The organism is Streptomyces sp. NBC_00726 (assembly GCF_045161735.1).
Lineage (GTDB): Bacteria > Actinomycetota > Actinomycetes > Streptomycetales > Streptomycetaceae > Streptomyces.
The window spans coordinates 56543-114213 of the sequence record NZ_CP108984.1 but is presented as its reverse complement, the minus strand read 5'-3'; the positions used below and the strand labels follow the sequence as shown (position 1 = coordinate 114213).

Genomic DNA, 57671 nt, shown 5'->3' with positions numbered 1-57671 from the left:
CCGTTCTTGAGGCTTACGCCGACACGATCATCCCCGGTGAGAAACGCCATCCGGACGACCGGGCGGTGGCCGGGGTGAGCCAGGGCGGCGGGGCGGTGGCGTCGGGCGCGATCGATGTCCTCGAAACGCCCGAGGGCGGGATGGCCCCGGCCCTCGACGACCTGGCCCGCATGCTCGACGAACACGCCGTCCGCTACCGCACCGGGCGCGGACTGCCCCCCGACGACCATGAGCCGTTCGTCGGCCTCGGCTACGACGACCGGCTGGCGCTGGTGGGCGAACTGCTCGCGCCCGACCACCCCGAGCACGCCATGTGGGCCGGCCTGGCGATGTTCAGCTTCATGGCCTTCGACACGGGGGCCCACATGCACACCGCGGACGCCATCGCGGCCGGGCACCCGGGTCTCGCCACCCTCGGCTTCACGCCGCCCGGCGAGGACGGGCTGTGGCGGTTCCCCGCCTACTCCTACGGCCGCCCACTCGCAGACGTACACCCCGACACCGACCCCACTGGGAGCCCCGTGTGAACGCCACCGAAACCACGGACGTCCTGATCGTCGGCAGCGGCTTCGGCGGCTCGATCACCGCCTACCACCTCGCCGCCGGCGGGGCGAAGGTGACGGTACTGGAGCGCGGGCCCTGGCTGAACTCCGAGGAATTCGACCACGACTTCAAGTTCGGCTCCTCGGCCACCCGCGTGTTCGACTTCGTGGTCGGCGACGGGATGAGCGTGCTCGGCGGCAACTGCGTGGGCGGCGGCAGCGTCGTCTACTTCGCCACCATGCCGCGTGCGCCGCGCTTCGTCTTCGAGCGCCACGGGTCCATCGGCCGCAGGATGTGGCCGGCCGCGATCGACCGCGACGCGCTCGAACCCTGGTACGACCGGGTGGCCGAGGCCCTGCCGGTCACCCCCACCTCATGGGACGAGGTCCCCTACATCGGCGGGGTGTTCGCCGCCGCGTGCAAGGCCGCCGGGCACACCGCGAATCCGTCGCCGTCCGCCGTGGACACCAGCCTGTGCACCAACTGCAACTGGATGATGTCCGGCTGCCGGTTCGACGCCAAGCGGTCCCTGCTCCTCAACTACCTGCCCGCCGCCCTCTCGCACGGCGCCGAGATCAGGCCGCTGCACGAGGTGCAGAAGATCACCAAGCTGGACACCGGCGACTACCGGGTGCACTACAACACGATCGACGAGGTGGACTACCGGCAGCAGACCGGCTCCGGCACCATCGACGCCAAGATCGTGATCCTCGCCGCCGGCACCGCGGCCACCCCGGTCATCCTGCAACGTTCGGAGCCCGAGCTCGGCCGCATGCCGCACGCGGTCGGCCGTTACTTCTCCGGCAACGGCGAACGGCTCAACACCGCGGTCCTCGAAGACGACAAGGTCAGGGAACTGCTCGGGCTCTCCCGAGACGAGGCGAACGCGTACGGCGCCTACCAGATCGGCCGCGGACCCGTCGTGGCGTCCTGGGACCGACTCGACGGGGATCTGCCGGAGTACGAGCGGTTCTCGCTGGAGCAGCTGTACTTCCCCCCGGGCTTCGGCACCATCCTGGCCCAGGTGCCGGATGCGAAGGGCCCCAGCTGGTACGGGCCGGAGAAGAAGGAGATGCTGCGCAAGTGGCGCTCCTGGCTTACGGTCTTCACCATGTCGGAGGACGACAACGAGGGCGTGTTCGGCCCGCCGCCGCCCACCGGCAACTCGGAACGGCTCTCTCAGCAGCTGCTCGGCTTCGGCAGCCTGCGCTACCGGCCCACCGAGAACACGCTGCGCGGCTGGGAGATCTCGGACGCGGCGGTCCGGGACATCCTCGAACACAACGGGCTGGCCCGGGTGATGCCGTGGACCAACGACGTGATCGGGGCGTACACGGTGCACCCGCTCGCCTCGTGCCGCATCGGCGACGACCCGGAGACCTCCGCGCTCGACGACCGGCACGAGCTGCGCGGGCACCCGGGCATCTTCGTCACGGACGGATCGGCCGTACCGGGGGCCCTCACGGTGAACCCGGCCTTCACCATCGCGGCACTCGCCGAACGGGCGGTGCCCGGCATCATGCACGCGCTGCGCGAACGCGGCGTCGAGGTGCGTTACGGGGCGCCCGCGCCGGACGGCGGCGGCGCGGCCCGGCGCGGCACCGCGGCCGCCGTACGCACGGTCCTGGGATGACCGGCATGGCCCCGGTCACCGCGCGCGCCATGCGCGGACTCGCGCTCGCCCAGATCCGCTTCGTCACCCCGGTCCGGCCCGGTGCGGCGGACGGGCCCACCGCCCGGGTGTACGGGCAGATGGAGCGGGAGTTCGGCGTGCTGGCCCCGCCGGTGGCGCTGCACTCGCCCGCCCCCGAGGTGATGACCGCCGCCTGGCTGATGCTCCGGGAGACCCTGATCGCCCCGGGCAAGGTCGACCGCGCGGTGCGGGAGGCGGTGGCCGCGGCCGTCTCGGCGGTGAACACCTGCCCGTACTGCGTGTCCGTGCACGGCGCCACGCTGCGCGGCCTGGCCGGTGAACAGGCCGCCCGGACCATCGCCGCCGGCCGGATCGCCGAGGTGGCCGAGACACGGCTGCGCGAGGCCGCGCACTGGGCCACGGCGGCCGCTCTGCGTCCCCGGCCGGGCGACGCCCCGTACGTGCCGTTCAGCGCGGCGGAAGCGCCCGAGTACGTCGGGGTGGCGGTGGTCTTCCACTACCTCAACCGGATGGTGAACACCTTCCTTGAGGACGCGCCGATGCCGGCGAGCGCGCCGCGGGCCGGGCTCGGCATGGTGCAGCGTGTGCTCAGCCATGTGATCCGCGGGGCGAGCCGGCGGACCGGCGAGGCCGGAGCCTCACTCGGGCTGCTGCCGCCGGAGCCGGAGCCGGACGGGCTCCGCTGGGCCGGGGCGAACCCCCACATCGCGCAGGCGTTCGCCCGGGCCGCCGGCGCGGTGGACCGGGCGGCGCGGCAGGTGGTGGCCCCGGGCGTCAGGGACCTGCTCGACCGGGAGCTCAAGGACTGGGACGGTGCGCCGCGCGGACTCGGCCGGGGCTGGGTGGACGCCCCGCTCGCCGCGCTGCCGCCGGCCGACCGCCCGGCGGGCCGGCTCGCGCTGCTCGTCGCCTTCGCCTCGTACCAGATCGACGCCACCGTCATCGAGGAGTACCGGAAGGACCGGCCGGACGACGCCGATCTGGTGGTGCTGGCCTCCTGGGCGGCGCTCTCGGCGGCGCTCCGGATCGGCGGCTGGGCGCCGGCGGACGGCGGGCCCGGACCGGGGTGACCGCCGGGCCCGTCTGAGATGTTCCCGGTCGCAGGAGCGGCGGGCGCGGTCCGACCGCGCCCGCCGCTCCGCCGTTTCCGAGCAGGGTCCGCCGGCGCGGACGCGGGCCCCGGTCGTCCGGCCAGACATGGTTCCCCTTCCGCACGGCGGCTCGATACGGACACAGCTTTGGGCAAGGCTGCGTCCGCGGCAAGGGGTGCGCATCTCGCGGCGTGCCCTACCAAAGGACACCGCCACAACGGCAACTAGCCGAAGTAGCGCGATTCGTTGCCAGAGGTGATCCGGTTCTTCTAGCTTCGCCCGGTCGGAACGGTGGTGTGGAGACCGGAGTCGCGAGGAGAGAGATCGTCATGCACTCCATGCGGTGGATGGCGGTCGACGCGCCCGCTTTGGACCGCCGGACCGACCGACTGGTGTCAGCCACCCGTATGCAGAGGTCGACGGGGGCGTCTGGCAGATCGATTCGCTCGGAAACTGGAGGAATCCGTGAAGGGAATCGCTGCACGAATGAGGGACCAACCGCCTTACTTCACCCAGTCCGTATACGTGAAAGATCTCGTGGTCTCGGATTCTCCGCGACTCAATGGGGTCGACGAAGCTCATGCGCGACGTCTGGCCGATGTGTATCACTCGTTGCCGCCGATTCTGGTGCACACCCCTTCCATGAGGGTGATCGACGGAATGCACCGGGTCAGGGCTGCGGTAATCCTCGGACTGGAAACGATCGACGCCCAGTTCTTCGACGGGTCCGATGACGAGGCGTTCATTCAGTCGGTCGCCCGAAATATCGCCGACGGTCTGCTGCTGTCGCCGGCCGACCGCAGCGCAGCCGTGCGCCGCATCCTCACCGGTTTCCCCGCCATGTCCGACCCGAGCATCGCCGTCTACACCGGTCTCGACACCGGCACCGTGTCCGAGGTACGCCGGCGGGCCGCCGCCCGCTCGTCGGAGCTGGGCCACTCCGGCACCGGGGACAGGCCGGCCGCAGCGGACGCCGCCGTGTGCGGCCAGGCCACCGAGCTTGTGTCCCGCACTTCCGGGGGACCGCTGAATCCCGGTGTACGGGCGGCGGCCGAGCTGTCACCGGACGCCGCCCGGAGCGCGGGGGAGTGCCCGCTCGGGGACGAGGAGGAGCAGGCGCCCCGTGCCCAGCCGCCGCGCACGGTCCCGCCGCGGATGCCCACGGCCCGGGGCACCCAGGCGTGCGGGGGCCGGCCCGTGATGCCGCGCACGGCCCGGGACCGGCTGCGGATCCTGAGCAACAACCCGTCCCTCAGGAACTCGCAGTCCGGGCGGGATTTCCTCCGCTGGATGCACGGTCATTTCATCACCGATGAGGCATGGAAAGAACTCGCCGACTCCATTCCGCCCCACTGCACCGAGACCGTTGCGGAAATCGCGCTGAAGTGCGCGGACGCCTGGCGGCGCTTCGCTGACGAACTCTCGGACAGGGCAAGGATTCAGTCCGTTCCCGCAGGCCGTTCCCGTGCTTGATTCCTTCGAAGGGGTGCCCTATGACCACTGCTTCCATGGAGATGGCAATCCTCCAGGTCATCGACTACATGCATGAACGCCTTGACCAGGATCTGACCACCGATGATCTGGCGAGGACGGCAAGGTTCAGCAAGTTTCATTTCTCCCGGATGTTCCGGGAGGTGACGGGTGTTTCCCCGGGGCGCTTTCTTTCCGCGCTTCGTATCCAGGAGGCGAAGCGCCTTCTGGTCGGCACCGGCCGCAGCGTGGCGGATATCAGCGCCCAGGTCGGGTACAGCAGCGTGGGTACATTCAGTTCACGATTCAAAGAGTGTGTCGGTCTGTCGCCGAGCAGATTCCGGGAACTGGACGGGGACTTCAGCGGCCTGAGCGTGCAGTTGTCACGGACGGGCGCTTCCGGTACGGCTCAGTCCTTCTCCGTGCACGGCCGCATCGTGCTGCCCGGGGACCGGCCCCTGGGGCAGGTGTTCATCGGGCTCTTCCCGAGCCCCATTCCCCAGGGCAGCCCCGTGCAGTGCACCATCATGGACGGGCCCGGACCGTTCGAACTGCGCGACGTCGGGCCGGGGACCTGGTACCTGATGGCGGCCTCCGTCCCGTACGGAAGCCCGTCGGTCCTGGCCGGGCGTGGACGGGGCGGCCCGGAGAACCTGTCCGTCGGACGGTACGGACCCCTGGTGGTCCGGCCCGGGGTCCTGCTGATGCCCGCCGACGTCGTGCTGCGCCCGGTGAGCCCGCTGGACCCGCCGGTGCTGATCGCCGTACCCGGGAGCAGGGCGGAGCCGCTGTCCGTCGCGGTGCGCCGGCGCCACGCATCGGCGGCCGGCCTGTGACCGCGTCGCCCCGCGACGGCGTCCGGTCCGCATTTTATTGTCCGCCATATGCCCTTGGCATGTGATTGGGCGTCTTGCCGTAGTACGTCAGCATTCTGCCCTTGCCTAAGGTTCACCCCCCACTGGAGGCCCTGTGCAAGACGCCGTGCACCGTGCGATCGAGACGATCTGGAGCCATTACACCGAGCCGGTGTCGCTGTCGGACCTGGCCGACGCGGCGATCCTGAGCAGGTTCTACTTCTCCCGTGTGTTCCGGGAGGTGACCGGTACCTCCCCGGGGCGCTTCCTCTCCGCGATCCGGCTGCACCAGGCCAAGGAGATGCTGCGGGACAGCGAACTGGGCGTCACGGACATCTCGTACCGGGTGGGCTACAACAGCCCGGGCAGCTTCACCTCGCGGTTCACCCGCAGCGTCGGACTGGCCCCGACGCGCTACCGCGCCCGCGCGCGGCTGCTCGAATCCGGGCCGTTACCGGAGGCGCCGACGCCCGATCCGCGCTGCGGCACCGTCGTCGGGACCGTGCACAGGTCCGGAGTGGTCCCGCTGCGCAATGTGTACGTCGGTGCCTTCGGCAGCCCCATCGCGGAGGGGAGGCCGGTCTCCTGGGACGTGCTGGGGCCCGGCCGGCCGAGGTTCCGGCTGCACGGCCTTCCCGAGGGGACCTGGTACATCAGGGTGGCCGGTCTGGACGGCTCGGTCCCGGATTACGGTGCGGAGCGCCGCATGCTCATCGGAACCTGCCCTTCGATCACCGTCCGGTCGGGGAGGGTGGTCGAACTCGACGTCACCCTGCGCCACAGCAGCATCTACGACCTGCCGGTGCTGTTCGCGCTGCCGGAGTTCGACTGCCGCGACCTGGCGCTCGTGGCCGGAGTCCGCTGACCGCGCCCCGGAGCGGGGGAGGGCGGAGGGGCGCCGCGCCGATGAGTTCGGACAGCCGGCCGCGTTGCTCACCGACCGCCCGGCGCGGCGGCCGGGACTTCGTCCTCCATGGCGTGGGGGAGCGGTTGCGGCTTCTGCTCGTCCTCACCGGGCTCGCAGAGGTGCTTTGAGTTCACTGCGCCCACTGCGCGTGGAAGCCGTGCGGGATGCGTACCGGAAGCTTCACGACGGCGACCGGCCGCCCGGTGAAGTCCGCCGTGTCGATGACGACGAGGTCGCTGGTGCCGGAGGCGGTGTCGTAGACGGCGCTGAGCAGATAGCCGTCTCCCTCCGGGGCATGGGCGGAGCGGGGTACGAAGACCGCTTCGCCGCCCTCGCGTCCCGGCCCGAAGCGGTGCCGGTCGACGCGGCCCGTCACGAGGTCGTGGCGCAGCAGCGCGGGCCCGGCGAGCGCGGCGGCCCGGTCCGGGTGCAGCTCCACCGTGAAGGCGTAGCGGTACGGGGAGCCCGCGTACCGGTCGTCGATGCGGGGGAACTCCTGGATCTCGCCGGAGAGCCGGTCCTCGGTCACGAGGCCGCCGGCCCGGTCCACGGTCCAGCGCCACAGGGTGGGCGCCGACTCGCTGGGGTGCAGGGGGTCGCGGTCGAAGGCGCGCTCGTGGCGGATGACGTCGATGACGATGTGGCGGCCACGGCTGTACGCGTTGACGGGATGGAAGACGAAGCACGGGGCGATGCTCATCCATCGCACGTCGGCGTCCGTGCCCTCCCGGGGGAGTATGCCGAGGCGGGCCTCATGGCTGTCGTTCCAGGTGTACGGGACGCGTGAGCCGGCGGCCGCCGCCCGGGCGTCGTAGGTGACCGGCAGGTCGTAGATGATCGCCTCGCGGTCCGTCAGCGAGAAGGCGTGCATCATCGGGGTGTCCTTCACCGTGATGTTCTCGCGTCGGCGCACCCGCCCCGACGCGTCCAGCGTCAGGTGGTCGACCCCGGGGCGGCCCGGCTCGTACGCCACCGCGTGCATCTCCTGGGTGAGCGGATCGACGACGGGGTGGGCGCTGAAGCCGCCGGGCAGGGTGCCGTCGAAGTCGACCCGGTCGAGCGTTTCCAGCCGGTCGCCGAGCCGGGTCGGCAGCGCGCCGCCGTCGGCGAGCGCGAGGGTGTGCCCGGCGTGCCGGACGAGCGCGCAGTTGGTGTTGTCCGACAGGCCGTGCCGCGGCCCGGGCGCGGGGAGTTCGCCGAGGGCGCGTGCCACCCGGTCCGTGCGCACCCAGCGGTTGCGGTACCACTCGGCGCGGCCGCCGCGCAGCCGCAGGCCGTGCACCATCGCGTCGCCGGCGAAGGAGTGGTCGACGGCCGGGTCGTGGCCGTCCAGCGCGTTGGGGCCGATCCGCAGGAAGGTGCCGTCGAGCTCGGCGGGCAGCTGTCCGCTCACCGCCGGGAAGGGCAGGGTCACCTCTTCGCGAACCGGCCGGTAGCCGCTGCTCAGCAGATGTGACGTGCTGTGCCGGTGATGAGTGGGCATTGCTGTCCATCCTCACGAATCGCTGTTACGTAACATCGTTATGGCAGCGTTGCACCGGCATGACAGGATGTCAACCGTGAGCCCACGGACAGCGAATCCCGCTCTTGGCGTACAACTCCTCGAAGCCGCGGCACAGCTCCTCGCCGAGGAGGGTCCCGCCGCGTTGTCGACCCGTCGTCTCGCCGCGGCGGTGGGTGCCTCCACGACGGCGGTGTACACGCACTTCGGCGGAAAGAGCGACCTGGTCAGAGCCATGGTCAAGGAGGGCTTCCGGCTGCTCGACCGGCGGCTGCGGGAAGTGCCGGAGTCGTCGGACCCGGTCACCGACATCTGCTCCCTCGGGGTGGCCTACCGGTGCAACGCGCTGGAGCACCGCCACCTCTACGGGGTGATGTTCGGGGGCGCCGTCCTGGGCGGCTTCTCGCTGACCACGGAGGACCGCCAGCACGGCCGCTACACCCTCAACGTCCTGGTGCGGGCGGTGGAACGCGGCATGGAGACGGGCCGGCTGCACCCGGGGGACGCGTATCTGGTGGCCCATCAGCTGTGGGTCGCGCTGCACGGTCTCGTGACGCTCGAACTCGGCGACTACCTGGTCGAGCCGTACGACGCGGACGTCTGCTTCGAGGCCCAGCTCACCGGCCTCCTCGTGAGCGTCGGCGCGGACCGGGACGCGGTGGCCGCCGCGCTGCGGCAGAGCTGCGACGGCACGGACACGCCCTAGTACGACCTCGGGACCGTACGACCTCGGGGACAGCACGTTCGCGTAAATCCGTGACCCGGCGTCACGGCTTCTCCCGCGATGAACCTCCTTCGAGAATGCTCTCTTACGCCGACATCGAGTAGTCCGCCGAGGCCGGACCCGCTTCAAGCAATGTCGGAGAGGCAGTGCGCGCTGCCGTCGCTCATTCTCGGAACGCGAACCCGTGCAGGACAAGCCGTCCAGCTCTTTGTGGTAAGTGAGGGGGAGTGCGATGAATCAACGCGAGCGCTTTCGCAGAATAACGCCAGGTGTAGTGACCGTGCTGGTGGCCGCGTCCCTGTTCTTTGCGGTCCGGAGTTCCGTCGCAGTGGCGGGCGGTGACGAGGCCGCCGCAAAGTACAAGTTCCAGGAAATGCCCATCGCGCTGCCGCCCGGTTACAACTCGCAACCGATGAATACGGTCCGCAAGGTGAATCCGGCGTACGAGAAAATCCGGTCCTGGATCTCATCCGTGGGCGCCGGTATCGCGATCAACGACCTGGTCGGCAACGGCAAGGCCGACGGCATGTGCATCGTCGACACCCGTACGGACCAGGTCGTCGTGACGTACACGCCGAACGCCGTCAAGGAGGACCGGTTCACCCCGTTCGTCCTCGACGGGTCCCCGCTTCCGATGGATGACGCCATGGCGCCCACCGGCTGCGCGCCCGGCGACTTCAACGGCGACGGCAGGATGGACCTGATGGTCTCCTACTGGGGCCGTACTCCGATCGCCTTCATGGCCAAGGAGAGTGCGACCACGCTGTCGCCCGACGCGTACGTGGCCCGCGAGGTGGTGCCGTCGAAGAGCGCCGACGGCGCCTACCATGGCCCCCGCTGGAACACCGACGCCCTGTACGTCGGTGACATGGACGGCAGCGGACACCCGTCCGTCGTGGTGGGGAACTACTTCCGGGACTCGGACGTGCTCGACCCGAACGGTCTCGACAACGTGGGCATGAACGACTCGCTGTCCAACTCGAAGAACGCGGGTGGCGACCACGTCATGCGCTGGACGGACGCGACCACCGGTGACGAACCCGGTGTCTCCTTCGTGGAGGAGAAGGGGGCCATCCCCTACAAGGCGTCCACCGGCTGGACCCTCGCGGTCGCCGGGGCCGACCTGACCGGCGACGACCTGCCCGAGCTGTACATCGCCGACGACTTCGGCCACGACCACCTGCTCTACAACCGGTCGACCCCCGGGCACATCAAGTTCACCGAGGCCACCGGCAAGCGCACGCCGACCACACCCAAGTCCTTCGTGCTCGGCAAGGGCTCGTTCAAGGGCATGGGCGTCGACTTCGCCGACGTCGACCACAACGGCAGCTTCGACATGATGGTCAGCAACATCACCGTCGCGTGGGGCCTGGAGGAGAGCAACTTCCTCTGGAAGAACAACGCCCGCGACGAGGCCGAGATGGCCCGCAAGCTGGCCGACGGCGAGGCACCGTTCAAGCAGGAGGCGCAGGAGCACGGCGTCGCGTGGACCGGCTGGGGCTGGGACACCAAGATGGCCGACTTCCTGAACAACGGTGATCTGTCGATCCTCCAGGCCACCGGCTTCGTGAAGGGCAAGATCGACCGCTGGCCCTGGCTCCAGGAGATGGCCATGGCCAACGACAACCTGCTGTCCAACCCGAGGATGTGGCCGAACGTCCAGCCCGGTGACGACATCGCCGGCGACGACATACTCGGCTTCTACGCGAAGACCGAGAGCGGAAAGTACGCCAACGTCTCCAAGCAGCTCGGCCTGGACGTCGAGATCCCGACCAGGGCACTCGCCACCGGCGACACCACCGGGACCGGAACGCTCGACTTCGCCGTCGCGCGGCAGTGGGGCCCGCCGGCCTTCTACGCCAACGAGGCGCCCGCGAAGGGCCAGTACCTCGGCCTGCGGCTGTACCGGCCCGCCACCGGCTCGGACAAGGACGCCGGTAAGGGCATCGCGAACATCGGCGCGCCGGCCTACGGCGCCACCGTCAAGGTCACCACGTCCGACGGCACCCAGATCTCCCACCTCGACGGCGGCGGCGGGCACAGCGGATTCCGCAGCTTCGACGTGCACTTCGGGCTCGGCACGCACACCGGTCCGGCGACCGTGGAGCTCTCCTGGCGCGACGCGGACGGCGGCAGGCACCGCACGACCCAGAAGCTCACCCCCGGCACCCACACGTTCATGCTGACCGACACCGCGCAGGAGGTTGCCAACCGATGACCGACGTCGCCTCTCCCCCAGCCGGTTCCCCGCCGGCGGCCAAGCGCGACCCGCGCTACCTCGCGCTGCGCAACTTCGCCATCTCGATGACCGTGTTCAACATCCTCGGCTACACCGTGCTCGGTTTCGAGCAGCCGTGGCTGTGGCCCATCATCGCGGTCGTCGCCGGTTATGTGACCGAGATCCTTCTGGAATTGCTGAGTTCCTGGGCACAGCGCCGCTCGCCGCGCTACCAGGGCAAGGGATTCCGCGGACTCTACGAGTTCCTGCTGCCCTCGCATATCACCGCGCTGGCCGTGAACATGCTGCTGTACGCGAACAATCAGATTCTGCCGATTCTCTTCGGTGTGTTCGTGGGTGTCGCGGGCAAGCACGCTCTCCAGGCACCCGTCGCGGGCCGTATGCGGCACTTCATGAATCCGTCCAACTTCGGCATCACTCTCGCGCTCGTCTGTTTCGGATCATGGGTGAGCATCGCACCGCCCTACGAGTTCACCGAGAACGCCGACACATTCTTCCGGATGGCGATTCCGCTGATCATCGCCACCGCCGGAACCATCATCAACACGGCGCTCACGAAGCGGACCGCGCTGATCGTCGGCTGGCTCGGCGCCTTCGTGATCCAGGCCCTGATCCGGCACTGGTTCTGGGACGTGGCCCTGGCCTCCGCGCTCGGACCGATGAGCGGTGTGGCCTTCATCCTCTTCACCAACTACATGATCAGCGACCCGGGCACCACCCCCGCCAAGGGGCGCAACCAGTTCATGTTCGGGTCGTCGGTCGCCATGGTCTACGGCGTGATGATGCTCTTCAACGTCGTCTACACCCTCTTCTTCGCCACCACCGCGGTCTGCGCCCTGCGCGGCATCGGCTGGTGGGTCGCCCACCTCATCCAGCGCCGCAAGGCGTCCGGGATCTCCGGGGGCGGCCAGGCCGGCGGCCCGAACCGGGCGCTCGACGACAAGACCACGATCGAGGCGGTGGCCGCATGACGCCCTCCCCCCCTACGCAGCCCGCCGGGATCGCCGTCGTCGGCATCGCCTGCCGCTACCCCGACGCGGACAGCCACGAGGAGCTGTGGCAGAACGTCCTGGCCGGCCGGCGGGCCTTCCGCAGACTGCCGGACGAGCGCATGCGCGCCGAGGACTACTACTCGCCCGACCCCGCGGCCCCGGACCGCTTCTACTCCAGCAAGGCCGCCGTCATCGACGGCTTCGTATTCGACCGGGTCAAATACCGCGTCGCGGGCAGCACCTTCCGCGCCACCGACATGACGCACTGGCTCGCGCTCGACACCGCCGCCCGGGCCCTGGAGGACGCGGGATTCCCGCTGGGCGAAGGGCTCGGCGACCTCAACACCGGGGTCATCCTCGGCAACACCCTGACCGGCGAATTCAGCAGGGCCAACCTGATGCGGCTGCGCTGGCCCTACGTGCGCCGCACCGTCGGCGCCGCACTGCGCGAGCAGGGCTGGGACGACGACGCCCTGGCGAAGTTCCTGGGCGACCTGGAGGAGCGCTACAAGAGCCCCTTCCCGCCGATCGGCGAGGACTCCCTGGCCGGCGGCCTCGCCAACACCATCGCCGGACGGATCTGCAACCACTTCGACCTCAAGGGCGGCGGGTTCACCGTCGACGGGGCCTGCTCCTCGTCGCTGCTCTCCGTCGCCACCGCGTGCGACGCCCTGGCCGACGGCCGGCTCGACGTCGCCGTGGTCGGCGGGGTGGACCTCAGCATCGACCCCTTCGAGGTCATCGGCTTCGCCAAGACGGGCGCCCTCGCCACCGGCGAGATGCGCGTCTACGACCGCGGGTCCAACGGCTTCTGGCCCGGTGAGGGCTGCGGCATGCTCGTCCTCATGCGCGACCGGGACGCCGTCGCGCAGGGCCGCTTCCGCTACGCCAACGTCGCCGGCTGGGGCTACTCCTCCGACGGCCGGGGCGGGATCACCCGGCCCGAGGCCAGCGGACACCGTCTGGCCCTCCAGCGGGCCTACGCCGCCGCCGGGTTCGGCATCGAGACCGTCGGCTACTTCGAAGGCCACGGCACCGGTACGGCCGTGGGCGACGCCACCGAACTGCGCGCCTTCTCGGAGGCACGCCGCGCCGCCGGCCCCGACACGGAACCCGCCGCCATCAGCACGGTGAAGGGCAACTTCGGGCACACCAAGGCCGCGGCAGGCGTCGCCGGACTCATCAAGGCCATCCTCGCCGTACGCCACCAGGTCATCCCGCCCGCGACCAGCCACGTGGACCCGCACCCCGAACTCACCGGCGACCGGCCGGCCCTGCGGGTCCCCGGCGACGCGGAGCTGTGGCCCGAGGGCGCCCCCATCCGCGCCGGCGTCTCCTCCATGGGGTTCGGCGGGATCAACGCCCACGTGGTGGTCGAACACGCCGACGGAGTACGCAAGGAGGCCGTCGGCCGCGTCACCCGGCAGCTCGTACGGTCGCGGCAGGACACGGAACTGCTGCTGCTCGACGCCGAGACGACGGCCGAGCTGCGCGGGAAGGTCACCCATCTGGCCGCCTTCGTCCAGAAACTGTCCTTCGCGGAACTGGGCGACCTCGCCGCCACCCTTCAGAGCGACCTCGACGGCCGGCCGGTCCGGGCCGCCGTCGTCGCGGCCACCCCGGAACAGGCGGAACAGCGCTTCACCAAGCTCCTCACGCTGCTGGACGGCGGAGCCAGGTCGGCGCTCGACATCGACGGCGGAGTGTTCCTGGGCGGTGCCACGCCACAGGCCCGCATCGGGTTCCTCTTCCCCGGCCAGGGCGCCGGCCGGCGCGCGGACGGCGGTGCGCTGCGCCGCCGCTTCGCAGCCGTGGACGAGCTGTACCGCGCACACCCGCTGCCCGCCGAAGGCGACCTGGCCGACACCGCGGTGGCCCAGCCGCGCATCGTCACCTCCTCCCTCGCGGCCCTGCGGGTGCTCTCCGACCTGGGCATCGAGGCGGTGGGCGCGGCCGGTCACAGCCTCGGCGAGGTCACCGCCCTGCACTGGGCGGGGGCCACGGACGAGGCATCGGTGCTGCGGATCGCGGCGGAGCGCGGCCGGCTCATGGCGGCGGCGAGTGCGGGCGGCGGCGGCATGGCGGGCATCTCCGCCCCCGCCGACGACGTCGAACCGCTGCTGGCCGGCGAACCGGTCGTGATCGCCGGCTACAACGGCCCCCGGCAGACCGTGATCTCCGGCCCCGCCGACGCCGTCCAGCGGGTCTGCGCCGCCGCCTCCGCCCGGGGACTGGGCACCGCGGCCGTCAACGTCTCGCACGCGTTCCACTCCGAGGCCGTCGCCCCCGCGGCCGAAGCCCTCGGGACCTTCCTGCGGGCCCAGGAGTTCACCCCGCCGGCCCGCCGCATGATCTCGACGGTCACCGCCGACGAGGTCACGGCCGGCACCGATGTGCCGGAGCTGCTGACCCGGCAGGTGCGGCAGCCGGTGCGCTTCGCCGAAGCGGTCCAGGCCCTGTCCGCCGAGGTCGACCTGCTGCTCGAAGTGGGCCCGGGGAAGATCCTGCGAGGACTGGCCGAGGACATCGCGCCCGGCGTGCCCGTCGTCTCGCTCGACGCCGACAGCACCTCGCTGTCCGGACTGCTGACCGCCGCCGCGGCCGCGTACGCCCTCGGCGCGCGCCTGGAGTCCGGCGCGCTGTTCCAGGGCCGCTTCACCCGGCCGCTGCCCCTGGACAAGGAGTTCCGCTTCTTCGCCAGCCCGGCCGAGTCCACCCCCGACGTCGACCTGCGCTTCACCGACGTACGCGTGGACGAGCCGCCCGCCCCCGCGCAGGCGGACGAGACCGCGGCAGACGCCACGGGCGGCGGAGGCGACAGCCTCTCGGTGGTCCTGCGGCTGGCCGCGGAGCGTGCCGAACTCCCCCTGGAAGCGGTCAACCCGCACAGCAACCCGCTCGACGAACTGCATCTGAGCTCCATCACCGTGGCCCAGATCATGAACCGCGCGGCCCAGGAACTCGGCATCACCGCCCCCATGGTGACCACGGCGTTCGCCACCTCCACGCTGGCCGAGCTCGCGGGCCTGCTGGACGGGTTGCAGGAGACCGGCAAGGCCGACGACGGGGCGGAGGAAGCCCGGATCGCCCAGGGCGTCGCCCCCTGGGTGCGCGCCTTCGCCATCGACCTGGTGCCCACCGAGCCGGGCCCCGCCACCGTGCGGGGGTCCGCCGGGCACGGGGACTGGGAGCTGTTCGCATCCGAACGGCACCCGCTCGCGCCCGCGCTCCACGAGGCGCTGTCCACCGCGGGGCTCGGCGGCGGCGTGCTGCTGTGCCTGCCCCGGGACTGCGACGAGAACCACACCCCGCTGATGATCGCCGCCGTCCGTGCCGCGCTCTCCCGCGGCGCCTCCCACTTCCTGGCGGTGGGGGACCGGCGCGGCGCAGCGGGCCTGGCCAAGACCCTGCACCTGGAGGCGCCGGACATCGCGACCACCGTCGTCACCCTGCCGCTGCCCGACGACATGCCGGCCGACCGCGCCCGCGAACTGAGCGCCCGCATCGTCACCGACGTCGCGGCGACCGGCGGATTCAGCGAAGTCCACTACGGGCCCGACGACCTTCGCACCGTACCCGTCCTCCGCGCGCTGCCCCATGCCTCCCCGGCCGGTGGGCGTGACGCGGACGCCGGGGCGGGGCAGGCGCTCGGGGCCGGGGACGTCCTGCTGGTGACCGGCGGCGGGAAGGGCATCACGGCGGAATGCGCCCTCGCCCTCGCCGTCGACACCGGAGCCGGAGTCGGCCTGCTCGGCCGGTCCGACCCGGCGACCGACCCGGAACTGCGGGCCAACCTGCGCCGGATGACCGCGGCGGGCGTCAACTTCCGCTACGTGAGCGCCGACGTCACCTCCGGCGACGAGGTCAAGGCGGCGGTCGCCGAGATCAGCGACGCGCTCGGGCCGGTCACCGCCGTACTGCACGGCGCCGGCCGCAACGAACCGCACGCCCTCGCCAACCTGGACGAGGCGTCGTTCCGCCGCACGCTCGCCACGAAGATCACCGGACTGGAGAACGTGCTCACCGCCGTCGACCCGGCCGCCCTGCGTCTCCTGCTGACGTTCGGCAGCATCATCGGCCGGGCCGGGCTGCGCGGCGAGGGGGACTACGCCACCGCCAACGACTGGCTCACGGACCTGACCCGGCGGGTGCAGGAGGACTACCCCGACTGCCGCTGTGTGGCGCTGGAGTGGTCCGTCTGGTCCGGGGCCGGAATGGGCGAACGGCTCGGCGTGCTGGAGTCGCTGGTCCGGGAGGGCATCGAGCCGATCCCCACCGAGGACGGCGTGGCCATGCTCAAGCAGCTGCTCGCCGAGGGGCGGACACCTTCCGCCCTGGTGGTGATGGGACGGGCCGGCGGCCTGCCCACACTGACTCTGGAGACCGCCGACCTGCCGCTCATGCGCTTCGTGGACCGCCCGCAGGCCCACTACCCGGGCATCGAACTGGTCGTCGACTCCGATCTCAGCGCCTCCGACGACCCCTATCTGTCCGACCACGAGCTCGACGGCGACCTGCTGTTCCCCGCGGTGCTCGGCATGGAGGCCATGGCCCAGGCGGCCGCGGCGCTCACCGGGTTCGAGGGCGCGCCCGTCCTTGAGGACATGGAGTTCCTCCGCCCGATCGTCGTACCTCCGGACGGCCGGACCACCATCAAGGTCGCGGTGCTGGCCGAGAGCCCCGGAGCCGTGAAGGCCGTCATCCGCAGCAGCGAGACCGGCTTCCAGGCCGACCACTTCCGCGCCACGCTCCGCTACGACCGCCCGGAGCCGGAGGACACCGGGCCCGTCCCCGTATCCGACGACGCACCGCGCATCCCGCTGGACCCCGCACGGGACCTCTACGGACCGGTCCTCTTCCAGGGGGCGCGCTTCCAGCGCCTCGCCGGCTACCGCCAACTGGCCGCCAAGGAGTGTGTCGCCGAGATCGCGGACATGGCCACCCTCCCCTGGTTCGCCCGGCACCTGCCCGACGAGCTCGTGCTCGCCGACCCGGGGACACGGGACGCGCTGATGCACTCCATCCAGTGCTGCGTACCGGACGCCACGCTGCTCCCGGTGAGCGTGGAACGCCTCCACCTGGCGGACCCCGCCGCCGCGCGCGGCGACAAGCAGGTGACGCTGCACGCACGGGAGCGGTCGCGCAACGGGGACACGTACGTCTACAACCTCGACGTCCGCGACCAGCTCGGCACCCTGGTCGAACGCTGGGAGGGGCTGGTCCTCCAGGCGGTCCGCAAGCAGGACGGCACCGGTCCCTGGCAGCCCGCCCTGCTCGGCCCCTACCTGGAGCGGCGCGCCGAAAGGCTCCTGCCCGAGGCCGTACGGTGTGTCGTCCGGCCCGACGGCGAGGCACCCGGAGAAGGGCTGACCGCCCGCCGGAAGGCCACCGCGGAGGCCGCCGGCTGGGCCCTGGGCCGCCGGACCACGGTGGACCACCGCCCGGACGGCAGGCCCGAGATCGCGGGCGGACCGCGGATCTCCGCCTCGCACGGCGCGGGAGTGACCCTGGTGGTGACCGGCGAGGCACCGGTGGCCTGCGACGTACAGCAGGCCGAGCACCGCTCCCCGGAGGAGTGGGAGGGGATGCTCGGAGCGGAGGGCACCGCCCTCGCCCGGCTGATCGCGGCCGAGCACCAGGAGGAGCCTTCGGTCGCGGCCACCCGGGTGTGGAGCGCGGTCGAGTGCCTGCGCAAGAGCGGCCGTGCGGTCGCCGCGCTCACGGTGGACAGCACACCCGGCGCCGAGAAGCACTGGGTGGTGCTGCGCTCGGGAGAGGCCCGCATCGCGACCTTCCCGACATCCCTGGAAGGGGTCGGTGAGCCCGTCGTCTTCGCGCTCATGGCCCAGCCCGTGGAGAGGAACGACTGACGATGTCGCCGTACTACGAGTACCGCCACCTGGTCGGGTTCGAGGACACCAACCTGGTCGGCAACGTCTACTACGTCAACTACCTGCGATGGCAGGGCCGGTGCCGGGAGATGTTCCTGCACGAGCGCGCGCCCGAAGTGCTCGCGGACATCCAGGACGACCTGAAGCTCTTCACCCTCAAGGTCGACTGCGAGTTCTTCGCGGAGATCACGGCGTTCGACGAGCTGTCCATCCGGATGCGCCTGGACGACCTGACCCAGACCCAGGTGGCCTTCAGCTTCGACTACGTCCGGGTGCGACCGGACGGGACCGAGGACCTCGTGGCCAGGGGGCGGCAACGGATCGCGTGCATGCGCGGCCCCAACGCGGACACCCGCCCGGCACGGGTGCCGGAGGCGCTGCGCAACGCGCTCGCGCCGTACGCCGCACCCGGGCAGGGGCAGCTCATCGGTACGACGAGCGGGGCCGGGGCATGACCCTCGTAGACCGGCTTTCCGCGGGCCCGCCGCCCGCGGCGGACCCGACGGGCCCGGACCTCGCACTCGGTGAACTGCGCGGTGTGCTGGGGCGCTTCGCCACCGGGGTCACCGTCCTCACCACGGGCCGGGACACCCCCCAGGGCATGACCGCGAACTCCTTCACCTCCGTCTCGCTCGAACCGCCGATGATCCTGGTGTGCGTCAAGCGCACGGCGGCGCTGCACGACGCCATCCTCACCGAGAAGGCGTTCGCGGTCTCGGTCCTGGCGGGCCATCAGCGGGATGTGGCCAAGTACTTCGCGGACCGCGGCAGGCCACGCGGCTCCCGTGAGTTCGAGACGGTCGACTTCACGCCGGGACAGCACACCGGGGCCCCCGTCCTGACCGACGCCCAGGCATGGCTGGAATGCGGCCTTGCGGCGGTGTACGACGGCGGTGACCATTCCATCTTCCTGGGCTCGGTGCTCGACATCGGGCGCGGGGAGACCGACGACCCGCTGCTGTATTTCGGCGGCGGATTCCACCAGTTGCCGGCCTGACCGGACCACCGAGACCGACCACCAAGGGAGAGCTGCCAGATGGCCACACCGCTCGGTTCGCTGCGTAGGGTCGTGCTCGCCCCTTCGCTGCACTCGGTCAGCTTCGCCGGCCGGAAGTTCCCCGTCACCCGGACCCCGGCCACGGACCGGCTGGAGATGATCCCCCAGTCGGTCGTCGTCGGATTCGAGTGGGGCATCGAGTCCCGGGGGACCGCGGAGGTGGAACAGCGGCTGGCGATGGTCGAACCCGAGATGCGGGGCTTCGCGTACGAGGGGGCCGCCATGGCGTTCACCGTGCGCGACGCGATACGCGGGCACCGGACCGGGGAGCTGATCCTCGGCTCCGGCCGCCCGCACTTCTTCCTGGCCTACATAGGCATCGGGTTCGCCATGGCGCGGCTGCCCCGCCCGCTGTGGCGCAAGATACTGCCCGACCTCAGCGACATCCCGTTCCACCCCACGATGAGCTGGCTGGCCGTCGACGGATACGGCTTCGACCTCGCGTACTTCCACACCGCGCGCTGGGTCGACCAGCAGCAGCGTCCCGCGCCCTACCCCTGGGACGGGCACCCCGGCTACTTCCTGCGTGCCGTCGACCAGGGCATCGGGCGGGCGCTGTGGTTCATCCACGGCGGCCGCCCGACCGCGGTGGCCGCAGCGGTGGCGCGGTTCGCCGAGGACCGGCGGGCCGACCTGTGGAGCGGCGTCGGTCTCGCCGCGGCCTTCGCGGGCGGCGCGACGGCCGCGGAGCTCGCCCGGATGCGGGACACGGCCGCCCGGGACGGCTACGCCGGGGACCTCGCGGTCGGCGCGGTGTTCGCCGTCAAGGCGCGGCACTACGCGGACTTCGTACCCGGGCACACGGTCGCGGCGGCGTCCGCACTGACCGGACTGGGCATCGAAGAAGCCGTGGACCTGGCCGACCGCACCGAGGTCGAGCGCACCGGCACCGGACCCGAGCCGCAATACGAGCTGTGGCGCCGGAACATCCGCACGCAGTGGCTGAGCACGGTCGTCACCCCTTCCCACGAGGAGTAGAAATGGCGAATCAGTTCGGCCGGCTCCGCAGCCGCCTGCTGACCCCGAGCATGAACGAGACGAAGCTGTCCACCCGAGGCTTCTACGAGAAGAGCCCCGAGGCGCGCGAACGGCTCGAAATGGTCGGCGAGTCCTTCCTGACCGGCTACGCCCACGCCGCCGCGTCCTCATCGACCGCGGACGCCGAAGCCGGGCTCGAAACCGTACCGGCGGAGTTCCGCGGGTTCGCGTACGAGGGGGCCGCGATGGGGATGGCGGTGCGTGACGGGCTGCCGATCGGCGGCAGCCGGCACGTGGAACGCTTCCTGGACGGCGAGGCGTCGAAGCACGCGTACATGGCCTACGTCGGAGTCGGCTGGGCCATGGCCCGGGTGCCGCGGTTCCGCTGGTCGCGGATGTACCTCGCCGACCCGCTGCTGTGCTGGCTCGCGCTCGACGGATACGGCTTCCACCAGGCGTACTTCCGCACCGACCAGTACGTCCACGGGCAGTATCAGGACCCCGGCTTCACCTGGCCCGGCGCCCCGCGCTCCCCGTACGCCAACCGGGTCATCGACCAAGGCGTCGGCCGCGCCGCCTGGTTCGTCGGCGGGACCGACGTCGAGCGGATCACCGCCCTGCTCGACGCGTTCCCCGAGGACCGGCACGCCGACCTCTACGCGGGGGCCGCCCTGGCCGCCACGTACGCCGGGGGCGTCGGCAAGGAGGAACTCCAGCTCTTCCTGGAGCGGTCCGGGAAGCACCGCCAGTGGGTCGCCCAGGGCTCCGCGTTCGCCGCCACCGCGCGCGTCGAGGCCGGGCTGGACAACGCCCACACCGCGCTGGCCACCGAGGTGCTGTGCGGCACCACCCCCGAGCAGGCCGTCGCCGTCTGCCGCGAGTCGCGGCCCGGCCCCGGCGCCGACCGGGACACGCCGGCCTACGAGATCTGGCGCTGCCGGATCGCCGAACGGCTCACCGCCGGCGCGGAGGGCCGGGCCCTGTGACCGCCACCCGGGCCGAAGCGACCGGGGCCCGGCGGGTCCCGCCCGGCCCCTCCCGGCTGGCCACCTTCAAGCTGCTCAACATGCTCCTGCGCGACCGGCTCGCGCTCATGCGCACGGCCGCGGACGGCTACGGCGATGCCGTCCGGGTCGCGATCGGCCCCAAGACGCTCTACTTCTTCAACCATCCCGACTACGCCAAATACGTGCTCGCCGACAACCCGGCGAACTACCACAAGGGCATCGGCCTGCACCAGGCCCGCCGGGCGCTCGGCGACGGACTGCTGACCAGCGAGGGCGAGCTGTGGCGGGAACAGCGCCGGGTGATCCAGCCCGCGTTCCAGGCCAAACGGATCGCGGCCCAGGCCGAGGTCGTGGCCGAGGAGGCGGCCCGGATGGTCGGCCGGCTGCGCTCCCGTACGGGTACCGGGCCGGTGGACATCACGGGCGAGATGACCGAGCTGACCCTCGGCGTGCTCGGGCGCACCCTGCTCGACGAGGATCTGAGCGGCCACACCTCGATCGGCCACGACTTCGAGGCCGTACAGGACCAGGCGATGTTCGAGGTCGTCACCCTGGGGGCGGTCCCGCAGTTCCTGCCGCTGCCCCAGCAGCTCCGCTTCCGCGCCGCCCGGGCCCGGTTGCAGAAGGTGACCGAGAAGCTGGCGGCGGACCGCGCGTCGCGCTCCGGCGGAGACACCGACGACGTGCTCTCCCGGCTGCTCGAATCCGTGCACGCCGAACAGGACCCGCGGGTCGCGCGGCGCAGGCTGCGCGACGAGCTGGTCACCCTGCTGCTCGCCGGGCACGAGACCACGGCCAGCACCCTCAGCTGGGCCTTCCACCTCATCGACCAGAACCCCGAGGTGGCCGAGCGGCTGCGCGACGAGGCCCGCAGCGTGCTCGGCGACCGGCTGCCGGAGTACGAGGACCTGCACCGGCTGACGTACACCTCCATGGTGGTGGAGGAGACCATGCGGCTCTACCCGCCGGTGTGGATGCTCTCCCGGATCGCCCAGGCCCCCGACGTCATCGCCGGCTACGGCATTCCCAAGGGCGCCGACGTGGTGGTGTGCCCCTACACGCTGCACCGGCACCCCGGGTTCTGGGAGCAGCCCGAACGCTTCGACCCCGAGCGCTTCGACCGGCGGCGACGGGCGCAGCGCCCCCGCTACGCGTACATCCCGTTCGGCGCCGGACCGCGGTTCTGCGTGGGGAACCACCTCGGGATGATGGAAGCGGTGTTCGTCATCGCGATGGTCATGCGTGAACTCCGCCTGGTGCTGCCGAAGGGCGCGTCCGTGGTGCCCGAGCCGATGCTCTCGCTGCGGGTACGCGGGGGCCTGCGGATGTCCGTGCGGAAAGCCTGACACCGGGCGGCCCGCTCTCCGGCCCGAAGCCGCACCCCGGGAGGTTTCTTGCCATGTCCAGCCCCCTTTCGCTCGTCCTGATCGCCGTTCCCGCGGTGGTGCTGGCCTGCCAGGCCGGCGGCTGGGCCGCCCGCCGCCTGGGGCAGCCGCCCGTGATCGGGGAGATGTCCGTCGGCATTCTGCTCGGCCCCTCCCTTCTCGGCTGGCTCGCCCCCGGCGTCCAGCACCTGCTGCTGCCGGCCGCCGTCCTGCCGTACACCTCCGTGCTCGGCAATCTCGCCCTGCTGGTCTTCCTCTTCCTCGTCGGACTCGAACTCGACCTGGCCTCGCTGCGCGCCAGCCGGCGTGCCGTCGCCTCCGTCGCGACCGGCAGCATGGCGCTGCCGCTCGTGCTCGGCACCGGCCTCGCCCTGGCGATGTTCCCGGTGCTCGCCCCGGACGGGGTGCGGCGCCTGCCGTTCGTCCTGTTCATCGCCACCGCGATGTCCATCACGGCCTTCCCCGTGCTCGCGCGGATTCTCACCGACAAGGGCCTGGCCGCCACCCGCCTGGGCACCTTCGCCCTCGCGTGCGCCGCCGCCGACGACGCGTTCGCCTGGTGCCTGCTCATCGCCGTCACCGCCCTGGCCACCGCCGGTTCCCCCGTGGACGCCCTCGTCGCCCTCGCCCTGACCGCCCTGCTCACCGCGGCGCTCGTGGCCGGGCGCGGTCTCGTGAAGCGGGCTCTGGCGCGTGCCGCCCGGGCCTCCGGCGAGCTGGTGACGGTCCTGCTGGTCGCCGGTCTGCTCCTGGCCGCGTGGGCCACCGACCGGATCGGAGTCCACCCCGCCTTCGGCGCGTTCCTGGCCGGTGCGACCCTGCCGCGCGGGCTGCCGGCCGTCGAACGCGGCGCGGCCCGCCTCCAGGCGGTGGTCGTGCCGGTGCTGCTGCCGCTGTTCTTCGTGGACATCGGCCTGCGCACGGACATCGCCGGGCTGCCCGGCAGCGAGTGGGGCTGGGTGGCGCTCATCCTGGCCGTCGCCATGACGGGCAAATGGCTCGGCGCCGCCGGAGCGGCCCGGCTGGCCGGCTGCGACTGGCGCTGGTCGGCGGCCATGGGCGCCCTGATGAACTGCCGCGGGATCACCGAGATCGTCGTGCTCGGCATCGGCCTGCAACTCGGCGTCATCTCGGACGACCTGTTCACGATGATGGTCCTCATGGCCGTCGTGTCCACCGCCGTCACGGCGCCCCTGCTCGACCGGCTCACCCGCAACGCCCCCGGCCTCACCGCCCCGGCCCCGCCCCGGGAAACCGTGCAGCCCGGCGATCCGGAAGCGGCGCGGTGACCCCGGGCACATCCGCGTACGGCAAAGGGCCCGCCCGCCGGATCACACCCGGCGGGCGGGCCCTCGCGCGTACCGGCTAGTCCCGTGCGAGGTCGGGCGCCAGCCAGCCGTCCAGGTCGTACTCGGCCAGACAGCGGTCGGCGAACTCGCGGTACCCGTCCAGCTTCCCGTCACCGATCTGGCCGCGCAGCAGCTCGATCCGGGTGTTCTCGTGGTTGCCGGTGTAGTTGCGCTCGTAGAGGTCGTGCCGGCCGCCGAACTCCGTGCCGATCGTGTCCCAGAGCAGCTTCATCACCTTGACCCGCTCCACCGAATCGACGCCGTGCGAGCCGCGCAGATAGGTGTCCAGATACGGCCGGATCTCCTCGTTGCGGAAGTCCTGCGCGCTGGACGGCAGATAGATCAGGCCGCTCGCGACGTCCTGCAGCACGATCTCCCGGACCCGGTTGTAGCCGACCTGGGAGAACCACCGGTACGCCATGACGTAGTCGGGATTCGGCAGCACCGCGCCGTCCCGCCATTCCACCGGATTGCGCGCCGCCGCGTCGGACAGCCCCCAGAAGAGGTTCCGCCAGGCGAGCACCTCGCCGAGCCGCGTCTGTACGCCGTGGAAGTCGGCGGCCCCGGTGATGTCCAGGGCCTTGGCCAGCAGGCCGGCCATGAACTCCAGCTTCACCGCCAGCCGGGTGCTGCCGTGGAACATGGCCCGCTCGACGAACCCGGAGTGCCCGCTGAACATGCCGACCTTGTTGACGTCCCCGTAGATGAACACGTTCTCCCATGGGATCAGCACCTTGTCCAGGACCAGGATGGAGTCGTTCTCGTCCAGCCGGGAGGACAGCGGGTAGTCGAACGGGCTGCCGGTCGACTCCGCCGCCGCGGAGTACGACTGGCGGCAGATCAGCTTCAGCCCGGGCGCGTCCATCGGCAGCGTGGCCGAGATGGCGAACTTGCGGTCCTTGACCGGCAGTCCGGTGTGGGCGACGAAGTTGTAGTGGGTGAGCGCCGAATTCGTCGCGACGACCTTCGCCCCGCTCACGACCACCCCGCTGTCGGTCTCCCGTTCGACGTGTACGAAGACGTCGCCGACCTCGTCCGGTGCCCGGTGCCGGTCCACCGGCGGGTTCACGATGGCGTGGTTCCAGTACAGGACCTTCTCCTGCGACTCCCGGTACCAGCGCCGCGCGTTGTCCGCGAACGGGTTGTAGAAGTCCGCGTTCGCGCCGAGCGTGCCCAGCAGCGAAGCCTTGTAGTCCGGGCTGCGCCCCATCCAGCCGTAGCTCAGCCTGGACCACGCCGCGATGGCCTGCTGGTCGGCGACCAGATCGGCCGCGCTGTGCGGGGTGGTGAAGAACCGGTGCGTGTAGCCCCCGGCGCCACCGGAGTCGGTGGCGGTGGTGAGCACACCTTGGTGCTCCGGGTCGTGCAGCGCGTCGTACAGCCGGGCGATCATCCGGGCCGGGTTGCGGAACGCCGGGTGCCGGGTGACGTCGGCCACCCGTTCGCCGTAGATGTACACCTCGCGGTCGTCGCGGATGCTTTCGAGGTATTCGGCACCGGTCAGCGGCCGGGTCGCCGCCGTCATCAGGAGGCCGCCGGGGCCGTCTGCGCGGCCCGTTTGCCGTCGATGTACGCCGCCAGCTCGGCCACCGTCGGGTGGTCGAACAGCTTGTTCACCGAGACGCCGACGCCGACCGCGGCGCCGATCCGGTTGCACAGCCGGATCGCCTGGAGCGACTGGCCCCCGAGCTCGAAGAAGTCGTCGTCGATCCCCACCTCGGACACCTCCAGCAGGGAGCCGAACATCGCGCACAGCTCCCGCTGGAGCGGCGTCTGCGGCGTCCGCGAGGCGACGACCTGGTCGAAGTCCGGTTCCGGCATGGCCTCGCGGTCCAGCTTGCCGTTGGCGGTCAGCGGCAGCGCGTCGAGCCGTACGAACGCCTTCGGCGTCATATAGCCGGGCAGCTTCGTCCGGGCGTGCGCCCGGACCGCCGCGAGGTCGAGCGTGCCCGTCCCGTCCACCACGTAGCAGACCAACTGCTTGGTCCCGTCCGCGCCCGCCCGCGCCAGGACCACGACCTGCGTCAGCCCCGGAAACGCGGCCAGCGCCGCCTCCACCTCGGCCAGATCGACCAGGAAGCCCAGGATCTTCACCTGGCCGTCCTCCCGGCCGGCGAACTCGACCGTGCCGTCGGCGGTCCGGCGGGCCATGTCACCGGTCCGGTACATGCGCGCACCCGGCGAGCCGTACGGATCGGCCACGAAGCGCTCGGCGGTCAGGCCGGCCTGGCCCTGGTAGCCGCGGGCGACGCCCTCGCCCGCGAGGTATATCTCGCCGATGGCACCGGCCGGCGCGGGGATCAGGTCCTCGTCCAGGATGTGGAGGCCGATGCCGGTGAAGGCGTCGCCCACCGGGACGGTCCTGCCGAGCTCCGTGTCGCGGGTGATCGCGAGGTGCGCCGAGAACACACTGCCCTCCGTCGCGCCGTACATCGCGCGGACGACGAGACCGGGGCAGGCGTCGAGCACCCGGCGGACGGCCACCGGAGAGATCACATCGCCGCCGGTGAGGACCTCGCGCACACCGGCCAGGGTCTCGGGGGCCTCCTCGGCGAACACCCGGAACAGCCCGGCGGTCATGTGGAGCCCGGTGATCTCGTACTTCTCGATCAGCTCCCGCAGCACCGAGGGCTCCACCCGGCCGGGGGGCGCGACGACCACCTGGCCCCCGTGCAACAGCGGCATCCAGATCTCGTACGCCGACACGTCGAAGGCGTACGGTGCCAACTGGAGGACGCGCGCATGCCGTTCGACGCTCCACTGGGGGTCCGTCAGAAGCCGCACCACATCCCGCTGGGTCACCGCGACACCCTTGGGCCGGCCGGTGGAACCCGAGGTGTGGATGACATAGGCCAACTGGTCCGGAAGCACGGACACCCGGGGGTCGTCCACGGGCTCCCCGGCGGTCTCCGGGCCGTGCACCGCGAGCACCGGCACCCGCTCGGGCAGGCCCGCCCGGCGCATCGCGTCGTCCACGAGCAGGAGTACGGGGCGGGCACGGTCGACGATCCACTGCCGCCGGTCCGCGGGGTCGTCCTCATGGACCGGTACGTAGACCCCGCCGGCCTTGAGGATCGCCAGCAGCGCGACCACCAGATCGGACGAGCGCGTCATCAGCACCCCGACGGGGTCCTCGCGGCCGACCCCCAGACCGGTCAGACGGCGCGCGAGCCGGTTCGCCCGGTGATCCAGCTCCCGATAACTCAGAGCGGTCCCCGTCGCGGCCTCGGACACGGCCGTCGCATGCGGTGTCCTGGCGACCTGCTCGGCGAACCGGGCGGGAATAGAAAAGGCTGTCATGTGCCACTCTCCGCATAGCTCTGTGTATTCCGCTGTCGTCATGAAGGAACATGCGCCGCACCCATGAGTCCGGTCTTCCGCATTTCTTCACCACCATGCCCAAGGCATCGGAGCGAATCGCCTCCGCGCTTGCTGTACACCGTTTCCGCTTGATCCGAAGCGCAACTTCGGAGACGTTGGCGACGGCCTTTCCTGGCACCATGAATGCCGGTCGTCCCCCATCGGTGCCACGAGGAGGAACCGGTGCTCGTTCATTTGGTGCTCGACGACGAGATCCAGCGATATGTACAGGACGTGTCGCTCCGCGAGGATGACATCGCCCGCGAGTTGCGTGCGGCGACCACCTCGCAGGTTTTCGAACACAACATGTCGGCCTCGCCCGAACAGGGACAGCTGCTGGCCTTCCTCGTCGGGCTGATATCCGCGAAGACCGTGGTCGAAGTCGGGGTGTTCACCGGATACAGCACGTTGTGCATGGCCCGTGCGCTCCCCTCGGACGGCCGCCTCATCGCCCTCGACTTCAACGAGGAGTGGGCCGACATCGGGCGCCCGTTCTGGGAGCGCGCCGGCGTGGCCGACCGCATCCGGCTGGAACTGCGCCCGGCGGTCCACACCCTGGACACGCTGCTGGCCGAGGGCGCGGCGGGCACCGTGGACCTCGCCTTCATCGACGCCGACAAGGAGGGCTACCCGCTCTACTTCGAGCGCTGCCTCGAACTGCTGCGGCCGGGCGGTCTGATGGTGATCGACAACGTCCTGCTGGCCGGCAGCGTCGCGCGCCCGGACGTCAGCGACCCCGAGACCGATTCCATGCGTGCGCTGAACTCCGCACTCCTGAAGGACGAGCGCGTCGAGTTGAGCATGCTTCCCGTCTTCGACGGCGTCACGCTGGCGTACAAGCGTGCCCGCGACTGAGACGCCCTCTTCGCGTCAGGAGCGACGAATGACCCACAACGGCTCCCGCGCCGCGGCCGGCCGGCTGTCCGCGGCGGTGCTCGGCACCGGCCTGATCGGCATCGACCTGATGGCCAAGATCATGCGTTCCGACCGTCTCGACCTGGGAATGGTCGCCGGCCGCGACGCGTCCGCGCCGGGCCTCCGGCGTACGGCGGCCCTGGGCGTGCCGGTCTCGGACCGGGGCGTGGAGGCCCTGGTCGACGCCGAACGCCCCTTCGACGTGGTCTTCGACGCCACCAGCGCGGCGGCCCACGCCCAGCACGTGGCGAAGCTCCTTCCGCTGGGCACGACGCTGGTCGACCTCACGCCGAGCCGGAACGGCCGGATGATCATCCCGACCGTCAACCGCGCGGACATCGCCGCCCACCGCGACCTCAGCATGGTGAGCTGCGGCGGCCAGGCGTCGGTGCCGGTCCTGCACGCGATTACCCGGGCGCACCGGATCGACTACATCGAAGTGGTCACCACATGCGCCACCCGCAGCATCGGCCGCGGGACCCGCATGAATCTCGACGAGTACGTCGAGACCACGCAGGAGGCGATCCGCGCCTTCACCGGCGTCAGGAACGTCAAGGTGATGCTCAACATCAGCCCCGCGCGGCCGCCGGCGCCCTTCCGGGTGGCGATGTCCCTGCTGGGCCCGGACCTCACCACCGAGTCCGTGTCCGCACTGGTGGCGGAAGCCGCGGACGAAGTGCGCTCCTATGCGGGCGGCTTCCGGGTGAACGCCTGCTCGGTGAACGACGGCAAGGCGTTCGTCTCCGTCGAGGTCACCTCGTCCGGGGACCGCATCCCCCGGTACGCCGGGAATCTCGACATCATCAACTCCGCCGCGATCCTGGTCGCGGAGAACTACGCGGCGGAACGGCTCTCGACGGCAGGCGTGGGTGAGTCATGACCGAGGCGACAGCACCGGAGACCCCGGGCAGGCCGATCCAGATCCACGACCCGAGCCTGCGGGACGGCCACCACGCCGTCCGGCACAGCCTCGGCGCCGACCAGCTGCGCGCGTACGCCCGGGCGGCGGACGCGGCACGCGTTCCGGTGGTCGAGGTCGGCCACGGCAACGGGCTGGGCGCGTCCTCGCTCCAGGTCGGACTCGCCCGGCTGGACGACGACGAGATGCTGTCCGTCACGCGCGAAGCCCTCACGCACAGCAAGCTCGGGGTCTTCCTGCTGCCGGGCTGGGGCACGGTCGAGGACATCAAGAGGGCCCTCGCCCACGAGGTCGATCTCGTGCGCATCGGAACGCACTGCACCGAGGCGACCCTCGCCGAACGGCACCTCGGCTTCCTGCGCGAACAGGGCGTCGAGGCGCACGGCGTCCTCCTGATGAGCCACATGGCCACCCCGGACCAGCTGGCCGAGGAATGCGCGCGGCTCGTCGGGTACGGGGCCACCGGGGTGGGCATCCTCGACTCCTCCGGCCACTACCTCCCGCCCGATGTCACCGAGCGCATCCGGGCCATCCGGGCCGCCGTCGACGTACCGGTGATGTTCCACGGCCACAACAACCTGGGCATGGCCGTGGCGAACTCCGTCGCGGCCGCCGACGCGGGCGCGGACATCCTGGACGCCTGCGCGAGGGGCTTCGGGGCCGGCGCGGGCAACACCCAGCTGGAGGTGCTGGTGCCGGTGCTGGAACGGCTCGGCTACCGGACCGGCATCGACCTGTACGGACTTCTGGACGCGGCGGACATCGCCGAGCGGGAACTGATGCCCGCGCCGCCCACGATCGACTCCCTCTCCGTCGTCAGCGGCCTGGCCGGGGTGTTCTCCGGCTTCAAGACCCGGGTGCTGGACATCGCCGCGCGCGAAGAGGTCGATCCGCGCGACGTCTTCTTCGAGCTGGGCAGGCGCCAGGCGGTCGCCGGTCAGGAGGACCTGATCATGGATGTCGCGCTGGCCCTGCGGGCCGCCGGGCAGGGGGACGGGACGTGACCGGTGCCCCGGGCGGTGGAGCGGAGCGGGCGGTCATCTGCGGGATCGGGCACCGGCTGCCGGACCGGATCGTCACCAGCGCCGAACTGGGCGAGCGCCTGGACACGCCCGAGGACTGGATCGTGGGACGGACCGGGATCTCCCGGCGCCGGTGGGTCGGGCCCGGCGAGGCGACCTCCGACCTCGCGGTCGGCGCGGGCCGGGCCGCCCTGAAGTCGGCGGGCGGCGGGCAGATCGACGCCGTGGTGCTGGCGACCACCACCCCGGACCGGCGCTGCCCGGCGACCGCGCCGGAAGTGGCGGCCCGGCTCGGCCTCGGCGAGGTCGCGGCCTTCGACGTCTCCGCCGTCTGTACGGGATTCCTCTACGGCCTGGCGACGGGGGCGGGTTTCCTCGCCGCGGGGCTCGCCGACCGGGTCCTGGTGATCGCCGCCGAAGCGTTCTCCACCCTGCTCGACCCGGACGACCGCACCACCCTGCCCATCTTCGGCGACGGGGCCGGCGCGGTGGTGCTGCGGCGCGGACGGGCCGACGAGCCGGGAGCCCTCGGCCCCCTGGTGCTGGGCAGCGACGGGGAGCGCGCCGACCTGATCACGGTCGGGGCGGGCGGTGCGCGGCACCCGTTCCCCGCCCCCGACGACGGATCGCGGTACTTCCGGATGCGGGGCCGCGAGGTCTTCCGGCAGTCGGTCGAGCGGATGAGCGCCGCCGCCGGCACCGCGCTGGACCGGGCCGGCTGGACGCTGGACGACGTCGACCGCGTCGTCACCCACCAGGCGAACGCGCGCGTCAGCGCCGCGCTGGCCGAACGGCTGGGCCTGCCCCGGGAGCTGTTCGCGCAGAACATCGGCGAGGTCGGCAACACCGCCGCCGCCTCGATCCCCGTCCTGCTCGCCCAGGCGGCGGCGGACGGAGGCGTCGAACCGGGCGGGCGGCTGCTGCTCCTCGCCTTCGGCGGCGGCCTCACCTGGGGCGCCACCACGCTGACCTGGCCCCATCTCGAACTCCACGATGCGCAGGGCATCGGGTAACCGGACACCGGAGGACGCCATGTACGAGCGGCTGAAGACCATCATGGTCGACGTCCTGCTGCTGAAACCCGAGAGGGTGAGCCCGGACGCGACCCTCGAAGAGGCGGGTGTCGACTCACTCACCGTCGTGGAGCTGTCCCTGGTGCTCAGTCAGCACCACGGCATCGACATCTCCGACGACGAACTGATCGAGCTGGAGACGGTCGCCGACATCGCCGCGCTCATGGAGCAGCGGACACCGCCGCCGCCCCCCGCGCACGCCTGCTGTGGCGGGGCGGCCGCCGCCGCCCCGCCACAGGCTCAGCTCCGCAGGTAGGAGGCGCCGTTCAGGTCGAGGATGGCGCCGCTGGCCCACTCGGCCTGGGCGGAGGCCAGATAGAACACGGCAGCGGCGATCTCGTCCGGCTCCGCGACCCGGCCGAACGGGCTCTGCGCCCTGATCTCGTCGCCGCCCGGCGGCTTGAGCCAGTCCGTGGTCATATCGGTGGCCACGAACCCGGGCGCCACCGCGGAGACCGCGATCCGGTACGGCGCGAGGGCGAGGGCCAGCGACTGGGTCAGCGAATTCAGACCGGCCTTGCTGGCCCCGTACGCGGGCACGTCGGGCTCGCCCCGGAACGCGCCGCGCGACGAGATGTTGATGATCCGCCCGCCCCGGGCCTGCTCCTTCATATGCCTGATCGCGCACCAGGTCACATTGGCGGCGCCGACCAGATTGACCCCCAGCGTCGCCCGCCACTGCTCCTGCCAGGTCGCGTAGTCGACCTCGGTGACCGGGTGGGCGGTGAAGATGCCGGCGTTGTTCACCAGGATGTCCAGCCCGCCGCCCAGCCGGGCGGCCGCCGAGTCCACGGCCGCGAGCACGGCCTCACCGTCGGTCAGGTCGGCCTGGACGACGACGTGTCCGGTGCCGTCGAGCCCGGCCACCAGCTTCTCCGGGTCCTCGCCCGCCATCCGGTCCAGGACCGCCACCCGGTCACCGGCTGCCGCGAACCGCTGTGCGATCGCCCATCCGATGCCCCGGGCCGCTCCGGTCACGAGGACGGCGCGCCCCCGGTTCGGCTCGTTCAGCTGTGCGCCCATGGGTTCAGACCCCTCTCGCCAGCCTCTCGGCGGCATCGGCTATTACCTCGTCGGGCAGGGAGAAGCAGGCGCGCACGTACGGACGGTCCGGCGGGTCCAGATAGAACGATTCGCCCGGCACCGTGCCCACCAGGCACCGCTGGAGCAGGACTTCGGTCGCCTCCGCACCGGTCGCCACGCCCAGCGGCGAGCAGTCGACGAAGAGGTAGTAGGAGCCGTCCGGTTCATTGGGCGACAACCCGGCGGCGGCGAAGCCCTCCGCCAGCATCCGGCGCTTCCGGTCGTACATCGCGCGCAGGCCGCGGAAGTAGTCGTCGTTCAGCCTGAGCGCCCGGGCGCCCAGCTCCTGGAGCGGGACCGGCGGACAGACCACCAGCGATTCGGCCGCGACCCGGACCGCGTTCATCAGCCGCTCCGGGCCGCAGGCGTAACCCAGCCGCCAGCCGGGCACGCTGAAGGACTTGCCCAGCGAGGACACCGTCACCGTTCGCCGGCCGAGATCGCCGACCGTCGCCGGGGCGACATGCGGTTCGGGCCCGAAGTAGATGTCCTCGTAGACCTCGTCCGTGATGACGAGCAGGTCGCGCTCCTCCGCGACGGCCGAGACCGCCATGAGCTCGGCCGTGGTGAGCCGCCGCCCGCTCGGGTTGTTCGGTGTGCAGACGATCATCGCCCGGGTGTGCGGGGTGACGGCCGACCGCAGGGTCTCCTCGGTGACCTCGAAGCCCGGTCCGATGAGCCGGACCGGCTCCGGGCGCAGGCCAAGCACCGCGAGCGCGGTCGGATAGTTGCCGTAGAAGGGCTCGAACAGGAGCACACCGTCGCCCGGGTCGAGCAGCGCGGTGAGCGTGGCCATCAGGGCGCCCGTCGCACCGACCGTCGCGACGACCTGGGTCGCCGGGTCGACGTCGAGCCCGCTGTACTTCTTCACCTTGTCGGCGACGGCCTCGCGGAAGACGGCGATGCCCCCGGGCGCACTGTACGAGTGGTCGAAGTCCCGGAAGTCCCGGGCGCCTTCCGCCAGCAGCGAGGGCGGCGGCGGCACCTGGCAGAGCCCCTGCGCGATGTTGATCGCGCCCAGCTCCTGACAGCGCACCGTCATGGCGGCGATGGACGACTCCTGTAGGTTCCGCATCCGGCCGGCGGCGCCGATCATCGTCCGGCCCCGGTGGTGAGGGTGTCCAGGAGCCGGTCGAGTTCCGCGACGGTCGGCGCGTCGAAGATCTCGTTGATCGAGAGCTCCACACCAACCGCCGGACCCACACGACTGGCAATCAGCATCGCGTCGATGGACTCACCACCCATCACGAAGAAATCGTCGTCCAACCCCCACCGAGGCCGGGCAAGCACCTCAGCGAACACCGTGCACAACAACTCCTGACGCGCCGAACCCGGCGACCGATACGGCCTCAACCCCCGCAGATCAGGAACCGGCAACACCCCCGCCACCACAGACCCGTCAGCACCCACCGGAATCGCATCAACCACCACCACCGCCGCCGGCACCGCAACACCCGGCAACGCCCCCCGCAAACACCCGTACACCACACCCACATCAAAACCCGGCCCACCCGGCACCACATACGCCACCCGCACCGGACCCACCGAATCCACCACCACCATCACAACCGCCGCATCCACCACACCCGGACACACCGCCAACACATCACGCACATCCCCAAGCGCCACAACAGCCATCCACCACTCACCTCCCCGAACAACACACCAACCCGTCCCCCACAGCCTTCGCACACCCACCCCCACCCACAAGCTCCCAGATTGCTCACCTCCCACCACGCCGAATCCCGCCCCGGCGACCGTGCTCCGGGGCACCCTCCGGGCACTTCTCGCAGAATGCGGTGGCGGGCGGGCACGGCCCCCCGGGGCGGGTTCACACCCCTACCGTGGCGTCGGGAAAACGCCGCCGTCCCGAGGGAGCAGTGGTCACCATCAACGACATCCCGGCCCGGGAGGGCACGACCAGGACCGCGTACCGCACCTGCCCGCTGTGCGAGGCGGGCTGCGCCCTACGACTCGAACTGAACGACACCGGCCGCGTCCTGCGGGTCACCGGGGACGACCGGGACCCCTTCTCCAAGGGATACATCTGCCCCAAGGGAGCGGTGCTCGGAAAGCTGGACGAGGACCCCGACCGGCTGAGCAGGCCGCTGCTGCGCCGGGACGGCGAACTGCGCGAGGTCAGCTGGGAGGAGGCGTTCGCCGCCGTCGACGCGGGCCTGTCCGGGGTGGCCGCCAGGCACGGCCGGGACGCGGTGGCGCTGTACTTCGGCAACCCCACGTTCCACACCATCGGCGCGTACCTCTACCGCCAGGCGATGAGCCAGGCCATGGGGTCGAAGAACGTGTACTCGGCCAGCACCGCGGACCAGATGCCCAAACAGGTCGCCGGCGGACTGATGTTCGGCGACGCGATGGCCATCGGAGTACCGGACCTGGACCGCACCGACCATCTGCTGATCCTGGGCGCCAACCCGGTGGAGTCCAACGGCTCGCTGTGCGCGGCCCCGGACTTCGCCGGGCGCCTCAAGGCCCTGCGCAGGAGGGGCGGGAAGCTGGTGGTCGTCGATCCCCGGCGCACCCGCACCGCCGCGCTGGCCGACGAGCACCTGTCCGTACGCCCCGGCACCGATCCGCTGCTGCTGATGGCGATGGTGCACACCGTGCTGAACGAGGGCCTGGAACGGATCGGCCTGCCGGTCTCCGGGCTGGAGGAGCTGCGCGAGGTGGCCCGCGGCTTCCCGCCGGAGGCCGTGGGCCCGGTGTGCGGGATCGCGCCGGAGACCATCGCGCGGACGGCCCGGGAACTCGCCGCGGCGTCCACGGCCGCGGTCTACGCCCGGATCGGCACCTGCACCACCCGCTACGGCACGGTGGCGCAGTGGCTGGTGGACGTGCTCAACGCGCTGACGGGCAATCTGGACCGCCCGGGCGGTGTGATGTTCGCCGAGACGGCGGCGCTGGAGATCTTCCGGGCCGGCCCCGCGTTCTCGACCGGCAACTGGCACAGCCGGGTACGGGGACTGCCGGAGGTGATGGGCGAGTTCCCGGTCGCCACCCTGGCCGACGAGATCGAGACCCCGGGCGAGGGCCAGGTCCGGGCCCTGGTGACGGTCGCCGGCAACCCGGCGTCCTCGGCACCCAACGCACCCCGGCTGGCCCGGGCCGTCGAGGGGCTGGAGTTCGTTGTCTGCGTCGACCCGTATCTGAACGAGACGACCCGCCTCGCCGACGTGATCCTGCCGCCGCCGCGCACACTCCAGAGCCCGCACTTCGACTTCCTGGTGCAGATCATCATGGTGCGCAACTACGCCCGCTACTCCCGCCCGATCCTGCCGCTGGCCGACGACCAGCGCACCGAGGCCGAGATCCTGGCCCGGCTGACCCTGATCGCCGCCGGGCTCGGCGCCGACGCCGAACCGGCCCGCGCCGAGGAGATGTTCCTCGAACAGCTCGGCATCACCGGGGAGGCGGCCGCCGGGCTCGACGGCGAGGACGGCACCGAGAAGATCCTGGACGCACTGCTCCGGGCCGGCGGCTACGGCCTCTCGCTCAAAGCCCTGCTCGACGCGGAGCACGGAGTGGATCTGGGGCCGCTCAAGCCCCGCCTGCCGGACCTGCTCCGCACCCCCGACCACAGCGTGGACCTGGCGCCCGCACGACTCGTCGCGGAGGCCGGCCGGCTGCGCACCGCCCTGGACGAGGAACCGCCGGAGTTCATGCTGATCGGCCGCCGCCAGCTCCGGTCGAACAACAGCTGGCTGCACAACGTGGCGGAGCTGCGCGGCGGCACCAACCTCTGCACGCTCCACATCCACCCGGGCGACGCCGCCCGGCTCGGCCTGGACGCCACCACGCCGGCCCTGATCGGCTCGGCGGTCGGCGAGGTGACCGTGCCGGTCGAGATCACCGACACGATCATGCCCGGCGTGGTGAGCCTGCCGCACGGCTGGGGCCACCAGGACTCCCCGCAGAAGGTCGCGCGCCGGGACCCCGGAGTGAACGCCAACGTCCTGACCGACGACGCGGTCCTGGACGGAGTCTCCGGAACCGCCGTGTTCAACGGGGTGCCGGTGACGGTACGGGCCGCGCCTCTCCAGGAGGCGGCGTCATAGGGCCGCACGGCCGGACCGGTGCCCGTCTCCGGGAATGCGGAGTTCGCCTCGCCCGATGGAGCCCCGCCCCGGCGCCTCGTTACGGTGCGGGCATGGATGCCACAGTCGAAGAGCTGCTGGCGGTGCTGCCCACCGGTCGCGTGCTCACCGACCCGGATCTGCTGGCCGCCCACCGCCGCGACGAAGGCGACCTGTGCGCCGCCGGCACACCGCTGGCCGTCGTCCGCCCCCGGGACACCGCCGAAGTCGCCGCGACCGTCCGGGTGGCCGCCGCACACGGTGTCCCGGTCGTCCCGCAGGGCGCGCGCACCGGGCTCGCCGGTGCCGCCAACGCGGTCGACGGCGCCCTGGTGGTGTCGCTGACCGGGCTGGACCGCATCATCGAGATCGACCCGGCGGAGCACATCGCGGTGGTGCAGCCGGGCGTCGTCAACGCCGAACTGCACCGGGCGGCCGAGGCGCACGGCCTCGCCTACCCGCCGGACCCCGGCTCCTGGGAGTCCTCGACCATCGGCGGCAACGTCTCCACCAACGCGGGCGGAATGTGCTGCGTGAAGTACGGCGTCACCGGTGAATACGTGCTCGGCCTGGAGATCGTGCTCGCCGACGGCGAGATCCTCCGCTGCGGCCGCCGGACCGTGAAGGGCGTCGCCGGATATGACCTGACGCGGCTGTTCGTCGGTGCGGAGGGCACGCTCGGCATCATCACCGAGATCACCCTCAGGCTCCGGCCCGCCGCCGGGGAGCCCCGGACGCTGGTCGCGCTCTTCCCCACGGTGACGGCCGCCTGCGACGCCGTGGCGGCGGTCACCGCGGCCGGCCACGTTCCGAGCATGCTGGAGCTGCTGGACCGCACACACCTGAAGGCCATCGAGGCGTACCGGCCGATGGGCCTCCCCGACACGGCCGGGGCGATGCTGCTGATCGGGACCGACACCGGAGCCGGCGCCGCCGCCGGACTGGCCGCCATCGCGGACCACTGCCGGGCCGCCGGCGCCGCCGAGCTGTACACGGCCGAGGACGCGGCGCAGGCCGAGGCGCTGACCGCCGCCCGCCGGCTGGCCCATCCGGCCATGGAACACCTCGCGGCGCGGGCGTTCCCCAGCGGGCGGGGCGGCCTCGTCGTGGACGACGTCGCGGTGCCGAGAACCCGGATCGCCGACTTCATGACGGCGGTCGAGGAGATCTCCGCACGGCACGGCGTCCTGGTCGCGGTGGTCGGGCACGCCGGGGACGGAAATCTGCATCCGGTGATCGTGGTGGACCGGGCGGACCCCGCCGGCCTGGACCGCGGGCGGCGGGTGTTCGACGACATCATGCGGCTGGGCCTCGCGCTGGGCGGCACCTGCACCGGCGAGCACGGCATCGGCACGCTCAAGCGGGACTGGCTCGCCCGTGAACTCGGCCCCGTCGGCATGCGGGTGAACCGGGCGCTGAAGGCCGCGCTGGACCCGGCCGGAATCCTCAACCCCGGCAAGGTGATCGCACCGGACCGGCCGCAGACCGGCAGACGGCGGCCGCCGGCCCGGCCCCGGACCCCGAAGCGAACGGATGCCACGAGGACGGTGAACCCATGACGACGACCGGCACGGGCCCCGCGGTGGCGGTCATCGCCGGCACCCCCTACGACTCCGGGCTCGGCGTCGAACTGCTGCGCGCCGAGGGGGTGTCCGCGCACCCGTACGCCATGGCGGCCTCGCCCGACGAGCAGGACCGGCTGCAATACCAGGACCCCGAAGCCCTGGCCGACGCGTTCCACCGGCGTCTCGCCGAGCTGCGGGCGGACGGGACCGAGCAGGTCATGCTCTTCTGCAACTCCATGTCCGCCGTGGTCGACCACGACGACGCGGTGCTGCCCGTCGTCTCACCGGTCACGGTCTACGCCGAACTGCTGCCGAAGCTGGCATCGTCCCTGGTGGTCACCGGCAACGCCCAGGCCCTCCTCGGCTTCGAGCGCACCGCCCTGCGGACCGCCCCCGGACACCGGATGCTCGGCGTCTCCGATCCCGCACTGGTGCGCGGGATCGAGGCCGGTGACGCGGCGGCGGCCTTCACCGCCTCGCACCTGCCGGCCACACTGCGCCTGGCCCGGCAACTCGGCCTGGACGCCGTCGTCCTGGCCTGTACGCACTTCACCGCGCTCCTGCCGCTGATCACCGCCGTCTGCGACCTCCCCGTCATCGACGTCGGCACCCGGCTCGTGGAGCTGACCAAGCTGGCTGCGACCGGATCGGCGGACCATGGTTGAGCTGTCCCGTGCGGACCTGCACGTCTCGGTGTCCGATCCCGCCGCGACCTCGATGAACTTCCTCAATGAGGTCGCCGGCCGGTTCCCGGACGCGATCTCACTGGCCGCGGGCCGCCCGTACGACGGGTTCCACGCCGCCGAAGACGTATCGCGTCACGTCGACACGTATCTGAACCATCTGCGCGCCGAAGGACTCTCCGAGGCGCAGGTGCGCGGCCGGCTGCTCCAGTACGGGCGGACCAACGGCCACATCCACTCGCTGATCGCCAGCATGCTGGAGACCGACGAAGGCATCGTGGTGCCGCCGGAAGCGGTCATGGTCACATCGGGCTGCCAGGAGGCCATGGTCATCGCGCTGCGGGCGCTGTGCCCGCACCCCGGGGACGTCGTCCTCGCGGTCGAGCCCTGTTACGTCGGGCTGACCGGCGCCGCCCGCATTCTCGGCGTCGAGGTGGTGCCCGTACCGGAGTCACCGGCCGGGCTGGCGCCGGAGGCCGTGGCCGAGGCGGCGCGCCGGGTCCGGGCCGCCGGCAAACGCCCCCGGGCGCTCTACCTCGTACCGAACTTCTCCAACCCGTCCGGGATCTCGCTCCCGGTGGCCACCCGCCGGCTGCTGCTCGACATCGCGGGCGAACAGGATCTGCTGCTGCTCGAAGACGACCCGTACGGTCTCTTCGGACTCGACGACGAGCCGCGTCCGACCCTGAAGTCGCTGGACACCGACGGACGTGTGATCTACCTGGGGTCGTTCTCCAAGTCCGTCTTCCCCGGCGCCCGCGTGGGATTCCTCGTCGCCGACCAGACCGTGGTCGACGGGCAGGGCCGGCGCACTCTGCTCGCCGACGAGATGTCGGCGGTCAAGAGCATGCTGACCCTGAACACCTCGGCGGTCTCGCAGGCCGTCATCGGCGGAGTCCTGGTCGAGTCGGACTGCGGTCTGCGCGCCGCCAACCGCGACAAGATCGCTTTCTACCGCCGCAATCTGCGTACCCTGCTCGACGCACTGGAGAAATTCTTCCCGAAATCCTGGCGGGACGAAGGAATGGTGCGCTGGAATGTGCCCGGCGGTGGATTCTTCGCCGTGGTCGATCTGCCGTTCCGGGCCGACGAGGCGCTTCTGGAACTCTCCGCGGAAGAGTACGGCGTGCTGTGGACGCCGATGAGGTTTTTCTATACCGGCGGCGGTGACCGGTCGGTCCGGCTGTCGTGCAGCTATCTGACGCCGGAACAGATTTCGGAGGGCGTGCGGAGGCTTTCCCGGCTCGTCGCGGAAAAGGCATGAACCGCTGCCCTTTCACCCACGCAGGCAACGTGAGAGACGACAGCGCCGGTCCGGCACTGTGATTCTCGAAGTAGCTCGCTGGGACGACAAGCCAGAGCCAGACACGCACCGGTGGAGGTAGAGACCGTGAAGAACGCTCTACAGGATATGAAGATCGACTATGTCGAGTTCTATGTCGAGGACATCGACCGGAGTCTCTCCTGGCTCGTGGACGGCTACGGGTTCACCGTGCGCGCGAAGTCGGCCTCGGCGAGCGGTGCCACCCGGACGGTCAACGTCGGGCAGGGCGGCATCGATCTGCTGCTCACCGAGTCCCGCGAGGACCACCCCGCCCGCGCCTACGCGGCGAAGCACGGCGACGGCATCGGCGACCTGGGCATCCGGGTGCCGGACGCCGCGGCCGCCTTCGCCGAGTCCGTACGGCGCGGCGCCCGGCCGGTCACGGAGCCGGTCACCCGGGGCGCGACGACCACGGCCACGGTCACCGGCTTCGGCGATGTGACGCACACCTTCGTCCAGCGGCCGGACGGCTCGACGGCGGCCGACGCGCGCGGACTCCGCGCCGAACCGGACCTCGCCCCCGACCCCGGGACCGGGCTGCTCGCGGTGGACCACTTCGCGGCCTGCGTCGAACCGGGCCGGCTGGACGAGACCGTCGACTACTACCTGCGCACGCTGGACTTCGACCTCACGCTCACCGAGCGGATCGTCACCGGTGACCAGGGGATGCTCATCAAGGTCGTCCAGAGCAAGTCGCGCGCCGTCACGTTCACCCTCATCGAGGCCGACACGCACATGGCGGTGGGCCAGATCGACAAGTTCCTCAAGGACCACGACGGTCCCGGCGTGCAGCACATGGCCTTCAGCACCGAGGACATCCTCACCACCGTGCGGGGACTCGCCGGACGCGGCATCGAGCTGCTGAGCACACCGGGCGCGTACTACTCCGTGCTTGCCGAGCGGGTCCAGCAGCACCGGCATCCCGTGAGCGCACTGCGTGAGCTGAACGTGCTGGTGGACGAGGACCACGACGGCCAGCTGTTCCAGATATTCGCCAAGTCCGTGCACCCGAGGAACACCATTTTCCTGGAGATCATCGAGCGGGTCGGCGCGACGTCGTTCGGCAGCTCGAACATCCGGCATCTCTACGACAGTGTCAAGGCGGAACAAGAGGCCGGCCCCGCGTCCTGAGCGACAGCTCCCAAGAAATCCACCCGCCAGGAATCCGCCGCCAACCGGAATGAGGTTTCCATGTCCAATCCATTCGAGGACCCCGACGCCCTGTATCTGGTCCTGGTGAATTCCGAAGGGCAGCACAGCCTGTGGCCCGCCGATGTCGCGGTCCCGGCCGGCTGGACCCCGGCGCACGACGTGGACTCCCGCGCGAACTGCCTCGCATTCGTCGAGGAGCAGTGGACCGACATGCGCCCCGGCAGCCTTGTCCGAGCCGAACGGGCATGACCGTGCGGGGTGTGGCGGTGGGGGTGTTGCCGGAGTTGTTCGGGGCGCAGGTGGTGCGTTCTCCGGGTGCGGTGGCGCTTGAGTGTGGTGGTGTGTCGTGGTCGTTTGCTGAGTTGGATGCGTGGTCGAGTCGGTTGGCTCGGTATTTGGTGGGGTTAGGGGCGGGGCCGGAGCGGGTGGTGGCGGTCGCTTTGCCGCGGTCGTTGGAGTTGGTGGCTGCGGTGTTGGCGGTGTCGAAGACGGGGGCGGCGTATCTTCCGGTCGATCCGGACTATCCGGCGGACCGGATCGACTACATGCTCACCGACGCCGCGCCCGGCCTGCTGATCACCGACCGGGCCACCGCCGCGCTCCTGCCGGACGTGGCGAAGGTGACCGCGATCCTCGTGGACGACCCGGGGACGGCCGCCGAGGTGGCGGGGCAGTCCGACGCCCCCGTCACGGATGAGGACCGGCACGGGCCGCTGCTGCCCGCGCATCCCGCGTACCTGATCTACACCTCGGGCTCCACCGGGCGCCCCAAGGGCGTGGTCGTGAGCCACCTGGGCCTGGCCGCTCTCTCCGCGTACCTCATCGACACCCTGGGCATCGGGCCCGCGTCACGCGTCGGGCAGGTGGCCTCACTGAGCTTTGACGCGGCCGTCCTGGAACTGGTCATGTCGCTGCCCGCCGGTGCCGCGCTGGTCCTGCCCGAACAGCGCCAACTGGCCGGGGAGGTGCTGGCCGACGCCCTGCGCCGACTGCGCGTCACCCACGCCCTGGTGGGACCGGCGGCCTTGGCCGGAGCGGCCCCCGAGCAGCTGCCCGACCTCGAATGCCTGCTGGTCGGCGGCGAGGCGTGCCCGGGCGAGGTCGTCGCCGAATGGTCGGTGGGCCGGCGCATGTTCAACGCCTACGGCCCGACCGAGGCAACCGTGTGTACGACGATGAGCGGGCCGCTGTCCGGCGGGGACGCGCCGATCGGCAAACCGGTCTGGGACGTACAGGCGTATGTGCTGGACGACCGGCTGGAGCCGGTGGCGTCGGGTGTGGTGGGGGAGCTCTACCTCGCGGGTCCGTGTCTGGCCCGGGGATATCTCAACCAGCCGGGGCTGACCTCCCAGCGATTCGTCGCGTGCCCGTTCGTCCCCGGAGAACGGATGTACCGCACCGGCGACCTCGTGCGCCGGCGGCCCGACGGTGAACTGGAATACCTCGGCCGGGCCGACGAACAGGTCCAGGTCCATGGATTCCGGATCGAGCCGGGCGAGATCGAGGCGGTGATGGCCGCACAGCCGGGCGTCGCGCGCGCCACGGTCGTGGTCCGTGAGGACCGGCCGGGCGACCGGCGACTGGTGGGGTACACCGTGCCCGAGGCGGGCGGCCGGCTCGACCCGGTGGTGTTGCGGGCGGCCGTGGCACAGGTGCTGCCTGTCCATATGGTGCCTTCGGCGGTGGTGGTGCTGGATGCGCTGCCGTTGACGGTGAACGGGAAGCTGGACCGTAAGGCCCTGCCCGCGCCGGTGTTCACCGGTGGGGCGGGACGGGAGCCGTCCACGCCGGTGGAAGGCATGCTCTGCGAGCTGTTCGCCGAGGTTCTGGGCGTCGAACGGGTCGGCGTCGACGACAGCTTCTTCGACCTGGGCGGACACTCCCTGCTGGTGGCACGGCTGATCAGCCGGGTGCGGTCGGCGCTCGGCGTGGAGCTGGAGATCCGGACGGTCTTCGACCACCCGACGGCCGAGGCGCTGGCCCGGTCGCTCCACGAGACCGGGCCCGCCTGGCCCGCCCTGGTGCGGGCGGACCGCCCCGAGCGCCTGCCGCTGTCGTTCTCGCAGCAGCGGCTGTGGTTCCTGACGCAGTCGGAGGGACCGAGCGCGACCTACAACGTGCCCGTCGCGTGGCGGCTGCGAGGCCGGCTGGACCCGGCCGCACTGACCGCGGCCTTCCGCGACGTGGTCGAACGCCACGAAGCACTGCGGACGACGTTCCCGGTGGCGGACGGGCAGCCCTACCAGCAGGTGATACCGGCCGCGCAAGCGGTGCCCGAGGTCACGGTGGTGCGGGCCGAGGAATCCGAGCTGGCCGCGCTGACCGAGCGGGCGGCCCGGCACGTCTTCGACCTGACCACCGAAATTCCGGTACGAGCCTGGCTGTTCACGCTCGGCCTCGACGAGTGCGTGCTCGTGCTCCTGATCCACCACATTGCCGGCGACGGCTGGTCCCTCGGCGTCCTGCTGCGGGACCTGGAGGAGGCGTACCAGGCACGGCTGACGGGCGACGCACCGAAGTGGCGGGACCTGCTCGTGCAGTACGCGGACTACACGCTGTGGCAACGCGAACTGCTCGACGGGGACCAGGGCCCCGAAAGCGTGTCGGCCCGCCAGCTGGCGTACTGGAAAACGGCGCTCACCGGCCTGCCCGAGCAGCTGGAGCTGCCCTTCGACCGGCCCCGCCCGGCGCGCCCCTCCCACCGAGGCGCGTACACCACGATGGACCTGGACGCGGAGCTGCACCGCGCGCTGGTGGAGCTGGCCCGGGCACACCGGGTGACGGTGTTCATGGTGCTCCAGGCCGGGCTGGCGGTGCTGCTGTCCCGGTCCGGCGCCGGCACCGATATCCCGATCGGCGTCCCGGTGGCCGGCCGGGGAGGCGACGAACGGCTGGACCGGCTGGTCGGCTTCCTGGTCAACACCCTGGTGCTCCGGACGGACCTGTCCGGCGACCCGAGCTTCGCGGAACTGCTGGGCCGGGTCCGTGACCAGGACCTGGCCGCCTACGCGCACCAGGACGTCCCGTTCGAGCGGCTGGTGGAAGTGCTCAACCCGGTACGTTCGAACGCTCACCACCCGCTGTTCCAGGTGATGCTGGCCTCCGACGACGACACCGCCCGGCAGTGGGGCATCCGTGGCCTGCGGGTCCGGGACCTGCCGCTGGACGCGGGCGCGGCCAAGTTCGACCTGACCCTGACGTTCCGGTCCCGGCACCGGCCGGACGGCACCCCGGACGGGATCAGCGGCCTGCTCGAATACGCGGTCGACCTGTTCGACGAGGACACGGTGAACGCGCTGGCGGAGCGGCTGGCACGGCTGCTGGGCCAGGTCGCGGCCGACCCGGCGCAGCGGATCAGCGGCGTACGCCTGCTCTCACCGGCCGAGCACGAGTCGGTGGTCTCGGGGCGGGACGACGCGGCGCGGGGTGTGGCGGTGGGGGTGTTGCCGGAGTTGTTCGGGGCGCAGGTGGTGCGTTCTCCGGGTGCGGTGGCGCTTGAGTGTGGTGGTGTGTCGTGGTCGTTTGCTGAGTTGGATGCGTGGTCGAGTCGGTTGGCTCGGTATTTGGTGGGGTTGGGGGCGGGGCCGGAGCGGGTGGTGGCGGTCGCGTTGCCGCGGTCGTTGGAGTTGGTGGCTGCGGTGTTGGCGGTGTCGAAGACGGGGGCGGCGTATCTTCCGGTCGATCCGGATTATCCGGCGGACCGGATCGACTACATGCTCACCGACGCCGCGCCCGTCGCGGTCGTTACGAACCGGCAGGCGAGCGGGCACCTGGACACCCGGGGCCGGCTGGTCGTCCTGGACGATCCGGGGACGGCCGCCGAGGTGGCGGAGCAGTCCGGCGACCCCGTCACCGATGAGGACCGGCACGAGCCGCTGCGGCCCGCGCACCCGGCGTACGTCATCTACACCTCGGGCTCCACCGGGCGCCCCAAGGGCGTCGTGGTCAGCCATCTGGGCCTCGCCAACCTGTCCGCGTTCATGATCGACACCCTGCGCACGGGCCCCGCCTCGCGCATGGCCCAGCTCCTCTCGCTGAGCTTCGACATGTCACTGCTGGAACTGCTCTCGTCCCTGCCCGCCGGTGCCGCGCTGGTCCTTCCCGCGCCCGGGCCGCTGGCCGGCGAAGAGCTGGCCAGGACCCTGCGCGAGCTGCGGATCACCCACGCGGTGGTGGCCCCGGCCGCCCTGGCCGGGGCGGCGCCCGAAAGCGTGCGGGAGCTGGAATGCCTCGTCGTCGGCGGCGAAGCACTCCCCGCCGAGCTGGCCGTCGAGTGGTCGGCGGGCCGGCGCATGTTCAACGCCTACGGCCCGACCGAGACCACGGTGTGTACGACGATCAGCGCACCGCTGACGGGCGGCGACGCGCCGATCGGCAAACCGGCCTGGAACGTACGGGCGTTCGTCCTGGACGACCGGCTGGAGCCGGTGGCGTCGGGTGTGGTGGGGGAGCTCTACCTCGCGGGTCCGTGTCTGGCCCGGGGATATCTCAACCAGCCGGGGCTGACCGCGACGCGGTTCGTGGCCTGCCCGTTCGTCCCGGGCGAGCGGATGTACCGCACCGGCGACCTGGTGCGCCGGCGGCGCGACGGCGAGCTGGAATACCTCGGCCGGGCCGACGAACAGGTCAAGATCCGCGGGTTCCGGGTCGAACCGGGCGAGGCGGAGGCGGTGCTGGTCCGGCAGCCAGGCGTGGACCAGGCCGTCGTCGTGGTCCGTGAGGACCGGCCGGGCGACCGGCGACTCGTCGGCTATGCGCAGTCGGCCCCCGGACACGTGCTCGACCCGGTGGTGTTGCGGGCGGCCGTGGCACAGGTGCTGCCCGCCCATATGGTGCCTTCGGCGGTGGTGGTGCTGGACGCGCTGCCGCTGACGGTGAACGGGAAGCTCGACCGTAAAGCCCTGCCCGCGCCGGTGTTCACCGGTGGGGCGGGACGGGAGCCGTCCACGCCCGTGGAAGGCATGCTCTGCGAGCTGTTCGCCGAAGTCCTGGGCGTCGAACGGGTCGGCGTCGACGACAGCTTCTTCGACCTGGGCGGACACTCCCTGCTCTCCGCCGTGCTGGTCGCCCGGCTGGAGGAGCAGTTCGGGATCACGATCACCCTGCGGGAATTCCTGGCCGACCCGTCCGTCAGCGGCCTCGCCGGCCGGGGCGTGGTGCCCGCGGCCGAACAGCCCTGATCCGCGCAACCACGCCCCCGGGGCGGGAGGGGAAGACATGACCGACCTGGCGGCCGGCGGAGTCACGCTCTATTCGACAGTCCGGTCCAGCATCGGACACGGCCAGACAGCCCATCTGCGCACCCTGCTTGAGCTTGCGGGCTGGGTGGAGGAAGCGGGCTACCGAGGCGGCCTGGTGTACAGCGACAACACGTCGATGGACGTGTGGCTGGCCGCTCAGGCGGCCATCGCCAACACCGACTCCTTCGTGCCGCTCGTCGCCGTGCAGCCGTGGGACAAGACCCCGTTCTCGGTGGCCCGGGCGGTCTCGTCGCTCGCCCACCTGTACGGCAGGCAGGTCGACATCAACTTCGTCAGCGGCGGCTTCATCCGCGATTTGACCGTCCAGGGGGACACCCTGGCGCACGACGCCCGCTACGACCGGCTCACCGAATACGCGACCGCCATCAGAACGCTGCTCGGCGGCGGCATGGCCAGCCTCGACGGCGACTACTACACGCTCCGGCGGGCCCGGCTCACCACGGCCGTGCCGGACGAGCTGCTGCCCACGGCGTACGTCTCCGGCTCCTCGCCGGCCAGCCTGCGGGCCGGCGAGGCACTGGGCCTCGGCCAGCTCTCGTTCCCGGTGCTGCCCGAGGTCTTCGCCGGCCCCGGCGTACGCAAGAACAAGTTCGGCTCGGGCATCAGCATCGGCATCATCGCCCGCGACGACTCGGCCGAGGCATGGCGTATCGCGCACAAGCGGTTCCCGGCCGACCCGGAGGGGGCCGCGCGCATGAAGCTGCTCCTGTCCGCCGGCGGCTCGTCCTGGCAGCCGCAACTGGCTTCCGTGCCCATCCCCGACGAGGCGGAGGGACAGCCGTACTGGCTCGTCCCCTTCCGCTACCACCACACGTTCTGCCCCTACCTGGTGGGCAGCCACGACGAGGTGGCGCGGGCGGTGACCACGTATCTGAGCGGAGGCATCCGCACCTTCGTGCTCGACATCCCCCGCGAGCCCGACGATCTGTGGCACGCGCGCATCGCCGTCGAGCGGGCCGTCGCGGCCCTGCCCCGCTGACACCAGCCATCAGCCGTCTCGCGCCGGGACCGCCGGCGCGGTCGAAGGTCGCAGGCGCCCGCCTGCACTGAGCGAAGGAAAGCGATGACAGACATTACCGAGACCGACGTAGTCGTCGTCGGCGGCGGCCCCGGCGGTTCCACGGTGGCCACGCTCGTCGCCCGTCAGGGCCACCGGGTCGTGCTCCTGGAGAAGGAGCGGTTCCCCCGCTACCAGATCGGCGAATCGCTGCTGCCGTCCACCGTTCAGGGCATCTGCCGGCTGCTCGGCGTGTCCGAGGAACTGGAGCAGGCCGGGTTCCCGGTCAAGCGGGGCGGCACCTTCCGCTGGGGCGCCAACCCGGAGCCCTGGACGTTCGACTTCGGCATCGCACCCGAGTTCGCCGACGCGGCGGCCCCCGCCTACCAGGTCGAGCGGATGAAGTTCGACCAGATCCTCCTCGACAACGCCAGGAGGACCGGCGTCGACGTGCGCGAGGAGCACACCGTCACCGACGTCATCGAGGAGAACGGCCGGGTCCGCGGGGTCAGCTGCACCGACGCCGACGGCGTCCGGCGCGAGTTCCGCGGCCGGTACGTGGTCGACGCCTCGGGCAATCTGAGCCGCATCCACTCCCGGGTCGGCGGCAAGCGGCAGTACTCCGAGTTCTTCCGCAACCTCGCGCTGTTCGGCTACTTCACCGGCGGCAAGCGGATGCCCGCCCCGACCTCCGGCAACATCCTGGCGGTCGCCTTCAGCGCCGGCTGGTTCTGGTACATCCCGCTGTCCGACGAGCTCACCAGCGTCGGCGCGGTCGTGCACCGCGAGGCGCTGGACCGTATCCAGGGCGACCGCGAGCAGGCCCTGAAGGAGCTCATAGCGGAGTGCCCGATGATCGCCGACTTCCTGTCCGACGCCGAGCGCGTCACCAGCGGCCCGTACGGCGAGATCCGGGTGCGCAAGGACTACTCCTACATTCAGGAGAAGTTCTCACGGCCGGGACTGGTGCTGGTGGGCGACGCGGCCGGCTTCATCGACCCGGTGTTCTCCTCCGGCGTGCACCTGGCCACCTACGGGGGACTGCTCGTCGCCCGCTCGCTCAACACCGCCCTGCGCACGGCCGGCGAGTCCGGGATCGACGAGAAGAAGCTGTTCGAGGAGTACGAAGTCCGGTACCGGCAGGAGTACATGCGCTTCCACGAGTTCCTCGTCTCCTTCTACGACATGCACTCCGACGAGGACTCCTACTTCTGGAAGGCCAAGAAGGTCGCCGGCGGCACGGCCTCGGAACTCCAGTCCTTCGTGACCCTCGTCGGCGGTGGCTCCTCCGACGAACGCGCGCTGGTCGACTCCGGCTCCTACGGCGGACGGCGCGACGTGGACGAAGCACTCTGGTCGGTCGCGCAGGCCGGCGCCAACATCCAGGTGCAGGCCGCCACCGGAAGCACGGTCGATGAACAGGTCCCGGTCCGCGACGACGGGCTGGTCCCGTCGGACGACGGGATGCACTGGGCCCTGCCGGCGACCGCGGCGGCGTGACAACAGGGTCAGCCCCCACCCGAGGGTGGGGGCTGACCCTTGCGTACGGCGGACGCCGTGATCAGGCGGCCGGGCTGCCCGCCTCCGCGCGCAGCCGGACCGGCAGGGAGCGATGGCCGTTCATGATGAACGTCGGCATCGGCACCAGCTCGTCGCGCGCCGAGGCCAGGGCCAGGTCCGGGAAACGCTCGAACAGCGCCGACAGGCCGACCGTGGCCGCCAGGCGGGCGATCCCGGCACCCAGGCAGTAGTGCGGGCCGTGCCCGAAGGACAGGTGGTCCTTGCTGGCCCGGTCGATGTCGAAGCACTCCGGGCGGTCCGGGTGAAGCCCGGGGTCGCGGCCCACCGCCGCGTAGTTGATCAGAATGGGATCGCCCTTGGGGATCGTCACCCCGTCCAGCTCGACGTCCTCCGCCGCATAGCGCAGCGGCAGGCTCGCCAGCGGAGACTGCATGCGCAGTATCTCGTCGATGACGTCGTCCCAGCTGTTCTCGCCGGACAGCACCTTCGCCAGCTGCTCGGGGTGGGTCAGCAGCTCGGTGATGGCGTTGTCGAAGAAGTTGATCGTGGTCTCCGAGCCGGCACCGAGGATGGCGAAGATGGTGTCGGCCAGCTCCTGCTCGCTCAGCCGGGAACCGTCCTCGTCGCGGGCGGCGATCAGGTCGCTGGTGATGTCCTCACCCGGGTTGGCACGCTTCTCCGCGATCAGGTCCGCCATCGCGCCGCGCCAGCCCTGGAGCACACCCTGCGCGACCTCCGGGGTCACCGTGGTGTCGATCATCATGTCGATGACCTTCGCGGTCGCGGCCCGCTGCTCCTCGCCCATGCCGATCAGCTCGGCGACCAGCATGCCCGGCAGCGGATAGCAGAACCGCTCCTTGAGATCGACCACCTCGCCGGCGGGCGCCGCCTCCAGCCCGTCCAGCAGCATCGTGGTCAGGCCGACCACCAGCGGGCGGATGGCCTCGGTGCGGCGCGGCGTGAACGCCTTGCCGATGAGCTTGCGCAGCCGTACGTGATCCTTCCCGTAGGAAGTGGACACGTTGTCCATCGCCACCCAGCTGATCATTTCCCAGTCCGGCGCCAGTTCGCCGTTGTGGAAGGCGGGCCAGTGGTTGCGTGCGCTCTTGGTGACCTTCGGGCTGGACAGCAGGTGCTTGATGACGCTGTGGGAGGTCACCGACCACACCACGACGCCGCCGGGCAGTTCGACCTGGACGGCCGGTCCGAGCGCCCGCAGCGTGGCTGCCTCGGCGTGGATGTCCCGGCCCGTCGTATCCATTACCGGACAACGCTGTTCCATCAGGATGCGCTCCTTCGCAGTCGCCTCCGCCCAGCGGACGCGACCAGGCTGTGGCCCGCTCGGGCCGGACGTGTTCTTCCCGTTCGCCGACGTGTTCTTTCCGCTTGCCGGACGACGAGCCCGCGCCGCCGGTCCGGTGGACCGGCGGTGCGGGCTCGCCTCACTTCAGCTCGAACCCGGCGTAGCCGGCGCTCGCGACCTCTTCGCACTTCTGCCGGTAGCCCGCGACACCGCCGACGTACGGCATGAGGACCCGGGCCTTGCCGGGGACGTTGGCGCCGATGTAGTACGAATCCGCCTTGGTGAACAGCGTCATGTCGCCGACCGCGCGGACGTGCTCCGTCCACTCCTTCTCCGCGGCGGCCCCGGCTTCGATCACGGAGTGCCCGTTGGCGGACATGTAGTCGATCAGATCGCTGATCCACTCGACGTGCTGCTCGATCGAGACGATCATGTTGCTGAGCACGGACGGACTGCCGGGACCGGTGATCACGAACAGGTTCGGGAACCCGGCGAGCGCCAGACCGAGGTACGTGTCCGGCCCGCCCTGCCACTTGTCGCGCACCGACACCCCGTCCTTGCCGGTGATGTCGATGTTCTGGATGGCGCCCGTCATGGCGTCGAAGCCCGTCGCGATCACGAGGGTGTCGAACTCGTAGTCGCCCGCGGTGGTCCGGACCCCCGACTCGGTGATCTCGACCAGCGCCTCTTCGCGCAGATCCACGAGGTGGACGTGCTCGCGGTTGAACGTCTCGTAGTACCGCGTGTCGAGGCAGGGCCGCTTCGTGCCGTACGGATAGCCGCGCGGTTCGAGCTTCGCCGCCGTGGCCGGGTCGGTGACCCGGGCGTGGACCTGATCGCGGATGAACGCCGCGGCGGTCTCGTTGGACTCCTCGTTGAAGATCAGGTCGGTGTACGCCTGGAGGATCGCGTTGAGGTGCCCGCGCTCCCAGCCCCGCTGGTAGACCTCCCGGCGCTCCTCGTCGCTCACCTCCAGCGCCGACTGCGTCGGCATGTCCACCGCGATGCCGAAGATGGACTGCCGCGCCGCCTCACGGGCCTGCCGGTAGTTCGCCTTGGTGTCCCGGACCCGGTCCTGGTCGATGGGGCCGTTGAACGAGGACAGGACGTAGTTCGGCGTACGCTGAAAGACCGTCAGGTCGGCCGCCTCGTCGGCGACGAAGGGGATCACCTGGATGCCCGAAGAGCCCGTACCGATCACACCGACGCGCCGGCCGCTGAAGTCGGCGCCCTCGTCCGGCCACAGTCCGGTGTGGTACCAGGGGCCCGCGAACGTCTCCAGGCCGGGCACCTCGGGGAACTTGGGCTGCGACAGGCAGCCGGTCGCCATGACGCAGTACTGCGCGGACACCTCGTGGCCCTGATCGGTCCGCACGGTCCACCGCGACGTACGCTCGTCGAAGGCGGCATGCGTGACCCGGGTCTCCAGGATCACGTCCTTCCGCAGATCGTGCCGGTCGGCGACATGCTGGAGATAGGACAGGATTTCGGGCTGGCCCGGATACTTCTCCGTCCACTCCCATTCCTGTTCCAGTTCGGGATCGAACGAATACGAATAGTCCATGCTCTCCACGTCGCACCGGGCACCGGGGTACTTGTTCCAATACCAGGTACCGCCGATTCCGGCGCCCGCTTCGAATACCTTGACCGACAGACCCTTTTCCCGGAGCTTGTGGAGCATGTAAAGACCGGAGAATCCGGCCCCCACGACGACCGCATCGATTTCCTCTGCCGCGCTGGCCATGTGTATCAATCCTTCGCAACCGTGGATGGTGACACCCGTACGCCTTGACCGCTGACGACAACGGTGGTTCCCGAGTATTGGTGAGGCCGCCCCCCTCGGGTTCTCGCCCATTGCGGTGCTCGGACAGGCGCGCACGGGCGAAGAAGACCGCCGCCGCCTTCGGCGGAACAGTCATGGGCAAATCCATTCCTCTGGGAGGTCGCCATGGGCGCCGAATACTATTCGGCCGCAGTACAGGGCCCGTACGAATCCTTCGGACTCGGTCCGTACACACTGGACAGCGGGGACACGCTGCCGGACGCACGGCTGGCGTACCGGACGCTCGGCCGGCTGAACGCGGCCAAGGACAACGCCGTGCTCGTACCGCACATGTACTCGGGCACATCGGCATCGATGCAGATGCTCATCGGCGAGGGCCGCCCCCTCGACCCCTCCCGGTACTTCCTCATCCTGCCCGACCAGTTCGGCAGCGGCCTGTCGTCCTCGCCGAGCAACACACCGGCACCGTTCGACCGCGGCCGCTTCCCCGCGGTGACCATCGCCGACGACGTACGGGCGCAGCACCGGCTGGTCACCGAGCAGTTCGGGATCGAGGCCCTGCACACGGTGCTCGGCTGGTCGATGGGGGGCCAGCAGACCTACGAGTGGGCGGTGCGCCACCCGGAGATGGTGCGGCGCGCGGCCGTGTTCGCGGCCAACGCGAGGACGCCGGTCCAGAACCGGTTGCAGCTCGACGCGCAGTGCGAGCTCCTGCGCTCCGACCCCGCCTTCGCGGACGGCTTCTACACGGACTCCGACGACGTCCACCTCGGCCTGAACAGGCACGCGATGGCCTGGGCGGCGGCCAGCACCGGCTACCGGTTCTTCCGCGACGAGGTGTGGCGCCGGCTCGGCTTCGCGGCGGCCGAGGAGTTCACCCAGGGATTCATGCGGGGCCACTTCCAGCCCATGGACCCCAACAATCTGCTGTGCCAGGCCGCGAAGTGGCGGGCCGCGGACGTCAGCCTGTGCACCGGCGGCGACCTGGAGGCGGCGCTCGGCCGGATCACCGCCGAGTTCTTCGTCTTCGCGTTCGGCGACGACCTGCTGTTCCCGCCCGAGGACCATGAGCGCGACGCGGCCATGATCGACAGCGCCAGGTTCCGGGTGATCGACGGCCCGCTGGGCCACTTCACCATGTTCGGCCTGCTCCCCGAGGACGCGGCCGCCGTCGACGAGGCCCTGGCCGAGGTGCTGAAGTCCTGACCGCGCGGGTCTCCCCGTACGGCGTGTGGCCGGTACCCCCGCGGGGGTACCGGCCACACGCCGTACGGACCGGCTCAGTGGTCGTACTCGTCGTGATAGCGCAGCCAGGCCCACTTGAACGGCAGGTCCTTCTCCTGGCGCCCGAGGAAGGTCAGGTCGAGGTAGTTGTAGGTGTTGTTCACCAGATCCGTGCCCCGGAAGGCGGTCGAGTAGGTGCAGTAGATTCGGTCGTCGTCGCCGCGCAGGAAGACGCTGATCCCCGGGATCTTCGTCGCCTCCGGGACGAGCTCGAAGTTGAAGTCGTCGTAGAAGCTGCTGCCGAACGACGAGGCCACCGGGACCGTCCAGCCCATGCGCTCCTTGTGCACGAGGAACTCGGCCAGCGGCACCGGGCAGTCCACCACGAGCGAGGTGTCGCGGGCGTGCAGGTGTTCGAGGTGGGCGGGCATGTTGTCGATCCAGAACGAGCACCCGAGGCAGAAGTTGCCGCCGGTGACGGACGGCAGCATGAAGTGATAGATGATCAGCTGACGCCGGCCGTCGAACAGGTCGCGCAGGCTCCGCTTGCCTTCGGGCGTTTCGAAACCGTAGTCCTCGTCGACGAGGAACATCGGCAGACTCTGCCGTTCGGCGTGCAGCGCGTCTCGGGCACGGCTGTGCTCCTTCTCCTTGGCGAGAAGAGGCAGACGCGCCGCGAACCACTCATCTCGTGACACAACTTCGGGCAAGGTCATCGCGGCATCTCCCAGTTCCGGACTCGTCCACAGACTTGGACACCACTGTTTCCGCGGAGCCTCCCGGAACGCATCTCTTCCGTTGCCTCTGCGTGGTGGGAGGTGAGCAATCTGGGAGCTTGTGGGTGGGGGTGGGTGTGCGAAGGCTGTGGGGGACGGGTTGGTGTGTTGTTCGGGGAGGTGAGTGGTGGATGGCTGTTGTGGCGCTTGGGGATGTGCGTGATGTGTTGGCGGTGTGTCCGGGTGTGGTGGATGCGGCGGTTGTGATGGTGGTGGTGGATTCGGTGGGTCCGGTGCGGGTGGCGTATGTGGTGCCGGGTGGGCCGGGTTTTGATGTGGGTGTGGTGTACGGGTGTTTGCGGGGGGCGTTGCCGGGTGTTGCGGTGCCGGCGGCGGTGGTGGTGGTTGATGCGATTCCGGTGGGTGCTGACGGGTCTGTGGTGGCGGGGGTGTTGCCGGTTCCGGATCTGCGGGGGTTGAGGCCGTATCGGTCGCCGGGTTCGGCGCGTCAGGAGTTGTTGTGCACGGTGTTCGCTGAGGTGCTTGCCCGGCCTCGGTGGGGGTTGGACGACGATTTCTTCGTGATGGGTGGTGAGTCCATCGACGCGATGCTGATTGCCAGTCGTGTGGGTCCGGCGGTTGGTGTGGAGCTCTCGATCAACGAGATCTTCGACGCGCCGACCGTCGCGGAACTCGACCGGCTCCTGGACACCCTCACCACCGGGGTCTGAAGACCCGCAGTCGCGTACGAGCGTACGGGCGGGCCACCGGCCGCCGCCTCCCCCCCCCCGACAGATTCTGGAGAGTCACCGTGGACATGTATCCGCTGAGTTCCCGGCAGAGGGACCCGATGGGCTTGCAGCGCTCACCGAAGCACGTCTGCGCCCACGTGCTGCGTATCAAGGGCGAACTGGACCTCGACGCGCTCAGGGGCGCGCTGGACGATGTGGTGGCACGGCAGGATTCCCTGCGCAGCCGGGTCCACTACGACGAGAGCGGCATGACCGGATCGCTGGAAGTCCTGCCACCGATGCCCGTCCCGCTCACCGTGCACGACATCCCCGAGACCCCCGGGCGCTCCCGCGACGAGATCACCGCCGAACTGCTCCACGAGGTGAACGAGGATTCGATGGACTTCCTCGACACGCCGTCGTTGCGCGCGGCCCTGCACCGGTTCGACGCCCAGGACGCCGTGCTCACCCTCCTGAGCCACCACCTCTACAGCGACGGCTGGTCGGTCGGCATCCTGCGCACCGAGATCGCGGCCTGCTACCGGGCCCGGGTGACGGGGGTGCCGCACACGCTGCCGGCCCCGGCCCCGTTCAGCGGGTTCGCCGCCTGGGAGCAGGAGTTCCTGCAGAGCGAGAAGGCCGAGGAGGCCCGCCGCTACTGGCAGGACAAACTGGCCGGCGCCACCATGTCCACCATGCCGGCGGACCGGCCCTACGACCCCGAGAACCAGGCCGCGCGCAGCGCCGTACGGAACTTCGTGATCGATCCCGACACCCTCGCCGAGATCACCGAGGGCGCGGCCCGCAACCGGTGCAGCATCTGGCACGTCTGCCTGGCGGCGTACATGGTGCTGTTGGAGAGGCTGACCGGCCAGACCGACCTCACGCTGATGACCGTGAACAGCGGCCGGCCCGCCAAGGAGTTCTTCGACACCATCGGGTTCTTCGCCAACCTCGTCCCCGTCCGGCTGGAGTTCGACGACTGCGAGACCTTCCGGGACGTCCTGCTCCGCGCCCGCCGGGCGAGCGTGGAGGCGCAGCAGCACCAGCTGCCCACCGAGCAGCTTCTCGGCATGTACCCGACCCTGATGAACCCGCCCGGCGATCCGATGGTGCTGCCGTCCGGCTTCAACTACGTCAGCGCACCCGCGGACAACCAGGACACCGACTTCACCACCAGCGTCGAGCCGGTGTCCCTGCCCGAGGAGGAGGCCGCCTCGTTCCGCCGGGGCGTGATCATCTGGACCTTCCTCGTCGTCCCGGGCGGCGACTTCCGCTGTGTCATCGAGTACGAACCCGGCTCCGTGGACGCCGAGACCGTGGACGGCTGGGGCTCCGAATTCGTGGCTCTGGTCCGGGAGATGACCGGCCGGCCCGCGCAGAAGTGGGACCGCGGCCCGTCCGCACCGGCGGCCCTCGCCGCACGGGCCCAGCAGTAGACCCCGACGTACAACCGGCTGGTTCGAGCCCATGGGAATGAGGTTGCCGTGTCCGATCCGTTGAACGACCCGACGGCTGTCGACGCGTCCGCGCGGCGCCCGCTGTCGGCCAATGAGGAGTTCATGTGCGCCTTCGACCGGGGTGACGACCTCGGCGTGTTCGGCCCGCGAGGCGTCGTCCTGGCCGGCTGGCGCGTCCGAGGACCGCTGGACGCGGCGACCGTACAGCTCGCCCTGGACGATGTCGTCGCCCGGCACGAGGCGCTGCGTACGACCATCATCAGGGACCAGGGCGCCCCCTACGCGCTGGTCTCCCCGCCCCGCCCGGCGCCGCTCTCCGTCATCGACCTGCCGGCGACGGAGAGCGAGGCCGGCCGCGAGCTGCTGGCACACGAGTTCCTGGACGAGGTCGACCGGGACAGCAGGCTCGGCGCCAAGGAACTGCCGCTGCTGCGGGCGACCCTGGCCCGGTTCGACGCGAGCGACGCGGTGTTCGTCATCGTCACCAACCACCTGGCCAGCGACGGCTGGTCCATGCAGGTGCTGATGAACGACTTCGTCACCTGTTACGCGATGCGCCGGGGGCTGCCCTCACCCGGCCTGCCGGAGACTCGCCAGCTCGGCGAGTACGCCTACTGGCAGCAGGAGGCCCGCGACAGCGAGGCCGCCACCCTCGCGCGCGAGTACTGGAAGGACACGCTGTCCGGCGGCGAGATGACCATCCTCCCCACCGACCGGCCGCGCCGGCTGGACGTCCCGCCGGTCTACTCGGTCTACCGGTTCGTGCTCGACGCGGAACTGGCCGGCGCCACCACGGCCCTCGCCAAGTCCCTGCACAGCTCGCCGTTCATGGTCCTGTTCGCCTGCTTCAACCTGTTCCTGCACCGCAGGACCGGGGTGACCGACCTGGTGTCCCCCGTCATCACGTCCGGCCGCACCGAACCCGGGTTCGAGGACACGGTGGGGACCCTGTTCAACTTCCTGCCGATCCGGACCGATGTCTCCGGCTGCGCGAGCTTCGCCGACCTGGTCCGCCGCACCCGGGCGTCGCTGCTTGAGGCGTACTCCTACGAACTTCCGTTCGGCGAGATCATCGCCAAGTCCGAACCGGAACTGATGGCGGGCCCGATCATGAACGTGAGCAGCGTCGTCTCCGCGTTCCAGATCTCGCAGTTCCCCCCGGAGAGCACCGAGGAGACCGGCGGCCTCCGCGTCTCCGCGCTCCGCCGGCGGCTGAACTCGCTGGTCGACGTGTCCGAGATCCCGGACGGCAACCTGTGGGAACTGGACCTGCACCCGGACGGGGACGTGGTGGGCGTCGTGAAGTACAACAGCCTCGACTTCGACCTGCCGACCATCGTCGCCATGGTCGACGACTACCGGGAACTGCTGCTCGCGGCCCTGAGGTCCCCCGACGCGGCACTCCCGAAGCAGGAATCCAGCGTGTGAACCGGGAAGGGAAAGCCCATGCAGGCCGTCGTCGGTACCCAGCCCCTGTGCAGCCGGCTCAGCTCCGGGGAGAAAGCGGCCATCCTGGTCTCCGACTTCCAGCCCCTCACCGCCGCGCCACGGCTCAGCACGCTCGTCGCTGACGCGGCGCCCGGCCACCCGGTCCACCAGGTGGACCCGCGCGGCGCGCTCTCCGGCGACCGGCTGTACGCCACCCTGCCGGACCTGGCCGACGAGGCGGCCGCCGCCTTCCGCGCCGCCGCCGAGCCCGGCCGGCCGGTGTTCGTCGTCGCCCATTGCAGCGCCGCGGCCCTGTCCCTGCGGATCGCCGGCCTGCTGGCCGGGGACCATGAGGTCACCGCCGTCCTGGTGCGGCCGACCTGGCCCGACACGGACCATGTCACCGAGATCTTCGCCG

43 protein-coding genes and 1 pseudogene (2 of these 44 running past the window's edge) are annotated in these 57671 nt (G+C 71.0%); 35 read left to right on the top strand and 9 right to left on the bottom strand.

The features are described from left to right. The 6 genes from OG338_RS30000 to OG338_RS29975 form a co-directional block, all read left to right on the top strand. Positions 1–527: the 3' portion of a DUF5987 family protein gene (locus OG338_RS30000; RefSeq protein WP_331741730.1), read on the top strand. Its footprint begins 34 nt before the window's first position; 527 of the gene's 561 nt are visible here — the last part of the coding sequence; its start codon lies off the left edge, out of view; its stop codon occupies positions 525–527. Next, positions 524–2176 (top strand): GMC family oxidoreductase, encoded by a 1653-nt coding sequence (locus tag OG338_RS29995; RefSeq protein WP_331741727.1) that lies wholly within the window; start codon positions 524–526, stop codon positions 2174–2176. The genes OG338_RS30000 and OG338_RS29995 overlap by 4 nt, the downstream gene beginning before the upstream one ends. Further along, a complete protein-coding gene (locus tag OG338_RS29990; RefSeq protein ID WP_331741723.1) occupies positions 2173–3267 on the top strand; it encodes a carboxymuconolactone decarboxylase family protein in 1095 nt (364 codons plus the stop codon). Before OG338_RS29995 ends, OG338_RS29990 begins: the two co-directional genes overlap by 4 nt. A gap of 546 nt (positions 3268–3813) precedes the next feature. After that, complete coding sequence (locus OG338_RS29985) at positions 3814–4761, top strand: ParB/RepB/Spo0J family partition protein (protein WP_405940573.1); 948 nt, start codon at positions 3814–3816, stop codon at positions 4759–4761. A gap of 20 nt (positions 4762–4781) precedes the next feature. Further along, on the top strand, positions 4782–5594 hold the full coding sequence (locus OG338_RS29980) for an AraC family transcriptional regulator (protein WP_331741716.1): 813 nt from the start codon (positions 4782–4784) through the stop codon (positions 5592–5594). A 133-nt stretch (positions 5595–5727) separates the two neighbouring features. After that, positions 5728–6477, top strand: coding sequence for an AraC family transcriptional regulator (locus OG338_RS29975; protein ID WP_331741713.1), 750 nt, complete (start codon positions 5728–5730; stop codon positions 6475–6477). A 172-nt stretch (positions 6478–6649) separates the two neighbouring features. On the opposite strand, the gene OG338_RS29970 is transcribed toward OG338_RS29975, so the two are convergent. Further along, positions 6650–8002: a carotenoid oxygenase family protein gene (locus OG338_RS29970; RefSeq protein WP_331741710.1), complete on the bottom strand. Its 1353-nt coding sequence runs from the start codon at positions 8000–8002 to the stop codon at positions 6650–6652. Positions 8003–8078: 76 nt separating this feature from the next. Here OG338_RS29970 and OG338_RS29965 point away from each other — a divergent pair, with 76 nt between their 5' ends. From OG338_RS29965 to OG338_RS29920, 10 genes are all read left to right on the top strand, one after another. Beyond that, on the top strand, positions 8079–8726 hold the full coding sequence (locus OG338_RS29965) for a TetR/AcrR family transcriptional regulator (protein ID WP_331741708.1): 648 nt from the start codon (positions 8079–8081) through the stop codon (positions 8724–8726). 250 nt (positions 8727–8976) lie between these two features. Beyond that, on the top strand, positions 8977–10962 hold the full coding sequence (locus tag OG338_RS29960; RefSeq protein ID WP_331741705.1) for an ASPIC/UnbV domain-containing protein: 1986 nt from the start codon (positions 8977–8979) through the stop codon (positions 10960–10962). Continuing rightward, the gene (locus tag OG338_RS29955) at positions 10959–11954 is read left to right on the top strand and encodes an enediyne biosynthesis protein (RefSeq protein ID WP_331741702.1); all 996 of its coding nucleotides are present in this window, start codon (positions 10959–10961) and stop codon (positions 11952–11954) included. The genes OG338_RS29960 and OG338_RS29955 overlap by 4 nt, the downstream gene beginning before the upstream one ends. Beyond that, entirely contained in the window at positions 11951–17845 is a 5895-nt protein-coding gene (locus OG338_RS29950) for a type I polyketide synthase (RefSeq protein ID WP_331741699.1), read from the top strand. Before OG338_RS29955 ends, OG338_RS29950 begins: the two co-directional genes overlap by 4 nt. A 2-nt stretch (positions 17846–17847) precedes the next feature. Then, a complete protein-coding gene (locus OG338_RS29945; RefSeq protein WP_018105874.1) occupies positions 17848–18321 on the top strand; it encodes a thioesterase family protein in 474 nt (157 codons plus the stop codon). Next, positions 18318–18863 carry a flavin reductase family protein gene (locus OG338_RS29940; RefSeq protein WP_331741693.1) on the top strand — a complete coding sequence of 182 codons (546 nt, stop codon included), beginning with the start codon at positions 18318–18320 and terminating at the stop codon, positions 18861–18863. The genes OG338_RS29945 and OG338_RS29940 overlap by 4 nt, the downstream gene beginning before the upstream one ends. 39 nt (positions 18864–18902) lie before the next feature. Continuing rightward, on the top strand, positions 18903–19901 hold the full coding sequence (locus tag OG338_RS29935) for a DUF1702 family protein (RefSeq protein WP_331741689.1): 999 nt from the start codon (positions 18903–18905) through the stop codon (positions 19899–19901). 2 nt (positions 19902–19903) lie between these two features. After that, the gene (locus OG338_RS29930; protein ID WP_331741686.1) at positions 19904–20887 is read left to right on the top strand and encodes a DUF1702 family protein; all 984 of its coding nucleotides are present in this window, start codon (positions 19904–19906) and stop codon (positions 20885–20887) included. After that, complete coding sequence (locus OG338_RS29925; RefSeq protein ID WP_331741683.1) at positions 20884–22254, top strand: cytochrome P450; 1371 nt, start codon at positions 20884–20886, stop codon at positions 22252–22254. Before OG338_RS29930 ends, OG338_RS29925 begins: the two co-directional genes overlap by 4 nt. A gap of 53 nt (positions 22255–22307) precedes the next feature. After that, the gene (locus OG338_RS29920; protein WP_331741680.1) at positions 22308–23582 is read left to right on the top strand and encodes a cation:proton antiporter; all 1275 of its coding nucleotides are present in this window, start codon (positions 22308–22310) and stop codon (positions 23580–23582) included. A 76-nt stretch (positions 23583–23658) separates the two neighbouring features. On the opposite strand, the gene OG338_RS29915 is transcribed toward OG338_RS29920, so the two are convergent. Both OG338_RS29915 and OG338_RS29910 read right to left on the bottom strand, forming a co-directional pair. Beyond that, complete coding sequence (locus OG338_RS29915; protein ID WP_331741677.1) at positions 23659–25167, bottom strand: 4-hydroxyphenylacetate 3-hydroxylase N-terminal domain-containing protein; 1509 nt, start codon at positions 25165–25167, stop codon at positions 23659–23661. Further along, on the bottom strand, positions 25167–26942 hold the full coding sequence (locus tag OG338_RS29910; RefSeq protein WP_331741674.1) for a non-ribosomal peptide synthetase: 1776 nt from the start codon (positions 26940–26942) through the stop codon (positions 25167–25169). The genes OG338_RS29915 and OG338_RS29910 overlap by 1 nt, the downstream gene beginning before the upstream one ends. Positions 26943–27185: 243 nt before the next feature. On the opposite strand from OG338_RS29910, the gene OG338_RS29905 reads away from it, so the two are divergent. The 5 genes from OG338_RS29905 to OG338_RS29885 are packed head-to-tail and all read left to right on the top strand — an operon-like array spanning position 27186 to position 31187. Next, positions 27186–27857: a class I SAM-dependent methyltransferase gene (locus OG338_RS29905; RefSeq protein ID WP_331742022.1), complete on the top strand. Its 672-nt coding sequence runs from the start codon at positions 27186–27188 to the stop codon at positions 27855–27857. A gap of 28 nt (positions 27858–27885) precedes the next feature. Continuing rightward, positions 27886–28797: an acetaldehyde dehydrogenase (acetylating) gene (locus OG338_RS29900; protein WP_331741672.1), complete on the top strand. Its 912-nt coding sequence runs from the start codon at positions 27886–27888 to the stop codon at positions 28795–28797. Beyond that, entirely contained in the window at positions 28794–29840 is a 1047-nt protein-coding gene (gene dmpG / locus OG338_RS29895) for a 4-hydroxy-2-oxovalerate aldolase (protein ID WP_331741669.1), read from the top strand. Before OG338_RS29900 ends, dmpG begins: the two co-directional genes overlap by 4 nt. Continuing rightward, positions 29837–30871 carry a beta-ketoacyl-ACP synthase III gene (locus tag OG338_RS29890; RefSeq protein WP_331741666.1) on the top strand — a complete coding sequence of 345 codons (1035 nt, stop codon included), beginning with the start codon at positions 29837–29839 and terminating at the stop codon, positions 30869–30871. Before dmpG ends, OG338_RS29890 begins: the two co-directional genes overlap by 4 nt. Before the next feature lie 19 nt (positions 30872–30890). Then, the gene (locus OG338_RS29885; protein ID WP_405940572.1) at positions 30891–31187 is read left to right on the top strand and encodes an acyl carrier protein; all 297 of its coding nucleotides are present in this window, start codon (positions 30891–30893) and stop codon (positions 31185–31187) included. Here the strand turns inward: OG338_RS29885 and OG338_RS29880 are convergent. The 3 genes from OG338_RS29880 to OG338_RS29870 are packed head-to-tail and all read right to left on the bottom strand — an operon-like array spanning position 31172 to position 33652. Next, positions 31172–31954, bottom strand: a complete 783-nt coding sequence (locus tag OG338_RS29880) for an SDR family oxidoreductase (RefSeq protein WP_331741660.1) — start codon at positions 31952–31954, stop codon at positions 31172–31174. The two genes, OG338_RS29885 and OG338_RS29880, sit on opposite strands and share 16 nt — an antisense overlap. A gap of 4 nt (positions 31955–31958) precedes the next feature. After that, entirely contained in the window at positions 31959–33110 is a 1152-nt protein-coding gene (locus OG338_RS29875) for an aminotransferase class I/II-fold pyridoxal phosphate-dependent enzyme (RefSeq protein ID WP_331741657.1), read from the bottom strand. Further along, the gene (locus OG338_RS29870) at positions 33107–33652 is read right to left on the bottom strand and encodes a phosphopantetheine-binding protein (protein ID WP_331741654.1); all 546 of its coding nucleotides are present in this window, start codon (positions 33650–33652) and stop codon (positions 33107–33109) included. Before OG338_RS29870 ends, OG338_RS29875 begins: the two co-directional genes overlap by 4 nt. A 242-nt stretch (positions 33653–33894) precedes the next feature. Here OG338_RS29870 and OG338_RS29865 point away from each other — a divergent pair, with 242 nt between their 5' ends. The 9 genes and pseudogenes from OG338_RS29865 to OG338_RS29825 all read left to right on the top strand — a co-directional run bounded on the left by OG338_RS29865 (position 33895) and on the right by OG338_RS29825 (position 48587). Beyond that, a complete protein-coding gene (locus OG338_RS29865; protein ID WP_331741651.1) occupies positions 33895–36087 on the top strand; it encodes a molybdopterin-dependent oxidoreductase in 2193 nt (730 codons plus the stop codon). A 92-nt stretch (positions 36088–36179) separates the two neighbouring features. Beyond that, positions 36180–37571: pseudogene (locus OG338_RS29860) on the top strand (FAD-binding oxidoreductase); the annotation flags it as partial. Positions 37572–37660: 89 nt separating this feature from the next. Then, on the top strand, positions 37661–38335 hold the full coding sequence (locus OG338_RS29855; protein WP_331741648.1) for a hypothetical protein: 675 nt from the start codon (positions 37661–37663) through the stop codon (positions 38333–38335). Further along, positions 38328–39617 carry a PLP-dependent aminotransferase family protein gene (locus tag OG338_RS29850; RefSeq protein WP_331741645.1) on the top strand — a complete coding sequence of 430 codons (1290 nt, stop codon included), beginning with the start codon at positions 38328–38330 and terminating at the stop codon, positions 39615–39617. Before OG338_RS29855 ends, OG338_RS29850 begins: the two co-directional genes overlap by 8 nt. Before the next feature lie 147 nt (positions 39618–39764). Further along, entirely contained in the window at positions 39765–40808 is a 1044-nt protein-coding gene (gene hppD / locus OG338_RS29845; protein ID WP_331741642.1) for a 4-hydroxyphenylpyruvate dioxygenase, read from the top strand. A 60-nt stretch (positions 40809–40868) separates the two neighbouring features. Beyond that, positions 40869–41078: an MbtH family protein gene (locus OG338_RS29840; protein ID WP_331741639.1), complete on the top strand. Its 210-nt coding sequence runs from the start codon at positions 40869–40871 to the stop codon at positions 41076–41078. Then, positions 41075–46009 (top strand): amino acid adenylation domain-containing protein, encoded by a 4935-nt coding sequence (locus OG338_RS29835; RefSeq protein WP_331741635.1) that lies wholly within the window; start codon positions 41075–41077, stop codon positions 46007–46009. Before OG338_RS29840 ends, OG338_RS29835 begins: the two co-directional genes overlap by 4 nt. Positions 46010–46046: 37 nt before the next feature. Next, the gene (locus tag OG338_RS29830) at positions 46047–47069 is read left to right on the top strand and encodes an LLM class flavin-dependent oxidoreductase (protein ID WP_331741632.1); all 1023 of its coding nucleotides are present in this window, start codon (positions 46047–46049) and stop codon (positions 47067–47069) included. A gap of 84 nt (positions 47070–47153) precedes the next feature. Further along, positions 47154–48587, top strand: coding sequence for a tryptophan 7-halogenase (locus OG338_RS29825; protein WP_331741630.1), 1434 nt, complete (start codon positions 47154–47156; stop codon positions 48585–48587). Positions 48588–48648: 61 nt separating this feature from the next. On the opposite strand, the gene OG338_RS29820 is transcribed toward OG338_RS29825, so the two are convergent. Both OG338_RS29820 and OG338_RS29815 read right to left on the bottom strand, forming a co-directional pair. Next, on the bottom strand, positions 48649–49890 hold the full coding sequence (locus OG338_RS29820) for a cytochrome P450 (protein ID WP_331741626.1): 1242 nt from the start codon (positions 49888–49890) through the stop codon (positions 48649–48651). A gap of 160 nt (positions 49891–50050) precedes the next feature. Then, on the bottom strand, positions 50051–51655 hold the full coding sequence (locus OG338_RS29815; protein ID WP_331741623.1) for an NAD(P)/FAD-dependent oxidoreductase: 1605 nt from the start codon (positions 51653–51655) through the stop codon (positions 50051–50053). Positions 51656–51859: 204 nt separating this feature from the next. On the opposite strand from OG338_RS29815, the gene OG338_RS29810 reads away from it, so the two are divergent. Further along, complete coding sequence (locus tag OG338_RS29810) at positions 51860–52900, top strand: alpha/beta fold hydrolase (RefSeq protein ID WP_331741620.1); 1041 nt, start codon at positions 51860–51862, stop codon at positions 52898–52900. Between the two features lie 74 nt (positions 52901–52974). Here OG338_RS29810 and OG338_RS29805 read toward each other — a convergent pair whose 3' ends face one another. After that, positions 52975–53634 carry a DUF899 domain-containing protein gene (locus OG338_RS29805; RefSeq protein ID WP_331741618.1) on the bottom strand — a complete coding sequence of 220 codons (660 nt, stop codon included), beginning with the start codon at positions 53632–53634 and terminating at the stop codon, positions 52975–52977. A 191-nt stretch (positions 53635–53825) separates the two neighbouring features. Here OG338_RS29805 and OG338_RS29800 point away from each other — a divergent pair, with 191 nt between their 5' ends. The 4 genes from OG338_RS29800 to OG338_RS29785 form a co-directional block, all read left to right on the top strand. Beyond that, positions 53826–54365, top strand: a complete 540-nt coding sequence (locus OG338_RS29800) for a phosphopantetheine-binding protein (RefSeq protein WP_331741616.1) — start codon at positions 53826–53828, stop codon at positions 54363–54365. Between the two features lie 86 nt (positions 54366–54451). Continuing rightward, positions 54452–55804 carry a condensation domain-containing protein gene (locus OG338_RS29795; protein WP_331742019.1) on the top strand — a complete coding sequence of 451 codons (1353 nt, stop codon included), beginning with the start codon at positions 54452–54454 and terminating at the stop codon, positions 55802–55804. A 48-nt stretch (positions 55805–55852) separates the two neighbouring features. Further along, positions 55853–57253, top strand: a complete 1401-nt coding sequence (locus tag OG338_RS29790; RefSeq protein WP_331741614.1) for a condensation domain-containing protein — start codon at positions 55853–55855, stop codon at positions 57251–57253. An 18-nt stretch (positions 57254–57271) separates the two neighbouring features. Continuing rightward, positions 57272–57671: the 5' portion of a hypothetical protein gene (locus tag OG338_RS29785; RefSeq protein WP_331741612.1), read on the top strand. The gene runs 431 nt beyond the window's last position; only the first 400 of its 831 coding nucleotides appear in the window; it begins with the start codon at positions 57272–57274; its stop codon lies beyond the right edge, outside the window.

Coding starts and splice junctions, on each gene's coding strand:
- OG338_RS29990 (WP_331741723.1), top strand. CDS start 2,173: ATGACCGGCATGGCCCCGGTCACCGCGCGCGCCATGCGCGGACTCGCG.
- OG338_RS29980 (WP_331741716.1), top strand. CDS start 4,782: ATGACCACTGCTTCCATGGAGATGGCAATCCTCCAGGTCATCGACTAC.
- OG338_RS29970 (WP_331741710.1), bottom strand. CDS start 8,002: ATGCCCACTCATCACCGGCACAGCACGTCACATCTGCTGAGCAGCGGC.
- OG338_RS29960 (WP_331741705.1), top strand. CDS start 8,977: ATGAATCAACGCGAGCGCTTTCGCAGAATAACGCCAGGTGTAGTGACC.
- OG338_RS29955 (WP_331741702.1), top strand. CDS start 10,959: ATGACCGACGTCGCCTCTCCCCCAGCCGGTTCCCCGCCGGCGGCCAAG.
- OG338_RS29950 (WP_331741699.1), top strand. CDS start 11,951: ATGACGCCCTCCCCCCCTACGCAGCCCGCCGGGATCGCCGTCGTCGGC.
- OG338_RS29945 (WP_018105874.1), top strand. CDS start 17,848: ATGTCGCCGTACTACGAGTACCGCCACCTGGTCGGGTTCGAGGACACC.
- OG338_RS29940 (WP_331741693.1), top strand. CDS start 18,318: ATGACCCTCGTAGACCGGCTTTCCGCGGGCCCGCCGCCCGCGGCGGAC.
- OG338_RS29935 (WP_331741689.1), top strand. CDS start 18,903: ATGGCCACACCGCTCGGTTCGCTGCGTAGGGTCGTGCTCGCCCCTTCG.
- OG338_RS29930 (WP_331741686.1), top strand. CDS start 19,904: ATGGCGAATCAGTTCGGCCGGCTCCGCAGCCGCCTGCTGACCCCGAGC.
- OG338_RS29920 (WP_331741680.1), top strand. CDS start 22,308: ATGTCCAGCCCCCTTTCGCTCGTCCTGATCGCCGTTCCCGCGGTGGTG.
- OG338_RS29915 (WP_331741677.1), bottom strand. CDS start 25,167: ATGACGGCGGCGACCCGGCCGCTGACCGGTGCCGAATACCTCGAAAGC.
- OG338_RS29910 (WP_331741674.1), bottom strand. CDS start 26,942: ATGACAGCCTTTTCTATTCCCGCCCGGTTCGCCGAGCAGGTCGCCAGG.
- OG338_RS29900 (WP_331741672.1), top strand. CDS start 27,886: ATGACCCACAACGGCTCCCGCGCCGCGGCCGGCCGGCTGTCCGCGGCG.
- dmpG (WP_331741669.1), top strand. CDS start 28,794: ATGACCGAGGCGACAGCACCGGAGACCCCGGGCAGGCCGATCCAGATC.
- OG338_RS29885 (WP_405940572.1), top strand. CDS start 30,891: ATGTACGAGCGGCTGAAGACCATCATGGTCGACGTCCTGCTGCTGAAA.
- OG338_RS29880 (WP_331741660.1), bottom strand. CDS start 31,954: ATGGGCGCACAGCTGAACGAGCCGAACCGGGGGCGCGCCGTCCTCGTG.
- OG338_RS29875 (WP_331741657.1), bottom strand. CDS start 33,110: ATGATCGGCGCCGCCGGCCGGATGCGGAACCTACAGGAGTCGTCCATC.
- OG338_RS29870 (WP_331741654.1), bottom strand. CDS start 33,652: ATGGCTGTTGTGGCGCTTGGGGATGTGCGTGATGTGTTGGCGGTGTGT.
- OG338_RS29855 (WP_331741648.1), top strand. CDS start 37,661: ATGACGACGACCGGCACGGGCCCCGCGGTGGCGGTCATCGCCGGCACC.
- OG338_RS29850 (WP_331741645.1), top strand. CDS start 38,328: ATGGTTGAGCTGTCCCGTGCGGACCTGCACGTCTCGGTGTCCGATCCC.
- hppD (WP_331741642.1), top strand. CDS start 39,765: ATGAAGATCGACTATGTCGAGTTCTATGTCGAGGACATCGACCGGAGT.
- OG338_RS29840 (WP_331741639.1), top strand. CDS start 40,869: ATGTCCAATCCATTCGAGGACCCCGACGCCCTGTATCTGGTCCTGGTG.
- OG338_RS29835 (WP_331741635.1), top strand. CDS start 41,075: ATGACCGTGCGGGGTGTGGCGGTGGGGGTGTTGCCGGAGTTGTTCGGG.
- OG338_RS29830 (WP_331741632.1), top strand. CDS start 46,047: ATGACCGACCTGGCGGCCGGCGGAGTCACGCTCTATTCGACAGTCCGG.
- OG338_RS29825 (WP_331741630.1), top strand. CDS start 47,154: ATGACAGACATTACCGAGACCGACGTAGTCGTCGTCGGCGGCGGCCCC.
- OG338_RS29820 (WP_331741626.1), bottom strand. CDS start 49,890: ATGGAACAGCGTTGTCCGGTAATGGATACGACGGGCCGGGACATCCAC.
- OG338_RS29815 (WP_331741623.1), bottom strand. CDS start 51,655: ATGGCCAGCGCGGCAGAGGAAATCGATGCGGTCGTCGTGGGGGCCGGA.
- OG338_RS29810 (WP_331741620.1), top strand. CDS start 51,860: ATGGGCGCCGAATACTATTCGGCCGCAGTACAGGGCCCGTACGAATCC.
- OG338_RS29805 (WP_331741618.1), bottom strand. CDS start 53,634: ATGACCTTGCCCGAAGTTGTGTCACGAGATGAGTGGTTCGCGGCGCGT.
- OG338_RS29800 (WP_331741616.1), top strand. CDS start 53,826: ATGGCTGTTGTGGCGCTTGGGGATGTGCGTGATGTGTTGGCGGTGTGT.
- OG338_RS29795 (WP_331742019.1), top strand. CDS start 54,452: ATGTATCCGCTGAGTTCCCGGCAGAGGGACCCGATGGGCTTGCAGCGC.